Origin of the sequence: Acinetobacter ursingii DSM 16037 = CIP 107286 (assembly GCF_000368825.1) — a bacterium.
In the GTDB taxonomy this organism is placed as follows: domain Bacteria; phylum Pseudomonadota; class Gammaproteobacteria; order Pseudomonadales; family Moraxellaceae; genus Acinetobacter; species Acinetobacter ursingii.
Map to the genome: position 1 here is coordinate 102,520 of NZ_KB849711.1, position 57,671 is coordinate 160,190.

Here is a 57,671-nt window from a genome sequence, read left to right on the forward strand (position 1 = left end):
TTGGAAAAAAAGAAGAATTTAAGAAAGTGCTAGCAATTTTAAGAAAGAAAAAGCCTGATAGGACAAGGATCCTATGAAATTTGTCGTGTACAGAGGTAATTTTTATGAAATCTAAAATCATGAGAAAAAGATAGAAAAGCACTTAGTCAGTTTCGGAGTATTATTTAAAACGTGGAGATGTTTTTCCTATGTTGATTAGTCAATTTATTTACGAATGAGATATAAAGTTTTATCTAATTTTTCTTTTTATCCAATTTAAAATTAGGTGCGTACACGGCCTCAACTTTCAATAAAGTATAAAAGGTGTTTGTGTAGGCAATACCCTTACTTTTGATAAGCCAAAAGAAAGCAAAAGCCTTTGTTACCCATACATAACATCCCTATTATGATGGATAACGTGTGGCATCCCTGCCACACTCGTGTATCCAAACGTTGCTTAAATTAAACTATGTAATAGTGGCGACATAAAGGTGCTCTTATCGCTATATATTAAAAACTTAGTGGAACACTGTTTCTAAAGCTTTTAAACCCACTTTGGGATCAAGTAGACCGTTGTAAATTTCAGGGATTTCACGTTCCACCCCAAAAAATTCATAAATGGCAAGCATCGCCCCACGAACTGAATATTCCACAGTAAAGACCACGTCATCTTCAATTTCCACAAACTGTCCAAGGAAAGCAAAGTTTTGTGAGCCTTGTGGAATTACCTGTGGACGATCCCCTGGTTTACGGCAGGCGAATAGGGCAGAGGCGTATGGCATCATGGCGGTAGTAACATCAGTCGTTGCCAAAACATGATCTAAAATGTCGTCAAAACCGAGCTGTTTAATCAGTTCTGTTAGGATTTCTTGCCCCGTGGCTTCGGACATTGGTTTTTTGATGTAATCGCCTATATGGTCAATTTGGAAACCGTAGCCCCATAAGGTATATAAACCTTCAGGTAAGTCGGCAAAGTGTGGCTGTGCAGGAACCACGATGGATAAATGCCAACCCGACTCATACCAAGTCATGAGTGCGCCTGTGCCTGGTTCATTGCCTGTATAGTCAATAATACGTTTAAGTAGCACGTCATCTTTCATGGTCAGAGTGAAAGACTCCCACTTATGTTCATCGACATTGCCATAAAAAGTCATTGGACGGCCAAAGTCTGGGGCTTTTTGTGCCAGCGTTTCCCAAAGCGTCCAGCCATGATCTTCTCGATGACGAATAAGGGCAGGCACGTCATGATTACCGCCATAACGTGAGTCTGCTGTAATAGAGCCTAAAGTGAAAATAGCTAAATCATTGGCTTTCAGATTAATTTGCTCTGAGCCTTCAGGCAATTGTACATATAGGCGTGAAGCGTAGCGTTCTTGAGTTTCAGCATTGGTAATGAAGTCTGCATCTGTGACATAGTGTCCAAAACGCACATCGACGCCTTGTGCGACTAACCAACGCTGTAGGGGCAGAATCATCGAGTCATATTGGTTGTACTTGGTACGTTTCACACCCGCTAAGGTATGAATGCGTGGCAATTCTTGAATAAAACGCAAGAAATAGCGTCTTAACTCTGCTGCACTGTGCCATTTTTGAAAAGCGAAAGTCGTGCGCCACATGCGCCAGAAATTGGTTTCAAAAAAGGTTTCATCAAAAAACTCATCAATGCGGCGACTGCCAATTTTTTCTTCTTTTGAAGCTAATAGGCGCAGCATCTGTGCACGATGTAGCGTATTCAGACCAAGCTTTGCTGCATCCGCAATGACATGTTCGGCATCAATCAACCGTGCATTGGCGTGGGTTTTCACTTTTTCATTAAACTCACGACATTCTTCACGCACCGACATGTCTGGATTTTCCAAAGATGGAATACTGGAAAATAAGTCCCATAGGCACAAATAAGTTTCATCGGTCAGCATTCGCCCACCACGTGTTACCCAAGCTTGCGCGGCATGCGGTGTATGTCCACCATCCATCGAACCACCTGAAATATCGAGTTCTTCTAAAATATGGATATTTTTGGCAGGGACTTTGGCATCACGGATTGCAAATGCAGCAGCAGCCATACCTGCGATACCACCACCAATAATCCAAAGATGGGACTGTTGCGCGTCTAATGGGGTGCGCTTCTTATTTTGCATGGTTCACCTTTAATTATGATGTTAAAAATTATGAAGTAAAAAAATTGGTTTAGAAAAACCTTAAAAATAGTATGTCTTTTTATATATGAAAAATGTATGAAATGGGAAGCAATCCCCTCATTATATTTTGTAATCAAAAATAGACGTATGATGGCTATTTTTAATACACATTTGTCTTTTTATTAAAATTGAATATGATCTAAATAATTGATGTTAATGTTTATTGTTGAGTAATTGCTCTATTGTTGTTTTCACTATGCCGTATGCTAAATTTCTTTAAAAATAGGCTTTTTATTTATCATTAAAAAATATCTTTGTACACGACAAAAAAAGATAACTCATTGAAATAATGGCATAATACTTGTTTTCTGACGACGAATATGATGACACATTTCAATGAGTTACATCTCATCTTAAACAAATATCTAAAGTGGAACAAGTCACATGCAAAATGTTTTACACTGATTATGCTTGCATTAATTGTAAAACAGACATGTAATCTTTCTTCTGCATCTAAAGCCTTACCCATCAAGTGATTACCACAATCATTTTATCGACGTATACAACGCTTCTTTGCAGATCAGTATTTCGATTATCGTCAAATTTCTCAGTTAATTTTCAATATATTTTCATTCGATAAAGTCCAATTAACTTTGGATAGAACTAATTGGAAATGGGGAAAACGAGATATTAATATCTTGATGTTAGCCATCGTCTATCGTGGAATAGCGATACCTATTGTTTGGACATTGCTCAATAAACGTGGAAATTCAGATACAAAAGAGCGTATTGCTTTGATTCAACGCTTTATCTCCATTTTTGGTAAAGATCGTATTGTGAATGTGTTTGCAGACAGAGAATTTATCGGTGAGAAATGGTTTACATGGTTAATTGAAAATGACATTAACTTCTGTATACGTGTTAAAAAAACTTTATTGTGACCAATCACTTAGCCAAGAATCATAAAATTAGTGATTTATTTCGTCATCTTCAAGTTGGTCAAACTGAATGTCGTAAACGACGTATTTGGGTTGGTCGAGTGAAACTGTATATTAGTGCGCTACGATTAGAAGATGGAGAGCTTTTACTTGTTGTTTCTCCTATGTTTAATGCTTCTGCTATTCGTGATTATGCATTACGCTGGGAAATCGAAACGTTATTTAGTTGTCTCAAAGGACGTGGATTCAATCTTGAAAATACTCGTTTAACAGACCCACCCTAGACGAGTCAAGAAATTGATAGCAGTGCTAGCTATCGGTTTCTGTTGGTGCTATTTAACAGGTGAATGGCAACATGATCGGAAAAAAGCGATAAAAATAAAGAAGCATGGACGACTTTCAGTAAGTTTATTTCGCTACGGTTTGGACTATGTTCAAATGGCTATTCTACGTTTGATTGGTTTTGGAAAAAAAGAAGAATTTAAGAAAGTGCTAGCAATTTTAAGAAAGAAAAAGCCTGATAGGACAAGGATCCTATGAAATTTGTCGTGTACAGAGATCTGTGTTATAGCGTTTTAAAACATCAGACTGCCTATCAAAGAGATTATTTATTAGCCGAATAATCTCAAAACCTGATTGACTACCAAGACGGTATCTCAGGTCGCTGACTTCACATATATTAAAACTCATTCAGATTGGGTCTAAACCACATTTATTATTGATGTTTTTTCATGTGCAATTGTTGGCTGGAAAGTATCAACACGTAAGAATACAGATATGGTGCTTGATGCGCTGAGTTATGTATCGTCTTTTGAGCTTGAAGCAATGTACGATTATAAGATTAACCCGTTAGGTCAGGTGGCCTAACTTAAATAAAAAAGTCTCCGACAAACCCGGTACGGTTCAGTTTTTGCATAGACCCAAGTGTTAAATCATCATTACGATTCTTGCGGACCACACCATGGGCACGTGAAAAAGTAGAAAGCTTATATTTATACGTCTTACGCCAAAAGGCAAAACAGAAACCGTAGCCCCAAGCAACACCCCTCTCATCATAAAATTATACCAGTCAGTAAAACACCTTTAGATTAAGCATGTGTATGTTGGTTATTATTGTTGATTATCACAATAAATTAGTGACCAAAAATCAAAGTATCCTACCCTACCTTAAATTACACCACACAAAACAAAAACTCTATATAACTGTTATATATAGGATTTATTAAAATACCGATTATGTTATTTAGTGTATTTTATGTTGGTGACTCTTGCCAAGGTTGGGGTCGCGAGTTCGAGTCTCGTTTCCCGCTCCAGATTTTGAAAAGCCTCTATTGAAAGATAGGGGCTTTTTATTTTTGATTTATATAATTTTTTTCTTCTTAATAAAGCCGTGATCGTCTTTGTATTCTCGATATCACGAAGTCATATTAAAAAACTTTGTAACCAAGATGTGACCAAATTGTGCCCACGTTATAAAAATGAGCTCAATTGATCTTAAATGATTTGAAACTGTGTACAAAAAACACTCTAAAAAATGAAGTACCTAAGGTCAATTTTTCTCTCTTTAGATGACAATGATCCACTATTTTTCTTTCTCAATCGTAATTTGTGACCAAGGCATTTTTTTGTGACCATTTGTGACCAAAACACTATTCAACAACATGATTTTCATTCATATTTTTAAAAACTAATAAATCTCCCACCTCTCCGTTAAGAGCAATACAAATCTTATCAATAGTTTCAAATGACTGATCAGCTCTGTCCCATTCATCATGAACATATGACTCTAATTGGTGGTCATTTAATTTGTAAATCGTGTGCTAATGAGAACGTAATCCATGTGCAAGAACAGCATTCAGCTGAAATACAGAAGCATCTTTTACAGCAAAGACTTTCAAATTCAGGGTTAGGGTTAAGGAAAAGATACATCCACTGTGGTTTTAAAAACTTTAGCATCACGAAAGTAGCCCAAGAAGATGCAGTGAATCACTACCAATGCTTCGCTCAAAAACTCATTTCTGGTGAATCCTGTAATCTTGCTTTATTAGGCTCTTCAGGTAATGGCAAAATGCATCTTAGTGCTTCGATTATCCGAAATATATTACACAGCAGTTTTTGCTCAGTGAGGTATTTTATTAGTGCAGAGATTGCACAAAAGATGATGGATTCATGGTCTGATCATAGCTCTAGCGAAGATGAAATTATTCGACAGTTAACGAGTTTTGATTTATTGGTCATTGATGAATATGAAATACACGATCGCCATGAGAAACGTCTGGAAATGGTGCATAAAGTTTTATACAGTCGTTATGATCAGATGAAGTCAACCTTACTCATTTCTAACTTTTCTCTTGCTCAATTTGAGAGATTTAGGAACCAGACTTTGGTCTAGACTGCATGAAAATGGTTTGATGATTGTGCCGTGCTATTAGGATGACTATCGGAAACGTTAAAAAGATCACTCATAAATAGAAAGTGTCCGCTATCATAACTGTTAAGCGGACTTTCTATTTTGGGCTTACAATGCTAACTTTTTATAAGCCGTATTATGTTAATTTTAGATATTCTTCACTTAACACTTAGCCACTATTAGCTAAGTGTAGTAGTTTCTGAACATAATCAACTGCGCTTTGATCAACATCCTCAGAAGTTGGATTACTTTCTGTACCGTAAAATGCATAGATTGGTTGGTAATCAGCCTCGACATATAAAGCGGTTAACTCAAAAGGATAAAGTGCTTGATTTAACGGTAACTGATATCGTCCTGTACCCGAGTAATCTTTTGATTTAATACCAGCAGAAACAGCAAGCATAATTTTTTTATTTTTCAGCTTATCACCTGTTGAACCATAAGCCCAACCATATGTAAAAACTTCATCTAACCACTGTTTAAACAATGGTGGACAGTTAAACCAATAAATAGGAAATTGGAATATCAAATTTTCATGCTCTTCAATAAGGGACTGTTCCTTAGCAACATCAATTACTCCATTTGAATAAGCCTTATAAATTTCATGAACTGTAAATTCATCAGGGTGTTTTCTTAGCTCTTCAGCCCACCGTTGATTTACAACAGATTCATTGATTTGAGGATGTGCGACTATTACTAACGTCTTCTTCATCGTTGAAGTACTCTATTTAGTTTTAAAATTGATGAAACAATTATATATTTGCGCTTTACTAAATATAAGTACGGTACTTAATGTTATATACTATACAAAATGATAGTACAGGAATTTAAAATGAGTGAATGTGTTCCATCAAATACACCCCTAACAAATACAGGGTTTGGATATACTCTTTCTCTGATTAATGGAAAGTATAAAATGATCATTATGTACTGGCTTTATGAATATAAAGCAGTAATGCGATTTAACGAGCTACAACGCTCTATAGGTAACATTTCATTCAGAACTCTTAGCAATACGCTTAAAGAAATGGAGAGAGATCACCTTATTATTCGTAAGGAATATCCTCAAATACCTCCAAAAGTAGAATATAGCCTTTCCGAACGAGGATTATCTTTAATCCCTTTATTGGATATGATGTGTAAATGGGGAGAACGCAATAAAAATCTTTAAAATTAACTTATTTAACATAATGGTGCTTATACGAAGTCGCTATATTAATTTTATTTAAAACAATTGCTTGTATTAATTTTAAAAGCCCAGTCTCTCCAGATCGGGCTTTTTTCTGGATTTTTCACGCTCCACGCCTATTCTTTGATCAAAGTTCCACAACGTTGCTTAGCTTGAGTAAATATTCAATTTTGTATTTGTTTAAGTTGTCGAGCAAAAGCTAAAAGCTCAATCTTTTTATCTTCATCTAGACTATAGAATATTTAATTCAATTCTGCTAAGTCATCTGTGGGTGCATAAAAAAAGATAATGGGAATTCCAATATCTTTGCTATCTGCGAAGCCAGCAGAACGTAAGGAGTATACTTACCTCTTTCGTATTGATTCATTCGGGCACTAGTCGATGATTCATCGCTACCCACTAAAATACCAAGCTTTTTCTGAGATAGCCTTTTAACTTTACGTGCAAAACCTAATCGTGTTGCAAATATATTTGAAATATTCAATTCCATCAGGGTGTGTTGACATTTCGCGATCAAATACTGATCTATAAAGATAGCCATAAAAATATGCAAGCCAGAGCAACTGAACTTTCATAATTTCTTTTGAGCTTATCATACCGAGTGGCTATTTCTCTAAATTGCTTTAATCTACAAAACGTGTTTTCAACTAAATGCCTGATCTTATATAAATACCACTCCATATGATCGTTATTTGACTGACTATTCGATTTTTTAGGTATATTCGCTTTAGTGCCTGTCTGTCTAATCTGTTCTCTTAATGGTTCTGAGTCATAGCCCTTATCTGCACATACCATGTCTGTTTCGGTTAACTCTAATTTCGATATTAACTCTGGCGCAATTTTAACATCATGCGTGGTTCCATCAGTAATCATAGAATCAATAGGGTGACCATGCGCATCAACAATTAAGTGTATTTTTGAGGATTTTCCTCCCACACTTTTAGAAATGGCTTGATTAGGGATACCGCTGAATGTTGATGAGTACGAACATGAGAGCCATCAATAAAAATCCACTCCATCTCTGAATGAGATGCCAATAACTTCAATAATATAAGAAACTTCCCACTGTTTGACCAACGATTAAAGCGTTTAAAATTGAATTAGATTGGCCAAAAGCAGAAGGAATATCTCGCCAAGGACAGCCTGTTCTCATTCTATATAGAATAGTTTCAATAAACTTACATAAATTTGAGTTGTGATGAATAGATAAATTACGCAAAATAGCTTTCAACTTTTGCCAGTGTTGATCTGTCAGCATGGTAAGAGGCATAACGAATAGTAAAATTGGGTTTGGCGATTTAATTTTACTATTTCGCTATTTTTTTATACTAAACATGTCAACACACCCTAATTAACAATGAAAAAATATGCAGCCTACTCAACTCTGTGAATCAGATGAATATCACTTAAAACAGCGCAATAAAATAGAAAAAAACTATTAATAAAATCAAAACTATCAATTTTACAGATTATAAATCTAAATTCATAATTAACACATATTCCGAAGTTAATCTTAAAGCAGAGATAGAGCAACTTCCTCAAGGATGTTTCTCCCAACTAACATCCTTTTCAGCCCAACCACTCTCTTATCGGTTGGGTTTTTTTTATCTTCAGTTTTATTATCCAAATATCTTTTTATAGTAATGTTCATTTATCAAAGATCAAGCAAAAAAAAGCCCAACCTTGGGGAAAGCTGGGCATATAAAAAGTAAAACTTTTAAAACAATTCGTTTGAGAAACTAAAATTCGACCAAACCAGTCAAGATTTCTTGATGCAATTATCTAAAAAAATTTGATTGATGTAAAGCGTATTTATATAAATTACTATGTTTTTTTCCTGATTTTTACCATTCTTTACAGAGCGGCATCACACTTCTTCATATTAATGGTTAATGTTTTAACAATTTTATCTTTTTAAACCAAACAAACATCATTCGATTTAATTTTTTAGTGTGATTAATTTCACATTAATACACATAAAAATAATAAATTTGGCATGATATTCACTTTAAAGAAAAATATTTAAAAGTTTTTATCAATTAAAAATAAATTAATAATTTAATTTTACAATCAAAAAACACGCTTCTTTTTACGCTTACTTACATTTTTTGGGTAGCAATCAAGCTTCTAGCTAATTGTAAAAATAGTAATTTTTTTCAGGTTGACAAGATTTATTTCAAATGATCACTTTTTATTCAGATACTTAGCTGACCCAAGAGCCTTGACTCTGCCTGTTTTTAATATCATTGACTTCATAAATTGTTACAATACAATGACCGCAGCTTAATTTTCTTGTTAACGCTGGAAACTACTATGAAAAAACTCGGTTTAGCCACTGCTTTACTTTTAGCCATGACCGGTGCTCACGCATATCAAGTTGAAGTTCAAGGTCAATCAGAATTTGTAGATACGACTGCGAATGATAAAAACTTTACAGGTGACCTTAACGGTACATTCTATTTAAAGGATGTTGATGCATCTAAAGGCCCTTTAGCTGAAGCCGCATTTTTGAACCAAGCTTCTAGCGTTTCGCTTGGTTATAGCTATCAGCAATATGATGTGAAAGATGGTATTAATTACCACATTGGCACTTATGGTGCAAAAGGTGAAGCTTATCTTCCAACACCTTATGTTCCTGTTTATGCAAGTGCATCTTATAACCATACCGATGCTGATGGTAAAAATGAGATCTCTCGTGATGACCACGGTGACCGTTACTCACTTGAAGTTGGTGCAATGTTGCTTCCTAACTTCTTAATGGCTGTCGGTTATACCAGCGTGGCTGATCAATTCTCTTTAGATACTTTTGGTATCATGAACAATGGTATTTACTCGGCAGTCAATCAAACTGCTGCGATTCAAGACGATCAAGATGCTGTGACTGCACGTGCGAAGTATGTGGGTCCAATCGACGGTACGAATATGGCAGTCGGTTTTGAAGTTGCTGGTGCGTTTGGTCAGGAAAATCAATATGGTTTAAAATCTGATCTTTACTTAACACCAAAACTCAGTGTTGGCGCAACATTTATTGGTAATGATGGCGAAGCAAACATTAAAGGTGATGATTTAGGTCGCTTTAGACAAGCTTGGGGAGCGAATGTAAATTACTTCATTACTCCAGCTGTTGCGGTGGGTGCATCTTACCTGAAAGCAGATGTTCAAGGTTCAGATCTTGATACGCAAACGATCGGTTTGAACGCTAAAGTTCGTTTCTAATAGATTCTAACTTTACAAAAAAAGAGGACTCAAATTGAGTCCTCTTTTTTTGCGTTAGGTGGTTCGCACAACATTTAAGAAATATAAATGGCGTTCATATTGATCAATAATGTCCTGAATCAAATCTTCTTGTGTCCAGTCCATCACATCATAATTCTGACCACCCTCTCGTAGAAACACCTCTGCCTGAAAATATTCTTCATTTTCGGTAGCTTGATCTTTCACCATGAAGCTTGGTGGCACTGTTTCACGTGAAACCACATTATAAATAAAGTTAATTTCATCATGGTGATCCACTTTCAACACCAAACCATTTTCAGTGTTTTCTATTTTTGCTGTCAAATGTCGACGACGGAATTCTTTTTGAATACTTTCAAAGGCCCTATTCACTGTCGTCTGAATATATTCATCCACTTCCTGCTTGGAATGCGGATAATGCATAATCAAGCCTAAACGCTGTTGCCAACTACGCGGATTTTGAATCGCGCGCGGCGTAGTACGCGCCTCTTGGATTGACTGCATTTTGGTACTGTCAATCCTCAGTGCTTTAATTAAACCCCAACAAATCAATAACATGATCACCGTGAAAGGCAAAGCACTCATGATGGTTGCCGATTGCAAGGCGGTTAAACCACCTGCCAGCAATAAAATAATGGCCAAGGCTGCCATGACCACAATCCAGAACAGACGTTGCCATACAGGTGAATCATCGGATTTTGCAGTCAGATAATCGACCACCAGTGCACCAGAGTCTGCGGATGTCACAAAAAATAAAATCACCAGAATCGTGGCCAGTAAACTCATTACACCAGATAGAGGCAATGTGCCCAAAAACTCGAATAATGCAACCGATGAATCGCCTTGTATCGCGCTAAGTAAACCTATATTTCCATCATGTAAGACACTATAAAGCCCCGCATTGCCCATAAATCCCATCCAGATCAGGGTGAATCCAGTCGGAATAAATAAGACGCCAATGATAAACTCACGAATGGTGCGACCTTTGGACACTCGAGCAATAAACATTCCCACAAATGGTGACCATGAAATCCACCATGCCCAATACATAATCGTCCAGCCACCAATCCAGCCTGTAGGTTGATAGGCATAAAGATTAAAAGTCATATCAAACAGGTTAGAAACATATTGTCCTGCATTTTGGATAGTCGTTTGCAGCAGATAAATGGTTGAGCTAGCAAAAAATACGAACAGCAATAAAATGACAGCCAATGCCAAATTAAGTTCAGCAAGACGTTTAATCCCTTTATCGAGTCCTAATCCGACAGACAGACTCGCCATGGCACTGACCACAACAATCAGGATAATTTGTGAAGTCGCGGAGGTTTGCAAACCAAATAAATAGTTCAGACCCGAACCAATTTGAGTGACACCAAATCCGAGCGTGGTCGCCACCCCAAAAATAGTTCCAATCGTTGCAAAGGTATCGACCGCATCGCCTGCTGGCCCATAAATTTTCTTACCAATCAAGGGATAGAGTGAGGAACGAATTTTTAGAGGAAGATTATGTCGATAGGCAAAGTAGGCCAGTGACAAGGCTACTATGGCGTAGATCCCCCATGCATGTAAGCCCCAGTGGAAAAAGGTAACACGCATCGCTTGCTGTGCAGCAAGAATGGTTTCAGGCTCTCCTGTCGGGGGCGTGACATAATGCATAATCGGTTCTGCCACACCAAAAAACATAAGCCCAATCCCCATCCCCGCAGTAAATAACATGGCGAACCATGAACTATTACTGTATTCGGGTTGACTATGATCAGGACCGAGTTTGATTTTACCACTTGGAGAACATGCAATAATAATCAGCAAAATCAAAAAGAAAGCAACTGACAAGACATAAAACCAGCTAAACGACTCAGTAATCCAGTCTTTCAACTGCTGAGTCAATAATTCAAAGGAATTGGGTGCAATAATGACAATTGCGAGAAAGATCGCGATAATTGCGAGTGTACTGAAAAACACATTTGGATTGATATTACTCATCCAAGATGACGTTTTGGAAGGCATAGATCCCCCAGATTATTTTTTAATAAAAACGTGATCTCTCGATCACAGAAGACAACACAAAAAAGTGGCAAGAATATATAAGAGGATATTGATCTTAAAAAGTAAGAGCCGCTATCTCTCACCCTTTGTATTTTATGGAGATTTTTCATTAGAAACGTTGTAGAGCTGTAACAAAACTTTATTGATCGTTATAAATTCAATCTTTTGGACTGTGTCGCGTGTACTGCAATGCAACTAAACGGGTAACAATCACTGCCAAATACATAACCCCTCCAAACATCTGGATAATCGCAATGACTCGGGCTGCTGCACCTGAAGGCACAATATCGGAAAGACCTGTAGCGGATTGCAGACTAAAGCTTAAAAAAAGGATGTCTAACCAGCTTTTTAAGCCAATATGTTCAGGCTTAATAAAACTGTTAGGATCGATCAACTGACAAATATTGTAGAGAAAAGCAAAGCCCCATGCCAATAAAGTAAACACTGCTCCAGCCGCAAACATTTCATCTTTGGTCAAATAACGATCGGCAAACATATAACGTAATAAACCATAAGCCGCATAAAAATAAGCCAGACTCTCAAAAATATGAGCTGTAATTTGTATGGCTGGTTCGCGATAACCTAGCAGAATTAGAATTGAAAAAAGTAATGCACCACTCACAAAGAATAAGCCCAGCGCAGTAAAAGCAGGTGATTGGCGTATGACTTTGGCAATAAGCAATAATGCCAATGCACCCAATACCCAGCTGATGGCACGATAAGAAATATGACTATCATGGCTAATAGATGAAAGAATTAAAATAAAAAACTGAACGATCAATAACCATGCTGAAGGTAATAAGCGAAAGCCTTTCCAAAAATCTCTGAATGCCTGCATGTCATATCCTATATTTTTTGTTCTTTTATCAAAAAATTTGTTTTAAGGTTTTTCTATCTTCTCTTGCCCTATCACCAAGAGTAAAGATCATCTATGTAAAAATGTTTCACAGAAAATGATCAAAACACTGTAACTTGTTACAGTCGACTATCGCATAATATTTTTAAATAATTCAATAAGGTTATAACAAATGAAACGCGCTTCAGTTTTTCTCAGTTTGAGTCTGGTTTTAGTATTGACCGCTTGTGGTAAAACCAATCCAATGCTGGAACAGCATCCTGACTATATTGGGAACTGGCAAAGTAATACCGACAGCTTAAAAATTGAAAAAAATGGTCAAGTAACCTATAAACACAATGAACATCAGGATCAGAAAACCTCAGATCGTGAAGTCAGCCTGACAGAGCACTCCGATATCAAAGCCAGTATTACCCAATTTGATGAGCATAGTTTTGAAATTGGACAAGGTGATCTGGGTAAAAGTTTTAGTGTTGAGCATGCGCCCTATCAAGAAAATGGCCAATGGAAAATGCAAGTGAATGGTCAGATCTATACTAAAAAATAAGTCACAACAAAAATAATGTCGCTCAATTGATCATTGATAAATTTGATCGCATAAAAGCAAAAGTCCTCGTTCTAACGATGACTTTTGCTTGAAGAATTTTAAAGTTTAATGATCTGAAGCACCAGAGATGCCGACACCTGTCATTGAGCGAACATATTGTGCATCAAATGCTTTACGTTCTGCTTTGGCACGTGCTGAATGATCTGTGATTGAGAAGAACCAGCAACAGAAGAATGACAGTGGCATTGCAAAGATTGCAGGGCCATTAAATGGATTGATTGGTGTATCAGAAATCTTCAAGGTATCTACCCACACAGCTTTAGAGAGAATAATCAGAACAACCGCAGTTAATAAACCGACGACTCCACCAATAACCGCACCACGTGTTGTTAAACCTTTCCAGAACATCGACAAAACCAGAATTGGGAAGTTGGCACAACATGCAACCGAGAAAGCCAATCCCACCATGAATGCGACGTTTTGCTTTTCAAACAAAATCCCTAAAATCATCGCAAAGATCGCAAGACCCATGGTTGCAATTTTAGACATGCGTAATTCAGACTCAGGTGTTGTTTGACCTTTTCTAAAGACGTTGGCATACAAGTCATGTGAAATTGCAGATGCACCTGAAAGAGTTAAACCTGCTACAACCGCGAGAATCGTTGCGAAAGCCACTGCTGAAATAAAGCCCATGAACAAGTCGCCGCCTAATGCATCACTTAAATGCACTGCTGCCATGTTGTTACCACCAACGAGCTCTAATTTACCTGTTACCGCAGCTTTTGCCACATCAAGGAACTGTGGATTGTTTGAGACAAACAGGATTGCACCAAAACCAATAATAAAGGTCAGCAAATAGAAATAACCAATAAAACCTGTTGCCACAACCACTGATTTACGTGCTTCTTTCGCATCTTTTACGGTAAAGAAACGCATCAAAATATGTGGCAGACCTGCTGTACCAAACATTAAAGCCAAGCCTAGTGAAAGCGCATCAATCGGATTGGATGCCAAGCTACCTGGCCCCATGATTTTGCTCGCCTCTTCAAAGCTGATATGACGCACATTTGAATAGACATCAATCGCTTGGGTAAACATATTACTGAAGCTAAAACCAACCGCTTTCATGACCATGAAGGCCATAAAAGTTGCACCTGAAAGTAATAATACTGCTTTGATGATCTGTACCCATGTTGTCGCTAACATACCACCGAAAATTACGTAGGCCATCATCAGTAAGCCCACAATAACCACAGCAATATTATAGTTCAAACCGAATAATAGTTTGATTAACTGTCCCGCACCGACCATTTGTGCAATCAGATAGAATGCAACCACGACCAATGAACTAAATGCAGCCAAAGTACGTACTGGCTTTTCTTCCAGACGGAACGACACTACATCTGACAGGTTATATTTACCTAAATTACGTAAGCGTTCTGCAATCAGGAATAAAACGATTGGCCAACCCACCATGAAACCCAGTGAATAAAGTAAGCCGTCAAAACCAGAGCTAAACACCATCGCGGAAATACCAAGAAACGATGCTGCCGACATATAGTCACCCGCAATCGCCAGACCATTTTGGAATCCTGAAATTCCGCCGCCCGCAGTATAGAAATCTTTGGTATTTGTGGTTTGCTTGGCTGCCCATTTGGTAATGAACAGGGTTGCACCCACAAAGATCACAAACATGATAATGGCATGCCAGTTCGTTGCTTGCTGCTGTGCTTGACCTAGATCAGGACTTGCCATGGCAGCTGTGGACAACATCGCACTTGCTGCTATTGCGGCCTGTGTCTTGAATGAATTCCATTTCATCATTAGTGTAATCCTTTCTCGTGAGTAATCGCCTCAACTTCTTTTAATGCATCTTCATTCAGTTGATCGAGGGTATTATTGGCAATGTAGGAATACACTGCACACAATACAAAGGACAATACGATAATGCCTAAACCTAAAGGAATTCCCCAAGTTGTCACACCACCACTAAATGAACTCATTAAAAATTCTTTGTTGTAACCGACCAGTAGCATGAAGCCGACATAAACAAACAGCATGATTGCTGTCAATGTCCAACTGAGTCTCGCTTTCTTGCTTACCATTTCTTTAAATTTTGGATTTTGTAGAATTCGCTCTACCTGAACGTCATCCATAAACTACTCCTTTTACAGCGACCGTCGATGGGCGCTTTTTAATCCTTTTTCTTTACGCTACTAAATTAACAAGCTTGTATGAGGTTCGTAACTTAGACTTTGGTCGCTAAATTTTGTACAACATGACAAGCTTTGTGACGGCTTAAGGTATGATAGTCCAAGCGTTGAACAGTTTAGGTGCTATGAACAGCTGGCTTATTATTGGGGTATTGGCCCTTTATATTTTAGTCTTATTCCTGTGTGCTTTTTTTGGTGAAAAGCATGCCAGTCGTTTGAGTACACGCGGACGAATGTTGCTGTTCAGCTTAACCTTAGGCGTTTACTGTTCCTCATGGACATTTTATGGTGCGACAGGTGCTGCTGTTCGTGAAGGCATCATTTTCCTGCCGATTTATTTAGGGCCACTGCTATTTATTTGGTTCGGCTACGATATTTGGCGCCGTCTGGGACGAGTCCGCCGCCACCATGCAATTTCTTCGATTGCCGATTTTATTGCTGCACGTTATGGCAAAAGCGGGACATTGGCTTCGCTTGTCACAATCCTTGCCGTGATTGCCATCATTCCCTATCTGGCCTTGCAACTACGTGCTATTGCCCTCAGTGCTTCGGTGGTACTTGATCAGGGGCCGCATTTAAATACCACCACCAACAGTGTTCTGTTAATGACTGGCGTTCTGGCCATACTGGCTATGATGTTTGGGACGCGCCAGATTGCCAATACCGAACAACATGGTGGTTTAATGCTGGCGGTAGCATTTGAATCATTCGTTAAACTTTCTGCGCTGATCTGTGTCGCATTGTTTTTTATTTTTGAAACGCCGAATAACCTGCGGCAAATCAGTCATGACGTGGCCAAAACTTTTCATGAAGTGCAATTATTTGGTGTTCCAGAAACTTTCTGGATTCAGACTTTACTTGCAGGTCTGGCGATTATTTGCTTGCCACGCCAGTTTCATGTCGCGGTGGTCGAGCTGCGTGATGAAAAACATATTCGTGGCGCTCGGCGTTGGTTTGCGGTGTATCTGATTTTAACCACGCTTGCCATTATTCCCATCGCCAGTTGGGCGCTACATGCGGCACCTCAGTTTTTAACAATTCCAGATGTCGCGGTGCTGTCCTTGCCGCTCAGTTATAATCAGGAATGGCTCACCCTGCTGGCTTTTTTGGGTGGTTTTTCTGCTTCTACAGGGATGTTGCTCGTGTCTTCGGTAGCACTGTCGATTATGCTAAGTAATGACTTGATCATGCCTGCATTGTGGCGCTTTAACCTGATTTCGCGCCACGATACCCGTTTGCCTCAAATGCTAAAATTTACCCGTCGCATCTGTATTTTAGCGGTGATGTTACTGGGTTTTTTATTTTTTCATTTCTTTAATGATATCGATCAACTTTCTGTTTTTGGCCTATTGGCCTTTAGTGCCGTTGCACAGTTTGCTCCAGCCTTGATTGGAGGATTGTACTGGCGTGGTGGTAGCCGTCAGGGGGTTTATGCAGGCTTAATTGTTGGCTTCTTGATGTGGATGTACACGCTGCTACTGCCTACCATTTTAATAAGTTTACCTGATCAATATCAGGATTTTTCCTATCACTTTCTTCACTCAGGTCCTTTCGATATTAGCTGGTTACGCCCAGAAGCACTCTTGGGTTTTGAATCTTTTGCACCCTTGACGCATGGGGTGATTTGGGCGCTGGGTCTAAATATTATTTTATATGTCTGGATTTCCCGTATTTATCGTCCAAGTGTGGCAGAACAAATTCAGGCAGAAAGTTTCTTTTATTATGAAACCAAGCCTTTACCTGCACAACATACCTCGACAGATATGAGTTATTTGCATCATGATGCCGCGCGACTGCGGGTAGGTGATCTGATTACACTCGCCAAGCGTATTACGGGTGATCGTCCAACCCAACACGCATTTGCACAATTTAGTAGTCAAAACAACGTCCTCTTAAATGAACACAGTTTTGCCAATGGTATGTGGTGGCGTTTTACTGAACAATATCTGGCGGGAACCATTGGCGCTGCCTCTGCACGAACTTTGCTCACCACGGCCATGGTCAATAATGGTCTGGCTTTGGGACAAGTCGCCAATATTCTGGATCAGGCATCACAATGGCAACGCTTTAACCAAAACTTGTTGATGACTATGATTGATCACATGACACAAGGCGTGAGTGTCGTTGATGAAAACATGTGTCTGGTCGCATGGAATAACCAATACTTAAAGCTGTTTGATTATCCTAAAGATTTGGTCTATGTCGGCTGCCCGATTGCAGATCTGATTCGTTATAACGCCGAAAGGGGTGAATGTGGGCCGGGTTCCGTCGAAGAACATGTCCGCAAGCGTATTCACTGGATGCAAGTGGGAAGCGCTCATGAATTTGAACGTATTCGTAAAGATGGTCGTGTCATTCAGATGCGCGGCAACCCGATTGAAGGGGGTGGTTTTGTCACCACTTTTGCTGATATTACCGCGTTCCGTGAAAATGAGGCGGTGCTAGAAGCACGAGTGATGGATCGAACTCAACAGCTCGCGGATGCTTTAACTGAACAGCAATTGGCACGTGAACAGGCAGACAAAGCCAATATGTCGAAAAGCCGATTTATTGCCGCTGCCAGTCATGATTTGCTCCAACCGATGCATGCGGCTCGCCTGTTTAGTACCGTACTTGAACAAAGTGTGCATAGTGAACAAGAACGTCAAACCCTGCAACAACTTGACCGCGCTCTTTATGGGGCTGAAAGTATGCTATCAGCCCTGCTAGATATTGCCCGACTAGAAGGCGGTTCATTACAGCCGAAACGACAGGCTTATCCTTTGCATGATTTACTGAGTGATTTATCGCTGCAATTTAAATCAATTGCTGCGCAGCGCAATATTCAGCTCAAAGTCCATGATGCCCAATTCTGGATTGATACCGATCCACAGTGGATTCGACGCATTATTCAAAATTTTGTGAGTAATGCCTTGCGCTATACCGCCTCTGGGCGTGTGGTGGTGGGTGTATTGCGTTCAGCTAGAAAACCTCAACATATCCGCATCGGGGTATGGGACACAGGTCCGGGTATTGCGGAAGAACAACGGATTAAACTGTTTCAGGAATTTGAGCGTTGTGGTCATACCTCGCCATGGGGTGAACAAGGTTTAGGTCTGGGTCTAGCGATTGTACAACGGATGACCAGCCTGCTGGATTATCCTGTAGAGGTTTACTCTGAGCTTGGAAAAGGTTCCACTTTCATGATTGAAGTGCCTACCGTTCCAGCACCACAAAAGACGGTTGCCGCCTTGCAACAGAATACGGCTATTCTGGCAACAGGTTATCGGGTGCTGTGCTTGGATAATGATGAAACCATTTTGGATGGTATGGCCGCTTTATTGTCGAAATGGGGCTATGATGTATTTAAGGCAACTGAACCAGAACAAGCCTTGACTATTATTCAGACTGAAAATATTCAGGTCTGGTTGATTGATCAACATTTAAATCGAGATCAACTTGGAATGGACTTTATTTTGGCACATCGCCCTGCCTCTGTGCCTGTGGCACTGATTACCGCCGATTCTGATCCTGAATTACCTCAGCGATTAAAAGAAATGAATATTGTACTGCTGAAAAAACCACTAAAACCCGCTGGATTACGTGCATGGTTATCAGGTCTAAAAATTAGTTCAGACGCATAAACGTTGAGTCGAGCTTTTGCATTTCAGAATATTACCGTGACCTTTCAAGATGAAAATTGGCGTTTTATTTTGACAAATAGGCAAAAGTGCTCAGAAAATGAGCCTTTTGCTATTCCCCAATTGACCAAAGTTTCCAATTCACAATCCACTATGGCAAAGTCTCACCAATTTGTAATAAAACATGCGCATAGTTAGTTACAATTACATAATATATTGTTTTTTATAAATATTTAACAATTAAAATCCTATATTAAACTTTAGTCTAATACCCCTTGCTTTCTGAATACCGCATAACAAGAAAAGTAAAAAGTCGATTCCATGATGCGCGTGAGCTTCACTATTTTGGCTCATCCAAAAACAGCATGGAAATTCGCAGAATTATTTTCAAGGACAAAAATCATGAATATTTCAGAGGCAGTTCCTCACGGTCAACATCAATCACTTCAGTTCTATCGTGAATACAGCGCCAATGCCTTACTCCCAGACATCGACTGGCAAGCGTTATTTCCTCATAGCAAACTTAATCCAACCCATGTGCAAGCCCTAGAAAGTATATATCGCAGTGCAGTGCCTCTGGCATTGAATGTCTTCAATGAACTTCACTTTGATGTATTTGCTCCTGCTGCCTATCATCCACAAGGTTTGGGTTTATTTGACAAACTTGCACAGCAAGAAAGTACACTGCTTGCAAGCCTTGAAGCGGAAACTGCGACTCTGGATCATGCGACACGCCACCAAATCTGGAGCATGTTACTCCGTGGTGGTGCAGTTTTAGTCTTTAAGGCGTGGTTAGGTCGTGTTAAAAATAACAATGATAAACTTGATACCACTCAATTTGATGAGCTTTCTGATTTACTGTTCATTAAAACTCCTCCACAGCAACTCGCACAACATTTAGCTGTCGAAGCCAATGCTGATTTGGATCATATCTTTTTAATGTGTGGCGATGATATTTTCCTTGATCGTTTTAACAGTCTGGAAACAGCGGCTTTATTTGTTGATTTGGGCGTTTATGATGCGGCTTTTTTGAGTTTGCGTGATGATCGTGTTGCAGATTATCTCAAACAAAAAGGTTATGTGACTCAAGAACAAATTGATGATTTGCAATGTGCGCTCAATCCGCTGTATTGCGACAACGTGACCTTAAAACAAGATTGTCTCGCATAAAATCATGCAGTGATCTAAACCAGTTAGACTAAACGGGTTTAGATCATGTTGAATACATCTGCACCTGTTGTGTCATGGTCATCCTCGTACAGACACCTCTTAACGTAATGCACCAATATAATGATGCGGTACCTCTTCCTGCTGAAGTTCGGCTTGTAATTCTGGACTTGTACTTCTCAATCCAGAAAGGTTGCCTTCGATCTTTGAACTAGCTTTTAGACTTTGAGTGGTAACACCATTTAAAATCTTGTCTAATTTCTCTGCCAAATTTTTAAGCTCACGATCATCCACCGATGCAGCCAAGTGCATGATTTCTTGGGCGTAGTCGTTATTTTTTGCCATATAGACGGCATCCACCACTCGTCCAGTTTCACGGCGCAACCTGACATAAAGCTGAGTCGCCAAGCTAAATAATTCATTATTGACCAATGGATCATCTGTATAGATTGTTTTCATGTTTTCACTCCTGATTGATTTAAACCCCAACGTCCTGCGGGCATTCGCAGGACATCGTTATGGCTCGCACTCCGATTAAGGAATGTGTTCTCCATGTTGAGCCAGATCCAATCCAAGTTGTTCTTGTTCTTCATTCACTCGAAGCCCGATCATCTTATCGAGAACAAATAAAATAATGAATGAAATCAGTGCACTGTAAATAAAGGTGACGATTGCACCAAGTGCCTGTACGCCGACATGTGCTTCTGCGCCTGATAAAGTTTTTTGCGCAAATACACCCGTGAGAATGGCCCCTACAATGCCTCCTACACCATGAATCCCAAAAACATCCAAAGAATCATCGGCTTTGAGTAATCGTTTTAGACCTGTGGCTCCCCAGTAACAGCACACACCTGCCAAGACACCGATCATCAGCGCACCGCTAACGCCGACAAAACCAGAAGCTGGTGTAATCGCCACCAGTCCTGCGACTGCGCCAGAACATGCCCCTAATAAAGTGACTTTTTGACGCGCTAAATATTCAACCAAGCACCATGTCAAAGCCCCTGCTGCGGTCGCAATTTGAGTCACTAACATCGCCATACCTGCACGGCCATCGGCTGCGCCTGCCGAACCTGCGTTAAACCCAAACCAGCCGACCCAAAGCAATGAAGCGCCAATAAAGGTGTACATCAAATTATTTGGAATAAAAGGTTCGCGACCATAACCACGACGCTTGCCTAACATATAAGCACAGACTAGCCCTGCGGCACCTGCATTAATATGCACCACCGTGCCACCTGCGAAATCCAGTGCACCTAGTTGAGCCAACCATCCACTTGGTTCCCAGACCCAATGGGCAACCGGCACATAGACCAATAAAATCCAGAACACCATAAACAAGATCATGCCTGAAAAACGCATGCGTTCAGCAAACGCCCCTGTAATCAACGCAGGTGTAATGATGGCAAAGGTCAACTGGAACATGATCCAAACGCTTTCTGGAATGCTGGGCGCAATATGACTCACCGAAAGCTTTTGTTGTACTAAATTGAAGTCAACTCCATTCAACATGACCCGATCCAGTCCACCAATAAATGGCGAATGAGGCGTAAACGCCAGACTATAACCAATGACCACCCATAAAATAGTAGAAATGCTTACAATCGTTAGACTTTGCAAAGAGGTTGCCAATACATTCTTTTTACGCACCATTCCTGCATAAAACAAAGCAATGCCTGGAATGGTCATCAATAAAACCAGTGCAGTTGAGGTGAGCATCCACGCTGTATTTCCTGCGCTAATTGTACTCATATCGGTCATATATGGTGCAGTTTCTGCCCAGCTCTGCTGGGTCATAAAAACCATGCTTAATAGTGCAATCGCTGCATATTTCAATTGATTATTCTTCACACGTATCCCCTAAAGCCATTTGTATCTGCCTTTTTTGTAATTACTATTTAAATGCTGACTAGACTGGATTTAGCAAAAAACGCGCCAATGATTTCTGTTTATTTCTTTTTTTAATTGAATTAGTTAATTTAATAACGATAAATGTGATGCATTTATCACTTTGATAAAATCATGAATTGGATTACCACTGAATTGCGTCATCATGCATGCTTTTTTCAAGCCATAAAAAAGGATCTCCTGAGAGATCCTAATCATGAAAATACATACTTATTCACGTGCTTTATTTTCTTTTTTCTTCAATATTTAAAGCATTAATGGCCAGAACTGCCTGAGTACGATTTTGCACGCCTAACTTTCTGAAAATTGCGGTGACATGGGCTTTAATGGTCGCTTCTGAAACATCCAGTTCATAGGCAATTTGTTTGTTCAATAACCCTTCAGCCACCATCATCAAGACACGGAACTGCTGTGGTGTGAGTGACTGAATACGCTCTGCCAATTCAGTTTCATCGGCAGCGCGCGGGTCAAAACTCACATTATTGGGTAAGTTTGGCGGCAACCAGATTTCACCTTCCAAGACCTGACGAATCGCTTCACCAATATGGCTCGGATGAGCTGACTTTGGAATATACCCCATTGCCCCATGTGCGATGGCACGTTGAATAATCGAGGCTTCTTCGTGTGCAGAAACCACAATAATCGGAATAGAAGGATACTGCGCCCGCACATGAACCAGCGCTGAAAAGCCAGACGCACCTGGCAGGTTTAAGTCCAGCAACACCAAATCAGGTTCAGAACCACTTTCCAGACGCTCATAAAACTCATTGACGGCAGCAGTCTCATGAATCTGCGCCTGAGGAAAACTATATCGCACAGCTTGAATGAGAGCATGACGAAACAGCGGATGATCATCAACGATTAATATATTCATAAGCGAAATGAGAAATCTTTGGCACGGTCAGATTAATTCTAACCATACTCTGGCTATTAAGGATATGTCATATTATCCCAATTTTTGTCCAAATGTCGGATCAGTCGTTCATTTTGATCAATTTTTTCCATTTTTACGGTCAAGAAAAAGTTCATCAATTTTTGATATAATCCCAGTTTGAAATAATATAAATATATGATTTTATATTATATTTATAATATTCAAATAGTTATGCCTATAAAAATCAAGATTATCGTCATGCGAGCGATATATCTAAAAAAAAGATAAGTTTTGGTCATTTCCTTATTTTACCTAGACCGCTCAATAGGAATTAATAAAGACAGTTTTATTAATGTGATTGAGTTTATTCATGTCTAGTTCTCATGCTTCGTTAAATCCTTTAAATATTGTTGCGGTTTCTGGTGGTTTAAATACCCCTTCTAAAACAGAAGCACTGGTTCAGGAAATTTTAAATGAACTGGGTGAAGCCACCCCGATCAATGTCCATTTTATTAAATTTAGTGAAATTGGACATTTATTAGGGGGTGCGATTTATCGCAATCAATTACCACAACGGGTACAGGATGATTTAGCCAAAGTTGAAGCTGCGGACGCACTCATTGTGGGTACTCCCGTTTATCGTGCTTCATTTACGGGTTTATTTAAGCATTTTTTTGATTTTGTTGAACAAACTGCGTTGGTGGATGTTCCTGTGCTTTTGGCAGCATCAGGCGGTAGTGATCGCCATGCATTGGTACTAGAACATCAGTTACGTCCCTTGTTTAGCTTCTTTCAGGCTCAAACTTTACCCATTGGTGTCTATGCGACAGATCGCGACTTTACCCCTGAGTACACCATTAAAAGTGAATTATTGCGCGATCGCATTACGTTAGCAGTCGCCCGTGCTTTACCTATTTTGGAATGGGCACCTGCCAAAGGTCAACGCGCTGAAGTGATCAAATCCAAAACTGAGCAAGCCAATCAAAATCTGGGCATTAACAAACAAATTGAACAGGATGAAGTGCTTCCTTCAGCAGCAGTTCCAAGTCTGGATGCGGCTGAATCACGCCTACATCATAAAATTAATAAGAATTTAAAAACCAATGTCGCTTAAGACGACGAAACACTTTTAGAGGGTTTGACCATGTCAGAATTTTCTTCCCAGCCGATTCAATTTGCTTATTGGGTTCCCAATGTCAGTGGTGGACTTGTGGTCAGTAATATTGAACAGCGTACAGACTGGAGCTACGACTATAATGTGCGTTTGGCTCAGGCAGCCGAGGCCAATGGCTTCGATTACGCCCTGACTCAGATCCGCTTTACCGCAGGTTATGGGGCAGAAAATCAACATGAGTCGGTCAGTTTTAGTCATGCCCTCTTGGCCAAAACTGAAAAGCTTAAAGTGATTGCTGCGATCTTACCCGGCCCATGGAAACCCGTTTTGGCGGCCAAACAACTGGCAACCATTGATTATCTGACTAATGGACGTATTGCCATTAATGTGGTGAGTGGTTGGTTTAAGGGTGAGTTTGATGCGATTGGAGAAGAATGGCCTGAACATGACCAACGTTATGTGCGTTCTGAAGAATTTATCCGTAGCATCAAGGGTATCTGGACAACGGATAACTTTAGTTTTGATGGTAAATATTACCAATTTAAAGATTATACCCTCAAACCAAAGCCGATTCAGAAATCGAGCATCGAAGTCTTTCAGGGTGGTAGTTCACGTGCTGCCCGCGATATGGCGTCACGGGTTTCAGACTGGTACTTCACCAACGGCAATACGGTTGAGGAAATTCAGAAACAAGTGGATGATATTCGTGCCAAGGCCAAAACAAATAATCATCAGGTTAAAATTGGGGTTAATGCCTTTATCATCGCCCGCGATACGGAAGCAGAAGCACAAGCCGTATTACAGGAAATTATTGATCAAGCCAACATTGAAGCAGTCAATGCCTTTGACGACGCAACCCGTCAGGCAGGCGCAGCCAGTCCTGAAGGTGAAGGCAACTGGGCAAAATCCACTTTTGAAGATCTGGTGCAATATAACGATGGCTTCAAAACCAATCTGATTGGCACACCTGCGCAAATCGCCGAGCGGATCGTGGCACTCAAAAATGTTGGTGTTGATTTGATTCTTTCAGGCTTCCTGCATTTTATTGAAGAAGTAGAATATTTTGGTGAAAAGGTTCTGCCTTTGGTTCGTGAATTAGAGTTACAACAACGGGTACAAACGACTGCGAAGTCGGCTTGAGTCAAATAAGCTTGAATAAAAATAATAAGAAATACTCTGTATAAAACAATAATTACACCCCAGAACTCGGTCTGGGGTGATTTTATTCTTCATTTGATCAATCCGCCCACTTTCAATAGGCTGAATTGGGTTATTTATTTTAAATTAGAATTTTGCTTTAAGCGTTAACGTGACGTTTCTTGGTTCTCCCCAATAAACACCATTGTAAAATCCAATTTCCTGATAATACTTTTCATCAAATAAATTATTAAATTGCAGGTTGGCACTTAAATTTTTGCTAAAGTCATAGCCAATGTTAGCACTGGCTAGAAAATAGGCATCCTGACGAACAAAGCCATCGGTATTACTAGGTGCGCCACCCCACTTGCGCTTGACTTCGCTTTGCCAATTGATACCGAAACCTACATTTAGTTTCTCTGCGCCATTCCACCATGTCTCAGGTAATTTCAGATTGGTATACACTTTGACCAAATTTTGCGGTACGTTAGTTAAAGCACTTACTTGTGGAGAGCTCACGCTATTGACATAAGTATAGCCTGCACTCACATTCCAGCCTTGGGTAATTTGGCCAATAGCTTCTAGTTCAAAGCCTTCGACCTTATATCCTTCGCCAGATGCCATCATTGGATCAGCGCCATCATCTGTTTTAATTCCTTGATTAACAGCCTCTAGATCTCGAACTGCTATATTCTCTTTTTCAGAGCGAAAAATGGCAGCGGTTGCTAATAATTGTTCATTCAACAAACTGGTTTTCATCCCAATTTCATAGGCTTTTCCTGTTTCTGGATCAAGAAATCTACTATTTCGATCTTTATTGGTCGTTGGGCTAAAAATATCGGTATAACTCGCATAGGCTGTTACTAAAGGCGTAATGTCATATGTGACGCCGACATAAGGAGTAAAAGAATCCGCTTTTACATCACTTTTGGTACCATTGGTGGCTTTATATTCACTATATCGTCCCCCCACAATCAGTTTAAGTGGATCGGTAATGCTTAAACGCACCGTACTGTAAACCCCGTAATTTTGTTGTTTCGCATCTTTAGTTGAGGGAGTTACGGTATAATTTGGTTGAGTGGTGGCATTACCATTCCAGCTTTGCCAGTTATTAATCAAACATGATCCTGCGATATTATTGGCAATAGTTTCATTCTTTCCTGTACAGGTTACTTGATCGCCGATATTGCCATATAAAGCACCTGTTGGAGCATCACTGGAACGCTGATAACCATTCACCCCCAAAATGAATTCATGCTCACGATTAAATAGTTTAAATGGACCTGTCGTATATAATTCTAAATTGGTTTTTTTAGATTCCTGCGTCGGATAAACCGTAGACCAAAGGCCTATACCTGTACCATCTGACTTCGGAAAACCACTGCCACCATAAGACATCAACCAGAAATTTTTTGAATATGAATACGAAGCTGCGGCTTTAATCAACCAATCATTTGCAAATTTATAACTTAAATCGACAAATGCAGTACGATCATTCTGACTAATTGTGTTCCAACGATTCGCCAAACTGAAATTGCGTGGCAAATTAGCTAAACTGCCATCAGCATTCCAGTAGGGTACTGCTCCCCACGTCGAACCTTTGGGTTGATTGTCCTGATATTGAAAGCCAACACTTCCCGTTAAATGATCTGAAAAATCGGCCTCCACCATTGCCATTGCCGCTGTAGATTCGAGCGAGTAATAATCCATATATGAGTCGCCTTGCTCATGCATCGCCATAACACGACTACGAATACGACCATCTTGAGTTAATGGCACCGAAACATCCGCTTCATTACGAATCGTATCCCATCGACTGAATGAGGTAGATGCATAACCTGATAATTCTTTGGTAGGACGCTTACGGATCATGTTAATAGTCGCAGAAGGATTCCCCGTAGAACCACTTAAACCTGTTGCGCCTTTTACGACTTCAATACGATCAAAAAAGAAACTGTCAGTACGAGGACTATTATCGCCAATCGGCATTCCATCAATCTGGCGATTGGTAATCGGATAACCGCGGCTATAGTATGAAGAACGCTCACTATCAAGTTTCGTTACTGTGATGCCAGGCGTTGCCATTAATACATCATCAATAATATTTAAGTTTCTTTGCTCAATCTGCTCACGCGTAATCACGCTGACAGACTGAGGGGTTTCCTGAATACTCAAGTTTAATTTAGCGGATCCTTTAGACGCTTTTGCCTTATAGCTACCTGTACCTTCAGTTTTATCTCCCTGCTCATCAGCATGTAATACAATTGAGGGTAATACCGCCGTTTCTTGATCTGAAGCGTCCTCATTGGCAATGACTAAAGGTGAAATCCCAAGGAGAATAAACGAAACAACAGCATGTGATAAAGGAGTCTGGGAAAAGGTTGGCATTATAGTTCCATTAAATATTAATATTAACGATAATAATTATCATTTAATATAAACAGAAAAACAACACATCCTTCATCTTTCCACTAATTATGAGTAAGCTATATCCAAATTAAGAATAAAAACTCGGCTCAGGGACTTTTCCAGTTAACACCCACTCGCCCACTTCCTGATATTTGTAGTCGATCGGATCATGTAAGGTTTGAGTGCGTACATTGCGCCAGAACCGATCCAGATTGAGTTGTGCAGTTGTGGCACGTGCGCCCATCACCTGAAAAATATTCTGGGTAATGAAAAGACTGCTTTGCGTCGCAGCAATTTTAGCTGTGGCAATTGCAACAGATACTTCGCCACGTTGCTGTGCCGTTAATTGTTCTCCCTGTTGCCATGCGTGTTGTAACAGTTTAACTGCTTTTTCTGTCAATAAACGAACACTTTCAAGCTGAACATAAAATTCGGCAAAATGCTTTTGAATATAAGGGTCTTGGATTGCAGTTTCAGCACTTGATTTAAACCATGCTTTTTGTGACTGAACGGCTTGTCTGGCCGTTTCAAATGCCCCTTCTGCCACACCCAAAAATAAATGCACAAATATCAATTGAGCAATCAATGGTCTTAAACTTGCATAAGGCGTACTTAAAGGGCCAGGATTTAACAATAATTCATCTTTAAAAATTCTCACTTGTTCAAAATGCGTTGTACCACTATCGGTTTGGCTTTGTCCCATGTTGTTCCAATCACCAAGAAAATGAATTCCCTCTCGTTGACTTGGAATAACTCCGATGAATAACTTATCGTTTAAATAACCTGAACAGAGCAAAAAGTCAGAGTCCATTGAACCAGAACAAAAACTTTTATCTCCATGAAACAAATATTCATCTTCACTCAGTTGCTCGATTTGTACACGCTGATCTAGCGGATTAAGTGCATTTCCCCAAAATAATTGTTGCTGCGCCGTTTGTTCAAACCATTTGGCATATTGTTCAGGTTGGGAAAATAATTGTACGGTCGCAATCAGTAAATGATGAAATCCATAAACATGTGCCAATGAACTATCAGCCTGTGCAATGATTCGAATCGTGTTAAAAATGGTTGTCCAGTCTGCTCCGACTCCTCCATATTGTTGAGGAATCGATAAGCTCAATAATCCACTGGCACGGAGTTGATCGCGCTCAGTTTTTGGATTACCACCTTGTTTATCACGCGCCGCTGCTGTCTTTGCAAATTCAGATGCCAGTGTTTGGGCAATTTCAATCGGATCGTTGTGCAGTGAAAAATCAACGGCATTCATGTTTTTCATCCTTGCTTTATTTTTTAAATCAGTTCGATAGCCTAACAAACTTAAGCCAGTTGCTTTATCACAATCTAGAAGATACTCAGCATCAAAATAAAAATACCGTCTTGGCGACGGTATTTTTAGCAATCAAGATCAACGATCTGGATAAACGGTAGCAATCAAATGCTCCACCACCGCGGGTTCTGCCAGTGTTGAAGTATCACCCAGACTGCCCAGTTCGTTCGCCGCAATTTTACGTAAAATACGTCGCATGATTTTTCCTGAACGGGTTTTCGGCAAAGCAGGCGCCCAATGCAGTACATCAGGCATGGCGATCGGTCCAAGTTGTTTACGTACCCATTGGACTAATTCTCCCCGTAATTCTTCAGACTCAGCGACTCCTGCCTGTAAAGTCACAAAGGTACAAATGCCTTGTCCTTTAATTTCATGCGGCATTCCCACAACGGCAGCTTCAGCAACATGCTCATGAGCGACTAAGGCACTTTCAATTTCAGCGGTTCCCAAGCGGTGCCCTGAGACATTGAGTACATCATCGACACGCCCAGTAATCCAGTAGTATCCATCTTTATCACGCCGCGCACCATCGCCCGTAAAATAACTGCCTTTAAATGTGGAAAAATAGGCTTCAATAAAACGATTCGGATCGCCCCAAATCGTTCGCATTTGACCCGGCCATGAGTCCTTAATGATCAAATTTCCTTCAGCTTCGCCCTCAAGCTCGTTGCCTTCTCCATCCACTAGTGCAGGCTGCACCCCAAAATAAGGTCGAGTTGCAGAACCCGGTTTTAAAGCTGTAGCCCCTGGAAGCGGAGAAATTAAAATTCCCCCCGTTTCGGTTTGCCACCATGTATCGACCACAGGGCAACGAGCTTCACCCACTACATTGTAATACCATGACCAAGCTTCAGGGTTAATCGGCTCACCAACCGTTCCTAAAAGTCGCAAACTGCTACGGTCACTTTCGCGGACATAGGCATCGCCTTCACGCATCATGGAACGAATAGCCGTTGGTGCAGTATATAAAATCGTGACATTATGTTTATCGACAATATGCCCGATGCGCGCCCATGTTGGATATTGCGGAACGCCTTCAAACATTAAGGTCGTCGTTCCGTTAGACAAAGGTCCATAAAGCAGATAACTATGTCCTGTAATCCAGCCTACATCCGCAGTACACCAGTAAATATCGTCCTGTTTTAAATCAAAAACCTCTCTAAAGGTCGAATTCACATAGACCAGATAGCCGCCTGTGGTATGCAACACGCCTTTGGGTTTTCCTGTTGAGCCAGAAGTATAAAGAATAAATAAAGGATCTTCGGCATTCATCGGTTCAGGCGGGCAAATCTCATCAACTTCTGTGATCACTTCGTGATACCAAAGATCACGCTCTTGTTGAAAGTGGATTGGATTACCTGTGCGATGCACCACAATCACATGCTCTACGCTCTGGGTTCCATCCAGTTTTAGTGCTTCATCGACACTTTCTTTTAAAGGGAGTTGTTTCCCACCACGCATACCCGCATCGGCAGTAATGACCAGTTTGGCTTGACTGTCTTCAATTCGACTCGCCAATGAATCTGGAGAAAATCCACCAAAGACCACACAATGCACCGCACCAATACGCGCGCAGGCCAGCATGGCAATCGCGGCCTCGGACACCATTGGCATATACAACACCACACGGTCGCCTTTGGAAATACCATATTTTTTTAAAACATTGGCAAAACGACAAACTTCTTCGTATAACTCTTTAAACGAAATAATTTTATGCCGTGAAGGGTGATCACCTTCCCAAATAATCGCAGGTTTATGTGGATGTTCTTTGAGATGTCGATCCAGACAGTTTGCACTGACGTTTAACTCACCATCAGCGAACCATTCGATCTTAAAATTGTCGATGTCATAACTGGTATTTTTGACCTGGGTAAAGGGTTTGATCCAATCCAGTCGTTTCGCTTCGGCTGCCCAGAACTCTTCAGGTTGCTCGATTGATTGCTGATAACGCTCAAAATAATCTGCTTCAAGCGTCCGCGCTGTTTTTTTAAATTCTTCGGGTACTGGATAGATGTCATTCATGCTGTTCCCTTCCTTGATGTTTGATATCTCATCACGAGATTTTGTCAGTCATTTACTTATTGATTTTTATTCCGCCTTAAGCAGTATGAACACAGCATAAAAGCGCAAACAATAATGCTTTGGTCTTAGTTCAACATAGCCTAATTTTTTAGTTCAGACATTATCTTTTCGAATAAAATTATTGATTTTTTGTGTACTTAGCTATACTTTTTTTAATGAAGATTTCAAACTGTAGCTTCACTAAAGCTTAAGAACTGTAACATTTCATCCGAATATAACCATTCAAAAAAATGAGGACCATATGACACAGCCATCTTCAAATTCCCCTTTCTTTTCAAAAAGTAGTCTAGATATTAAGGATCATCCACTGACTCCCAATGGACGTTTTAATCGTTTGAGTTATCTGGGTTGGTATGGTTTTTTAAATATTGTGACCGTAGTTGCCTATTTAGCATTGGGCGTTTTTGTAGGCGCGTTTAGTCTAAGCACCTTTTCCATTAATGATCGAGTCATGGATTTGTTTAGTGGCGCAATGGGCATCGGCATCTTGGTGTTATGGGCAATTGTTGCCTATTTTCATATCGTTTTTTTAGTTCGTCGTTTACATGATGCCAATCGTAGTGGTTGGCTGTGTTTGTTGATTTTAATTCCGCTCGTACAATTTCTATTTATGCTTTATGTGCTTTTTGTTCCGGGAAGCAAAGGCTTGAATGATTATGGTGCACCGCGTCCGTCAGCCGTATGGGAAAAAATTCTGGCGTGGCTCATGATTATTGTCATGATTTTAAGTCTATTTTCTGTTGCCAGCCTGATTTCATTCATGTCTAGTACAGGCGAACTGCAAACCCCAACAGAGATCGTACAAAAAGGTACAAGCTATTTCTAATCTCTATTGCAACCTAGTTGAGGGTTATAGGTGATCGTACTACACTATCGCCTTGTTTTTTAAAGCTGGTATTTTGGAAATCAATGTGGCAGAAGATAATAAACTGAGCGATGTCGCAACCGATACCGCTCAACTGATTCAGCAGGCGGGTGAGAAAACCACAAAATCGGTCATTCAACATACTGAAAAATACCACGATGCCTATACCGCGATTGATAAAATCGTGGATAGCTTCTGGGAACGTGTGCCTTACTTATGCATTGCTTTGGCCGTTTTTTTGATTTTTTGGCTTTTAACCAAAGTCTTTAAATTTTTTATCGCCAAAACCCTCAGCAATCGCAGTTATACCCGCCAGAATCTGGTCTTGGTACTGAATCGTGTCGGTAGTGTTTTGATCATGTTTGTGGGTTTCCTCATTGCACTGGTGATTGCCATTCCAGGTTTTACCCCAAGTCAACTGGTCAGTGCGCTAGGGATTGGTTCGGTGGCGATTGGTTTCGCCTTTAAGGATATTTTCCAGAACTTATTATCGGGCGTTCTGATTTTATTGGGTGAACCATTTCGTATTGGCGACGATATTATTGTCAACGGTATGGAAGGAACCGTCGAAGATATTCAAATCCGTGCGACTTTTTTACGTTCGCCTGATGGCCGCCGTTTAGTGATTCCAAATGCAACGGTTTATACCAGCGCTATTACGGTGAATACTGCTTATCAACGTCGACGTTGCCAATTTGTGGTGGGTATTGGCTATGAAGATGATGAACAAAAAGCAAAATCGATTATTCTGGATATTCTGAATAATAACCGTAATGTCCTCAGTCAGCCTGCATTTAGTGTCAATGTCACCGCATTGGCCGATTTTTCAGTCAATCTTACAGTGCAATGGTGGGTAGACACGACAGAAACCGGGATTTCAGCTTCTATTAGTGAGATTCAGGCTGAAGTCAAACAGGCATTTAGTGCAAATGCCATCAACATTCCTTACCCGATTCAGGAACTTAAAGTCCATCAAAGTGCACCAGAATTACTCAATACAGCAACAACCGCAGAATCAAGCAAACAATCTTCCCAATAAATAGGAAATAGCGGTTTCTGTTCTTAGAATACGGTTGCCTAAGTGGTACGCTTGGCAGCCGTTTTTGGTCAGTAAATCTACCTCATAAGGGATAAATCCCCCTTCTGGCCCAATGACGATGCTACAGGGATGATCAATTGCATAGGGCATGGCGGTTTCTGCATACGGATGTGCCAAATAAGCAGGTCGATCTTTATCAATCATTTGCGGCAAAATATCTTCAACAAATGGCTTAAAACGTGGATATAACTCAATTTCAGGAACAACCACATCTCCTGCCTGCTCCAAGCCTAGAGTCACATAATGATCCAGTTGTTTTAAAAAAGGCGTTTGCCAATAACTTTTATCCACACGATAACTGTGGATAAGTATCAACTTGTCCACACCCAATGTCACGCTGTCCATCACAATACGACGTAACACTTTGGGTCGAGGCAAGGCGACAATTAAAGTCACAGGTAACTTAGCAGGAGTTGGTTCTTGCTGAATAGGCGCAACCCAAATTTTATCAGCATCTATCTGTTTAATTTCAACCAGATAACGTGCCTGATGACGAACTCCAACTTTGAGTCGATCACCGACTTTCAATTTTAACTGCTGAATAATATGCTGATATTGTCTGGGCTGGTGAATGACCCACAATGTCTCTTGAACATCCTCGGGTTCCAATAACACAATATTCATGCATCCTTCACCTGCTGATCCAGATAGTGGTCGATCACCGCGATATGATGTCGTAATGACCCCTGATTCCGCGCTAACACTCGTTGTGCCTGAGCTGCCATATGTTTTGCAGCCTCTTGATCATATAAATAATGTCGAAACGCTGCCACTGCCGCCTGTGCATCGGGTGCAATGTCAATCGCCTGTTCCGCAACACATTCATCTACGATATTTTGAAAATTAAAATAATGCGGGCCAATCACGGTCGGCACATAAAGCGCCATCGGTTCCAAAATGTTATGTCCGCCCCCCGGTTGATTGAGCGAACCACCGACAAAACAGACCTGACTTAAGGCATACCATAACCATAATTCACCCATACTATCTGCCAGATAAACTTGAGTATCGGGTTGAACGTTCTGACCCAAACTACGTCGTTGAGTGTTTAGATTGAGTTTCTGGCATAACTGAAAGACTTCATCAAAACGCTCAGGATGACGAGGTACCACGATACATAACAAGGCAGGATTATTTTGTAAATCCTCTCGCAGTGCCTCAAGTAATAATTGTTCTTCTGGCGCATGGGTACTCGCCAAAGTCACAATCTGACGTTCAGCTAATTGCCATTGTTGTTGTATTTGTTCGGCTTGCTCAAGAAAATGGATGGGTGCTGAAATATCGAATTTAATATTACCCACTATTAGTGCTTTTTGTGCGGCTAAACCCAATTCAATATAGCGCTGTCGGGTGGATTGATCCTGTGCCAATAAAATATCTATTTTACTCAGCATCGCTCGGGTTAAACCCGCTACTCGGGCATAGCCTTTAGCCGATTTTTCAGAAAGCCGAGCATTGAGTACCATCACTGCAATCTGATGTTGTCTGGCTTGATCGATTAAATTTGGCCATAATTCTGTTTCGACTAAGGCCAAAAAACGTGGCTGGTATTTTGCAAAAAACTGTTGCAGCAGATCAATTTGATCCACAGGCAAATATACCGCCTGAAATAGATCCAGATACGGTTCTTTTAAAAATAAAGATTTGGCGCGCGTCTGACCTGTTTTGGTGGTATTGGTCACCAGAACGGGATAACCCAATTTTAAATAATGTTCAATCAATGGCTGCGCGGCATTGGTTTCACCCACTGAAACTGCATGAAACCATAAGGCATGACGATTTTTAACAGGCTGAAATGGCCCAAAACGCTCCAGACATTCCTGTTGATAGAGTGCATCTGTTTCAGCGCGCTGTTTGATCTTCCAGCGATAAAAAGGCTTGATACACGCCAATAAAAAGTTATACCAAAATGGAGTCGCCAAACAGATACCTTGGAATTTGTAACTTGATCGAACTATATCATTGCAAAATAATAGAAGAAATAGTGTAATTGTCAGAAAATTAATAAACTATAGTGAGATTTCCCATATTGTTACTTATCTTATTATTAGGTTGTTTTTTAAGTATTCCTTTATTTTTTCTTTGGTATCGCCTTTTCAAAAAATACATTATCAACACCAAAAGAAGAAAACTCCTGACTTTTTTTGCAACGTTACTCACGATACCATTTATCTATATTGGATCAATCTTTATCTGGCTTTTTACTATCAGCTATTATCCTGATTATAGTTTCAATAAAAAAAAATGGTCTACAAATCAAGAAACTCGTTATGAGCTTTCTAAAGATATAATTGGCAGTAGAATGTTAATAGGAAAAACAAAATTAGAGGTTTTAAAAATCTTAGGCGATGAAAATAACAAAATTGAAGAAAATCATTGGATTTATTATTTAGGTACTAGACCTGAACTGTTCAACATTGACCCTGATATGCTTAAAATCGAATTCATAGATGGGAAAGTTATAAAAGTGAGTCAACACCCAACTTAAAACTAATTCGCCAAGTATAATCTAATAGATATCAAATTATACTCAGCATCAAAATCAAGAAATTAAATCGCTGGATAATCGGTATATCCCAATGCACCTTTGGCATAAATGGTTTCTGGATTTAACTCATTGAATGGCAGATTCTTTTCCAAACGTGTCAACAAGTCAGGATTAGCAATATAGGCTTTACCAAAAGAAACCGCATCTGCTTCGCCTGATGCCAAAAGCTGTTTGGCTGATTCAGGCGTTAGATTTTCATTGGCAATCCACGCCCCTGTAAATTGCTGACGCAATTGTGGACTGATACTGTCTTCGGCTTGATATTCTCTTGAGAAAACAAAGGCAATCTGGCGCTGACTCAGTTGTTGCATGACATAACCAAAGGTTTCTAGTGGATTGGCATCCCCCATGTCATGCGAATCTGCTCGCGGTGCAATATGCACACCAACACGTCCTGCACCCCAAACCTCAATAAATGCATCGACCACTTGTAACAATAAGCGCGCGCGATTTTCAAGGCTACCGCCATATTCATCATCACGATGGTTTGTGGTACTTTGCAAGAATTGATCAATCAAATAACCATTTGCCGCATGCAACTCCACTCCATCAAAACCAGCAACTTTGGCTAACTCCGCGGCATGTTTATATTGCGCGACAATCTCCTGAATCTCTTCAATCGATAATGCACGCGGTGTCACATATGGACGTTTTGGTCGTAATAAACTGACGTGTCCAGCTGGTTGAATGGCACTTGGTGCAACAGGTGTATCGCCATCCAAAAGATCTGGATGAGAAATACGTCCCACATGCCAAAGCTGTACCACCATTTTTGAGCCTTGTGCATGCACTGCCTCTATAATTGGCTGCCATGCCTGCGCCTGCTCTTCTGACCACAGTCCTGGTGTTTCTGCATAACCCACCGCTTTAGGGGCAATCACTGTCGCCTCAGTCAAGATCAGACCTGCATTGGCGCGCTGGGCATAGTATTCCTGCATCAATTGATTCGGAACGCGAGTTTCACCACTTCGTGCTCGGGTTAAAGGAGCCATGACCAGACGATTTTTAATTTCAAAATCGCCAATTTTCAAGGGAGAGTTCAATTCAGCCATAATCGCCTCGGCTCACACTGTTTGCTTGAGTTACAGTGCTTGTTTTAAATGATCGAGATATTGCTGAATCAATGCTTCATTACGTGAAAAATAAGACCATTGACCATATTTTTCGACCTTAATCAATCCTGCCTGTTGCAATACAGACAAATGATTGGACATGGTAGATTGGGAGACATTGCCCAAACGTTCAATGTGACCCGCACAGACACCACGTTCAAAATTGCCACACTCTTCTACCGACAAATAATGGGCTGGCTGCTTTAACCATTGCAAAATTTGCCGGCGAGTCGGATTGGCTAAGGCTTTAAAAATCGCATCTACATCCATAAACCTTGCTCATGGGTTAAATGACAAAGCATTGTTCAACACCTGATCTCATTATATCGAATAATTTAGATATTAATATCTATTTTTATAGATATATTGTCATCGCATGTAAATTTGCTTTGCCAATTGACTTGTAACTTAGAGACCTTGTTTTAAACTGGCTTCAATAAATTTGTCCAGATCACCATCCAGTACAGCGCCAGTATTGGAGTTCTCAACCCCAGTTCTTAAGTCTTTAATACGTGAATCATCCAGCACATAAGAGCGGATTTGACTGCCCCAACCGATGTCAGATTTGGAGTCTTCCAGTGCCTGAGCAGCTTCATTACGCTTACTCATTTCCAGCTCATACAATTTGGCACGTAACTGTTTCCATGCATGATCACGGTTCGCATGTTGTGAGCGCTGATTTTGACATGCCACCACAATCCCTGTTGGCGCATGGGTTAAACGCACCGCAGAATCGGTTTTGTTAATGTGCTGACCACCCGCACCTGAAGCGCGGTAAGTATCGGTGCGCACATCGGATGGATTGATTTCAATTTCGATATTGTCATCAATTTCAGGTGATACAAACACCGCGCTAAATGAAGTATGACGACGATTACCACTATCAAATGGTGATTTACGTACTAAGCGATGTACACCCGATTCGGTGCGTAACCAACCATAGGCATACTCACCCTCTACACGGATAGTCGCAGATTTAATGCCTGCCACATCACCATCTGACTCTTCCATCAATTCAGCTTTAAAGCCATGACGTTCGATCCAGCGCATATACATTCGTAATAGCATCGATGCCCAGTCTTGCGCTTCTGTGCCGCCAGACCCCGCCTGAATCTCGACATAACATGGATTTGGATCCATGGGGTTGCTAAACATCCGACGGAATTCTAGCTTGGCCAGCTCTTCTTCAGCGGTGGCAAGTTCAGCTTCCACATCCACCAGTAAGCTTTCATCATCGGCTTCAACCGCCAAATCCAGCATGGCTTTGGCATCTTCAAGTTGTTCAGCCAAACCATCCAGTACATTAATTATATTTTCAAGCTCGCCTTTTTCTTTGGCCATCGCTTGAGCGCGACTCTGGTCATTCCAGATCGCAGGATCTTCTAATTCACGCAGGACTTCTTCTAAACGTTCTTTTTTCAGATCGTAGTCAAAGATACCCCCGTAGTGTTTGACTACGATCAGTTAAATCTTTTAATTGGTTTAGATAAGGATTAATTTCCACGCGATTATGCTCACATCAAAAATAAATAGCGCATTATTTTAGCATAAAGTGTTTTTTAAGACATGATATGAAACATGATCACTGCAATGAAGACCTCAGACCGCACACTGAAAAAACTTAAAATAAGCTGAATAGCTTTCTGTATTCGGCTTCATTATTGCTATTTATTAAAGCATTTTACCCTCCATCATGATGTGCATCTGAAAATCTTGACTCACAAAAATGCCTCTTTATTGAGCAAAATATTACAATACTCACAAAACTACGTATCTTTTAATAAAACAAAACATTCAATTATTTTGTTTAATTACAATAACTTATATTTAAAAATTTACATTGCAATTACATTATTACACTACAGTTACTAAGCCAAGATTGACGCACCATAATTTTCCAATACACTCTAAGTTGTAACAAAAGATTTACTTTTTTAAAAACTTTGGAGGGGAGATTTCCATGAAAAAATTAGCAATTGCATCTGCTTTATTATCCACATTGGCCTTTGTAGGCACTGGTACTGCACATGCCTATCAGGCTGAAGTCGGCGGTTCTTATACCTATAATGACTGGGATGACTATGATGCAACTCATCAGTTTGGTTTAGATGGAACTTACTATTTTAACCCTGTACAAACCCGTAATTCACCACTTGCAGAAGCCGCGTTTCTTGACCGTGCTAGTAACGTGAGTGCCAACGTTAAATATGCAGATAACGATGGCGTAAAAGACACTAATTACGGTATTGGCGCTGAATACTATGTTCCAAATAGTGACTTCTATGTGAGTGGTCGTATTGGTCGTGAAGAGTTTGAAGTCGATAACAGCCCAATTGATAGTAAAACAACTCTTTACGGTGCTGAAATCGGTTACCTACCAACACCAGGTTTATTACTTGCTTTGGGTGTAACAGGTTATGACCAGAAAGACGGCGATGATGGTGCTGACCCTACTATTCGTGCCAAATATGTCACTCAAGTCGGTCAACATGATGTAAACCTTGAAGCATACGGTGCATTTGGTGATCTAGATGAATATCGTGTTCGTGGTGATTACTATATCGATAAAACATTTAGCGTAGGTGCAGATTACTACAATAACGACTTAACAGATCGTGATGAGTGGGGTATTAACGCGAAGAAATTCCTCAATCAACAAGTCAGCGTTGAAGGTCGTATCGGATTTGGTGACAACTACAACACTTATGGTGTTCGTGCTGCTTACCGTTTCTAATTCAAAACAATCCTTAAAAAAAATCGCTCAAATTGAGCGATTTTTTTATTTTAAAATTTAATGAATATAACTTATTTATTTCAGTCAGCATTGTCCCCCATCTTTTATTTAATTTTTATTTTAGTAAACGTTTACACCTCCAAAATGTAAATAAAACTTTACATTTTTATAAATTACGAATACTCTTAATGTAAAGTAAACTTTACATAGGTATCCAATGAATAAATCTCGTGCTGTTCTGGAATTAGTTTTAGCCATTACATTTTATGTGGTGATCTTAATTATTTCATTAAAAGCACTTACTCATATTGAAAATCAATCGTTAAAAGTCTTGGTTTCTTTACTTCCCGTGCTTCCCGTTATACTGGTGATCTGGGTTATTATTCGTCAATTTATTCGTTTTGATGAATTACAGCGTAAAATTCAATTACAAGCACTCGCCATTAGTTTCCTCGGCACCGCATTCCTTACTTTTAGCTACGGCTTTTTGGAAAATATTGGATTTCCCAAACTGACCATGTTTATTGTCTGGCCTATGATGGGAACCTTTTGGTCAATGAGTACAATTATAGGTTCTTGGTATTACAATCGATGAGAAATAAGCTTCCTACACTACGCAAAAATCAAGGATTATCGCAAAATGATTTGGCTGTTTTGCTGGGTGTGTCTCGCCAAACGATTAATGCCATTGAAAAAGGCCGTTATGACCCGAGTCTGTCTCTGGCATTCAAATTATCAAGACAGTTTAAATTAACAATTGAGGAAATATTTCCTCAAGATGAAAACAGCTCAGATCACGCTATTGAATAAATAAGAACGCTTTCATTTCACATAAAAAGGGCAAAATAAAAGCAAGTTCGTTATTTAGCCTACTTTTATGTTGTTTTCTAAATTCAATTATTGTTCTAAATAAATAATCCGTAGCTGTAAGCTGACCGAACCATTAAACTGATTACGTTCAAGTTCATAGACCAGCCGTATACGTTCTTTCATGGGATCGAATTTAAATTTATCCTTTGCATTAAAGGCAATGGCATCGACTGTTGCACCATCCTCTAGCGCCAATTTAAGTTTCAAATGACTGTCTTTGAGCCAGCGATAGTCCAGTACCTGAAAGTCACCTTCAAACTGAGGTAAGGGAAATTTATGTCCCCACGGTCCGAGCTGTTCGATCTGACTCAGTGTTTCCAGATCAAAAGCGTGATGCGGCAAATGACCATCTGTCCATAATGTGGCCTGAAATAATTCCTGATCCATATCCGCGAGCAAATCGGTGAAATGTTGTTTAAATGCCTCAAAATGATCTTTATGCAAAGTTAAACCCGCTGCCGCAGCATGACCACCAAAATGACTAATTAACTCTGGATGGCGCTCCGCCACACGTTCAATTGCATCACGGATATGAATACCATCAATAGAACGTGCCGACCCCTTAATATGCTGCCCATCTTCATCTGGCGCAAAGACAATACTCGGGCGGTGAAATTGTTCTTTTAAACGACCCGCCACAATCCCGATCACCCCTTGATGCCAACTTTGTTCGAATAAGACTAAGGCAGAAGGAATGCTCTCTGTCTCCAGTTGGAGTTGCTCCAGAGAATCGATTGCCTGTTGCTTCATACTGGTTTCAACTTGGCGGCGTTCAACATTGAGCTGATTCAGTTGTACTGCAATCTGATAAGCCTTGGCATAATCATCTGCCAATAAACATTCAATGCCGATATTCATGCTGTCCATGCGTCCAGCGGCATTGATGCGTGGGCCAAGCACAAAACCCAAATCCTGCGCTTTTAAACTGGCTGCATCGCGTTTCGCGATTTCTAGCAAAGCCAATATACCTAGACGACATTGCTGTTGCTGAATCCGCTTTAGACCTGCATCGACTAGAATTCGGTTGTTATAATCCAGACTCGCCACATCTGCATAGGTTCCCAATGCGACCAAATCCAGATATTGGCTTATTTTAGAACTGCTTTTATTCAGCTTGCTGCGGTAAGTCGCCAAATTTGCCAGTAAATAAAAAGCCACACCGACACCCGCCAATGCCTTACTTGGAAATTCACAGCCTAGTTGGTTGGGGTTGACCACGGCTTCAGCCTGTGGCGTAGCTTTGGTGGTTAGATGGTGGTCGGTGATAATCACCTGCATGCCTAATTCATGACAACGCTCAACACCTGCATGACTGGAAATCCCATTGTCTACCGTAATCAATAAATCGGGCTGAAAAGTGTGATCTGCCAACTCTGCGATGGCAGGCGTTAAGCCATAGCCATATTTAAAGCGGTCAGGCACGAGATATTCAACTTTTGCGCCCATATCACGCAGTACCAAGATCATTAATGCCGTACTGGTGGCACCATCTGCATCATAATCCCCGACAATCACGATCTTTTGTTGCTGATCAATCGCCTGATCAATCAATTGAATCGCTTTGTCCAGATCTTTCAACTGCGGCGCAAGCAAATGTTTGAGTTTTAAATCAAGCTCATCACTTGAATTGACCCCACGACGTGCCAGAATTTCAGCAATAAAAGTCGGCACACCCTGAAACTGTTCAGGATGTGTCAATAAAGGGCGTTGTTTAATTTGAAATCGGATCATTTAAGGCATTAAACGCTGTAACTTCCATGTACCATCCACTTTCGCATAACTGAGTCGGTCATGTAAACGGTTGGGTCGACCTTGCCAAAATTCATAATAATCAGGCTGTAGGCGATAACCGCCCCAAAACTCAGGTTTAGGCAATTCAGCTTTGTCACCCACCTGATCATGGAGCTGATTAAAACGCTGCACCAACACCTCACGACTTTCAATGACACCACTTTGTGGTGTACTAATGTGTGCTGCAATCTGGCTATCACGTGGACGTTTATGATAGTAATCAATCGCTTCAAGTTCAGGGATTTTATTAACTCGACCACCAATCCGAATCTGTCGCTCCAGATCATGCCAATAAAACATCAGCTCGACATAAGGATTTTCAGCTAAATCCTGTCCTTTTTGGCTGTCATAGTTGGTATAAAAATCATAACCAGTTTCTGTTGCACCACGCAGCAACAGCGTCCGTACATGTGGGCGACCTTGAACATTACAGGTTGCCACCGACATGGCATACGGCTCATGAACTTTTGCTTCTAGTGCGTAATTAAACCACTGTAAAAATTGCTCATGAGGATTTGGACTGACTTGATTTTCATACAGCTCACCTTTTTCATAGCTGAGACGTAATTCACTCAGGTCTTTAATCAGGTCACTCATATGATTTCCCCTTTCATGCAGCAGTGGCGTGAAAACGCACAGCTTCAGCCAAATGATTGGCAAGCGCTGTCACTTCTTCTTGTTGATCACCTTCAACCATAACCCGAATGACAGGTTCTGTGCCTGATTTACGAATCAATAAGCGACCACGACCTTTCAGTTGTGCTTCGGCTTTTTCAAACTCTGCCACCAAAGCAGGTACCGCATACGGATCGATCATTTGATCAAGACGAACATTGACCAAGACTTGTGGAAATAGTTTAAAGTCAGCGACCAATTCATGCAGTGCTTTTTCCTGTTCAACCATCACGGTCAGCACTTGCAATGCCGCAATAATTGCATCGCCCGTGGTACTTTTATCTAAAGTTAAAATATGACCAGATGGTTCCCCACCAATCACCCAATTATTTTCCTCAAGCGCTTGCAGCACATAGCGGTCACCCACTTTGGCACGAACGAATGGTACTTGTGCTGCTTCCAGCGCCAATTCCAGCGCCATATTGCTCATGACTGTTCCCACAATACCCGCAGGCTTGTTGTTGGCCTGAGTCGCCAAAATATACAAAATATGATCGCCATCGACCTGATGACCAAATTGATCCACCATGATCACGCGATCCGCATCGCCATCAAAAGCAATGCCTAGATCGGCTTGATGCTCTAGCACTGCTTTTTGTAACTGTTCTGGATGGGTCGAACCACAATGTTCATTGATATTTAAACCATTTGGTTCATTGTATAAGGACACGACTTTGGCGCCCAATTCACGAAACACCGCTGGCCCGACACTATAAGCCGCACCATTGGCACAATCCACCACAATTTTTAAATTACGCAGGTCAAAATGATAGGGAAACGTCGATTTACAAAATTCAATATAACGTCCATTGGCATCTTTAACCCGAACGCTCTTACCTAGATTGGCGGTATTTTCGATCTGGATGTCATATTCTAATTCTTGATTGATTTGTTCCTGTAAATGATCAGGTAATTTTTTGCCTTCACTGGAAAAAAACTTAATACCATTATCATAATAAGGATTATGCGATGCGGAAATCACAATCCCCGCGTGTGCGTGTAAAGCACGCGTTAAGTGAGCAATCGCAGGCGTTGGTAATGGCCCTAATAAATGCACATACACCCCAGCCGCATTCAGACCTGCCTGTAAAGCTGCTTCCAGAATATATCCTGACAGTCGTGTATCTTTGCCTAATACCACCAATGGTTTGGCTTTAGGATTGGTTCGTACCAGAACCTTACCTGCGGCAAATCCTAGTTTGAGTGCAAACTCAGGGGTAATCGGCATTTCTCCAAATTTTCCACGAATGCCATCTGTTCCAAAATAACTCATGTTCTACTCACTTATTATGGACTGCTCGATCACAGCCTTTGTTTCATCTGTTTACTTTACACCAAAACAAAAATGCCGTCAGTGAACTGACGGCATTTTCATGTGTAGCGATGGTGAAAATTAACCCACCCGATAATTCGGGGCTTCTTTGGTAATGGTCACGTCATGCACATGTGACTCTTGCATCCCCGCAGAGGTAATTTTCACAAACTTGGTATTCTGACGCATCTCTTCAATATTGGCAGAACCTGTGTAGCCCATCGATGAACGTAAACCACCCATCATTTGATGCACGATTGCACTCATTGGGCCTTTATAAGGAACACGACCTTCGATGCCTTCTGGTACCAATTTTTCAACACCCGCTTTGGCATCCTGAAAATAACGGTCAGATGAACCTGTCGCGCCAGACATTGCACCTAATGAACCCATACCACGATACGCTTTATAGTAACGCCCTTGGAAAAATTCAACTTCGCCCGGTGCTTCTTCGGTACCCGCCATGAGTGAACCGACCATAATTGTACTTGCACCCGCAGCAATCGCTTTCGCCAAGTCACCTGAATAGCGAATACCGCCATCAGCAATTAATGGAATTTGTTCTTTCAATGCTGAAGCGACATTATCAATCGCTGAAATCTGTGGAACACCGATACCCGCAACGATACGTGTGGTACAGATCGAACCTGGTCCAATCCCGACTTTTACTGCATCCGCACCTGCATCGAGCAACGCCAAAGCCGCATCACCTGTTGCGATATTGCCACCAATGACCTGAACCTGCGGATAGTTTTGTTTCACCCAACGCACACGCTCAATCACGCCCGCAGAATGGCCATGCGCAGTATCCACCACGATCACATCGGCCCCTGCTTCAACTAGCGCTTCTACACGTGCTGGAGTTTCAGCACCTGTACCTACCGCAGCACCCACGCGTAAACGACCTAATTCATCTTTACATGCATTTGGATACAGTTCAGCTTTACGGAAGTCAGTCACCGTAATTAAGCCTTTCAAGGCATGGCTGTCATCCACCACCAATACTTTTTCAATACGATGCTTTTGTAGTAGCGCCTGAATATTTTCTTTAGATTCGCCCTCTTTCACCGTCACTAAACGGTCTTGGGGGGTCATGATATTGCTAACCGGCTGATTTAAGTTCGTTTCAAAACGTGTGTCACGCCCTGTCACAATCCCAACCACTTTGCCATCTTTGACCACAGGTACGCCACTAATATTATTGGCCTGGGTAATGGCAATCAGTTCACCTACTGTCGTTTCAGGGGTCACCGTAATCGGGTCTTTCACCATGCCTGCTTCAAATTTTTTGACACGACGCACTTCTGCTGCTTGCGCGGCAATATCCATATTTTTATGCAAAATACCAATACCACCGTTTTGAGCCATAGCAATCGCCATACGTGACTCAGTCACGGTATCCATTGCAGCCGAAACAAGAGGAATATTAAGTTGAATACCGCGGGTCAAACGTGTCTTTAAGGAGACATCTTTTGGAAGAACTGTAGAGTAGGCAGGGAGTAATAAGACATCATCGAAGGTTAACGCTTCTTGAACGATGGTCAGCATAACAATCTCACTGGTAGTTTCCGTGCGCTATTATAAACAAATTTGCCATTAAATTTCATTTTTTATTATGGGAAATTTTATGACATCGTTGTTTTGAGTTTAAATTGAATAAACTCGCGCTAAATGAGTCCCGCCTGTTTCATTTCATTTTTAAAATAAGAATAATAAATAGGAGCAACGATCAAACCAGCCAGACCAAAGACCGCCTGAAAAAATAACATTGCAATCAAGAGTTCCCATGCATTGGCATTGATGCGTTGGCCTATAATTTTGGCATTTAAAAAGTATTCAAGCTTATGGATCGATACCAAATAGATAAAGGCCATCGTGGCAGCGGTAAACGAAATACTAATGGCAGAGAGTATGACCAATGTATTTGAAATCAAATTTCCGACAACAGGAATCAGTCCAAAAATAAAGGTTAAAATCACCAGTGTTTTGGCAAAAGGTAAATGCATACCGAGTAAGGGTAAAACCGCTAAAATAAATATACCTGCCAAAACAGTATTCACAATTGAAATTTTAATTTGAGCAAACACTACATTTTTAAAAGCAGTATAGAGTACGTTTAAACGTTGTAGACATTGGTGCTTAAAGCTGGGTACGTTTTCACTGTCTTCAATGGGACTTAAAGAAACCAAAGCCCCTAAAATCATCCCGATAATCATGGTTACAAAGGCATGTAAAGCGTCTGTGCCTGCATGTTGTAAGGTCTCCACATGATTTTTCAGCCACTCAAAGGCGTACTGCTTCATATCATCCAGACTTTCAGGAATATAACCTGAAAAATATTGACCAAACTCCTGTTGAAAGCGTTCAAGTAGAGTGTCCAGATTTCGGCTCATGGTGACCAGTCCACCGTCTTTCAGATCATGCACCACATACGCAATAGAACCAAAAACCAGAAACACCAAAATACTGATCACCACGATATTAAAAATGGCAACTGCAATAATTCGCCCATATTTGCCACTGGAAAACTTTTCAGCATACGGACTTAGTTTGGTGAGAAGCGCATAAACCAAGAAACCAGATAAAAAAGCCACCAATAGATGTAATGGAATCAGAATGAGTAATGCAACAGTCATAATGATATAGCTGGCGATCTGGCTTTGTCGCTCATTCAATAGTGTCATTCTGTTTTCCTTTATTATTGTAAAAAGTAAAATAACAATAAGATCGCTTAACCTTACTGCTATTTTAAAACAGAGTCACTATCAAAATCTGTTATGAATTGATCATTTAACAGGATATGCAAAATTGGTCTGATCCATAAGATCAATCCCACAGGGTAAGTCTTCTATCCAGTCCAAAAATGCATGAACCTGTGCCTTTCCAACAAATGCTGTTCCGTGTTGAGGCACGATCATTTCGACATCCATCTGACGAACCATATTGACCCATAGGCGAATGACGCGATTAGAACACATATAACGCTGATGAAAACCTTTCATGTTTGGAATATGTTCAGCAAAATTTTCTATCGATTTTGCAGCATCCTCCACCATCGAAGCGCCCATATCACCTGAAAATAGAATTTTCGAGATAGGATCATAAAACTGGAAGTTACCCACAGAATGTAAAAAATGTCCTGGCACCACCACAATATGACTATTCCCCAAAGGCAACACTTGCCCCTCATCAGGCAATTCAATCAGCCGATCTAGCCAGTGCCCTTTCATCCGTTCACTCATAAACGTTGAACTTAAATGCGGTAAAAATCGTGCCCAAAGTTTTGAAGCCACCACTTTGGCATTCGTATAGACCAGCCAACGAGGCATAGAGGTAATAATATCTGGATCCTGATGCGAAGCCATGACATAGTCCAGATTTTCCAGACGGGTATATTTATTCAGTTCCATGGTTAATGGCATATAGGTCAAATCGCCACCAGGATCCAAGACAGCGGCGCGTTGTTGATCAATAATCAAAAATTGATTTGCCTGTACCCCTTCACCTTTGACTAAGCTACTAAAGCGAATACACCGATGCCCATCACGATCAAATAACACTTGTGAAGTTGTATGTTCAAATGTCATACCCCAATTCCCCAATTAAGATAAATTTTAGTTTAATTCCATAATAAAACAATGGGATTCTAATTGCGATAAAATTATGACTTGTTTAGGACTGGGAATTAGGCATAAAAAAGCACCTGCGAACAGATGCTTGATCATTTATATTTGTTTTAAAAGAAATAATGCTGAACCAAGGTTGAAATACCGACGATCAGAAAAATCGCGGCACCAATTTTATGAATCAGCGAGATTGGCAAACGATCTGCCATTTTGTTGCCTATAAATACCGCTGGCGCATTGGCAATCATCATACCCACGGTCGTACCCAGCATCACCCAAAATACGCTATCGAAACGGGCGGCTAAAGCGACTGTCGCAATTTGTGTTTTATCTCCAATTTCAGCCAGAAAAAATAAGATAAAGGTGGCGCCAAACACACCAAAACGTTGCCATTTATTAATACTATCGGTTTCATCATCCAGTTTATCCGGAATTAACATCCAGAGTGCCATTCCAATAAAACCAATCGCCAACACCCATACCATCACCGTTGGGTTTAAGACTGTAGTGAGCCATTGACCCAACACCGCAGATAAACCGTGGTTGATGGTCGTTGCCAACAAGATTGCAATCAGAATAGGAACAGGTTTGCGGAACCGGGCAGCGAGTAAAAGCGCGAGAAGCTGGGTTTTGTCGCCCATTTCAGCAAGGGCAACAACAGAAGTCGAAATCAGGAATTCTTGCATATCTGTTCTCTGGCTAGCATATATACCTATGACCTATCGCCCCTGCTAGCCAAAAAGTGCAGAACGATAAATCAAAGGTCTTGCCAACTAAAGAACGCGCAAACGTTCAAGCTATGATGACCATGTTCGGTGGAACAATTATGTTGATCATCACCCAATTACTTTGCGTAACTGGAGGCTACTCCCCAATGAAGTAGCCTTATCATATCAAATTAAGAAAATAATTCATATTATTTTGAATAGATTTTTAATGCCGCACAAATCCTTTTGAATACAAAATCAAATTTTTTGACTTGATTCGATCTATTTCTCCTCATCTCGCGATATAAATGGAGCAGGATTTGGACTAGGATGCTCTGGATGACGATCTTTTAAATTTTCCTCTAATTGCTCTGCATCAATTTTTTCCACAGCTTCACGTATCGCTTGATTGCCCTGACTGTCATCCTGACCAGTATCTGTTTGTTCACTTGATTGATTAGAATCTTGGTTTGATTTCATTTTTTTCTCCTGCTTAAACTCTTCATCTAGTTCAGCACTATCGGTTAAACCTTCGAGTTGCTGTGATGAAAATTCATCATTTTCCAAAATATTGACATCCAAATCGTTGGCTTTAATCTTGTTGCTTTGCAAACGATCAGAATCTACTTCTAAATTTTTTTGATCATTCTGGTTTGTCATTACTTGACTCCTAGACTGTTTTAAAGGTGTTTTTTTAATTGCATCTCATTGCGTCACTTCTCATCATTTATGTTAGTGCATCCCTGTGTAATGTTTAGATCAATCCTGTATTAAACATACTAAAAAAATGTTTATTTACTGATCTCATGTAAACAAAAATCGAAAACCATATCGATCGTTCAAATGACCTAAACATAAAAAAACCTCGCCAAAGCGAGGTTTTTTTCAATCTTCAATACAGATTTTAAATCAACAGTGTGCGAATATCTTTGAGCAACTTGGTCAGCTTATGGGTAAAGCGCGCTGCATCTGCGCCATTGATCACACGGTGATCATAAGACAACGATAATGGTAACATTAAGCGCGGATCGAAGTCTTTGCCATTCCATACAGGCTGCATGGTTGCAGGTGAAATACCCAAAATCGCGACTTGTGGCCAGTTCACCAATGGCGTAAATGCCGTTCCACCAATTGAACCTAAACTGGTAATGGTGAAGTTAGCACCTTGTAAGTCTTTCGGAGATAATTTCTTATCGCGTGCTTTTTGACTGAGTTCACCTAATTCAACAGCTATTTGCTTAATCGATTTCTGATCTGGATTACGCAGCACAGGTACCGTTAAACCATCAGGTGTCGCGACTGCAATCCCCATATGAATTTCATTGCGGAGCAAAACTGATTTTTGATCATCAGCCAAGTGTCCAGCAAAGTAAGGCTCTTCTTTCAGCAAATGTGCAACTGCTTTCGCAATAAAGGCTAAAATCGTCAGACTCACGCCTTGCTTTTTAAAGCCATCTTTTAACTCACCACGCCATGCTTCAAGCTCGGTAATATCTGCCAAGTCAAACTGAGTCACTTGCGGAATAAAATTATTGAGTGACAATTGCGGCACAGATACTTGTTGTAAACGCGTCATGGTTTTGATTTCACCGCCGCCAAAAGCAGTAAAATCTGGCAATGCTGGTAATCCAGAAGCAACAGGTGCCGCAGAAGTCGTTGCCGTTGACGCAGGAGCCGTCATACATTGTTTCACATGGGCATAGATGTCTTCTTTCATCAAACGCCCATGCTCACCAGATGCTTTGACCTGTGCCAAAATTACACCCAGCTCACGTGCAAGCTTACGCACCGCAGGTCCTGCATAGACTTTAGCATTTTCAGCTTCTTGTGCCTGACTCAGCTTGCTTGCCGAATCAACCGCAGCAACCTTTGGTTGTTCGGCAGGTTTTGTAACACTTTGGGTTTTGACTGAACTCGTTTGTGCAGCAGCTTGCGCTTTGGCTTTAGGCGCTGATTTTGCTTCACCTTCAATCGTTGCCAGCGCAATGCCCTGTTTAACCTCTTGTCCAACACTGACATGAATCGCTTTGACCACACCCGCGATACTGCTGGGTACTTCAACTGAAGCTTTGTCAGATTCAACTACACACAAACTTTGTTGTGCGTCTACATGATCACCCACTTGTACTAAAATTTCAGATACCGTGGCTTTATCAACACCCAAATCAGGTACGCTAATTTCCTGCTCACCTGAGCTAACCGTTTCCTGTGTATCCGTTTCATCTTCAACATTTGTTGAAGTGGTCTCAGCAGGTTGCGCTACGGTATTTTCATTTGCCGTAGCTGTTTGTTCAGTTGTCTCTTCACTTGCAGCTTGTGTTTTCACTTTAAGTAAAAGCACACCTTCTTTAACACTGTCACCCTCTTTCACTGCAACACTTTCAACGGTTCCAGAAACAGGGCTTGGCACTTCAACCGATGCTTTGTCGGACTCAAGCAAAATCAGACTGTCATTTTCTGAAATTTCATCGCCCACTTTGACTAAGAGTTCCGCAACTGTAGCCTTTTCTACACCAATATCTGGCACTTGCACCTCAACCACAGTGGTTGCACCAGATGAAGTGGATGCCGTTGGTTGGGTTGCTGCTTGTTCTGGGGTTTCAGATGTCGTCGATTTAGGAGCCGCCTCTGCTTGAACAGGTGCCTGTTCTTTAGATGCAACTTCATTACTTTGACTGGTGCCGCTTTCTAATTCAATGAGAGCAGTGCCTTCTGTTACCTCGTCACCCTGATTGACCAAAATACTTTTGACCACACCAGAAGCTGTGCTTGGAACTTCAACAGATGCCTTATCTGATTCAAGTAAAATCAGACTATCATTTTCAGAAATCTGGTCGCCAACCTTGACTAAAATCTCGGCAACCGTCGCTTTTTCTACGCCAATATCAGGTGTTTTCACTTGCATGTCTTAGTTCCCCTCACCTGATTGTTCTTGGTAAGCTGCAACAGGCTGAACTTCAGGATGTGCCTGAGGTGCCCATGCGACAGGACGATCCGTTTCCAATTCAAAGCTTGAAATGGCATCTTTCACCAAACGGTTTTCAACTTCACCTTCATCTGCCAGTTTTTTCAATGTGGCAACCACAATGTGTGCTGCATCAACGCCAAAGTAACTACGCAAATTACCCCGCGTATCTGAACGACCATAACCATCTGTACCCAAAGTCACATAAGGACGGTTATCTGGCAGATAAGCGCGAATTTGTTCGCTATAGGCACGCATATGATCGGTTGCAGATACCACAATACCATCTGTGCCACGTAACTGCTGAGACACCCATGATTCTTTGGTGACTTCAGTCAGTGGATGCAAGCGGTTGTATTCATCACACGCCATACCATCACGAGCTAACTCATTGAAACTCGTAACGCTCCAGATATTGGAATGAATCTGATACTCTTCACGCAAGATCTTGGCTGCTTTAATCACTTCACGCAGAATCACACCCGAACCAAGGAGCTGCACGGTGGCCTTGTCATCTTTTTCAAACAAGTACATCCCACGCTTGATACCTTCTTCAGCACCTACTGGCATTTCTGGATGTTCGTAGTTTTCATTCATGACTGTGAGGTAATAAAACACACGTTCCTGATTAACATACATACGCTGTAAACCATCATGCACCACCACAGCCAACTCATAACCAAAGCAAGGATCATAAGCTACGCAGTTTGGAATGGTACTGGCCAGAATGTGAGAATGACCATCCTGATGCTGTAAACCTTCGCCGTTCAAAGTTGTACGACCTGCTGTTGCACCGAGCAAGAAACCTTGTGCCTGTGCATCGCCTGCTGCCCATGCAATATCGCCAATACGCTGGAAACCAAACATCGAGTAGTACATATACATCGGAATCATTGGCAAATTATTGGTCGAATAACTGGTGCCCAAAGCAGCCCATGCACTCATGGCACCCGCTTCATTGATCCCTTCTTGCAACATGTGACCATCTTTAGCTTCACGATAGTTCATGAGCTGTTCATTGTCTTCTGGCGTATATTTCTGACCATGCGCAGCATAAATACCCAATTGACGGAACATGCCTTCCAGACCAAAGGTACGTGCTTCATCAGGTACAATTGGAACGACACGGTCTTTAATGGCTTTTTCTTTCAGCAACGCCGCAATCAAACGCACCATCACCATGGTGGTTGATTGTTCTTTACCATTACTGCCGCTGAGTACGCTATCGAAAATTGAAATATCTGGAATGGCTAACGCTTCACTCTCTTTACGACGTGCTGGCAGATAGCCCCCTAATGCTTCACGACGCGCCTTCATATATTTAAGCTCTGGCGAGTTTTCTGCTGGACGATATAGCGGTAATTCTTCAAGTTGCTCGTTGGTAAATGGCAGATTGAAGCGATCACGTACATACTTGAGTGAATCAACGTGCATCTTTTTAATCTGATGGGTTTTATTCACCGCTTCGATCTCATCCGACAAGCCATAACCTTTTACGGTTTTTGCCAAGATCACGGTTGGTTGACCTGTACTCTTCATGGCTTCAGCATAGGCTGCATAGACTTTATATGGGTCATGACCACCACGATTCAGATTATCAATGTCTTCATCGCTTAAGTTTTTCACCAACTCTTCAGCTTCAGGATATTTACCAAAGAAGTGTGCTCGTGTATACGCTCCGCCTTTGACCTGATAACGCTGATAATCACCATCAACCGCTTCTTCCATCACGGCTTTTAATGCGCCTGATTTGTCATTGGCTAATAACGGATCCCAATGACGACCCCAGACCACTTTAATCACACGCCAGCCCGCGCCACGGAATAAGGACTCAAGCTCCTGAATGATTTTACCATTACCACGCACAGGACCATCCAGACGCTGTAAGTTACAGTTCACCACCCAGATCAAGTTATCCAGTTTTTCACGACCTGCCAGTGAAATGGCACCTGTACTTTCAGGTTCATCCATTTCACCATCACCGAGATACGCCCAGACTTTACGATTTTCTTCTTTAATTAAACCACGGTTCATCAGGTATTTTTGAATATGGGCCTGATAAATCGACATGATCGGTCCCAAGCCCATCGATACGGTTGGGAACTGCCAATAGTCAGGCATCAAATAGGGATGCGGATAGCTAGATAAACCATTACCATTCACTTCACGGCGGAAGTTACTCAATTGTTCTTCAGTCAAACGACCTTCAAGAAAAGAACGGGCATAAATACCAGGTGCACAGTGACCTTGGTAATAAATCATGTCGCCGCCAAAACTATCACTATTGGCACGGAAAAAATGGTTAAAGCCTACATCATACAAGGTGGCTGAAGATGCAAAACTGGCCAAGTGACCACCCAGATCATCACCGGTTTTATTGGCGCGTAATACCATTGCCAATGCATTCCAGCGAATAAGCGCACGAATACGACGCTCCATATCCTGATCGCCTGGCATGGCAGGTTGTTCTTCTACTGAAATGGTATTTAAGTAAGGAGTATTTAGGCGCTGAATAGGCACATGCTTCGCAATTGCGCGTTGATAGAGCTTTTCGAGTAAAAAAGCAGCACGTTCTGTACCCATATGCTGCAAAACGGAATCGAAAGCATCTTGCCATTCTTGGGTTTCTTGTGCGTCGGAATCACCATAAAACGCCATAACTCACCTTTTCCTTAGTCTACGGTTAGTCCATATTTTTATCATATTTGGGGTGGCGCAAGTTAGCCATGCCAGTGAATACAGATTGACAGCATTATTTAGATAATAAATAGTTGTTGACTTTTCATTACTCAAAATAACAAAAAATCGCCAATATAGGCGATTTTTTATACACAATATTTTAAATCTAATGCTAACTTAAATAATAGAAATATTGCACGGAGTAAGCATGACCAATAAAGCCATTATGGAAGCAAGGCGAGGTAACTAGATGGATTTTTACGTTCTCCATCACGTACCACTTCAAAATGTAGATGAGGACCTGTACAACGTCCAGTACAACCGACATTGGCAATATGCTCACCTGCTTGAACTTGATCACCTGCACGCACCATGATGCGTGATGCATGAGCGTAACGAGTCAAATAACCGTTCCCATGATTGACTTCAACGTATTGACCATAACCTGTGCCCCAACCCGCTTTGGTCACGATACCGGGACCTGTTGCATAAATAGGGGTACCACTTGGCGCAGCTAAATCAATACCAGAGTGTCCACGTGTTGTGCCCATCAACGTACGCATACCGTATTCAGATGAAATACGAGTCATCTCAGGTAATGGGTGTTTGATCAACCATGAAGAATAGGGATTGTTACTTGAAGCTGAGAATCTAGCTGAGTTACCAGTTTTCCCATATTTCTTTTCAAGAGATTCGTTATTTAATTCAACTGTTTTCTCGCGTAGCGTCACCGATACTTTGGCTGATGCGGGTAGGTCAAGATCATCAGGATGAGTGTAAGAGCCTTGCGAAAGTGTACGAGACAATGCTTCTAAGCGGTCTGGTGCATCCTGGCTATTCAGTGTTTGATAATCTGCGAAAGCAACTGATGCAGCAGAAGCTGCCAGTGAAAAAGCAAGTAGTATACGTCTCGAATGCATAAAAACCTCTTGAACTGTTCTTAAAAAGTTTCTTGCGTGATCTCGTCCTTGATATCTATTGAAATGAACGTTTAAGATGACCGTAATCTGATGAGGAAAACTCAATCCCGATGACTGATCCTAAAAACGTGTTTCAACAAACAAGAAAACACATAAAAACAGGAAACCTAACGTTTCTTACAACGCAAGTCGCACAATGGCAAAGACTTACGAAACTTATTCAGCCCCTACTGCCGCAACCAGAAAAATGGCAGGTGGTCTGTTATCAGTATGGTGTTTTGACGATTACAGGCGAAAATCAGGCCATGATCAGTCAGCTCGGATATCTTCAAACACAATACATTTCTAAGCTCACTCAAATCGAAGGACTACAGGATTTACAGAAACTTCAGCTTCGTTTAAGAAATACATCTCAAAATCAGCATCAAAGTCATGTAACTGAAGTCACCTCTTTATCACCAGACACCCAAGAAATGTTACGAAGTGCTGCTGGATTAGTGAACGACCCTAAGCTTAGCCAAGCTTTGTTACGTTTGGCAAGCAATAAAAAGTAACAACCATTTCAAAATATAAAACTGTCATTGATTAATATTGTGACACACTTAACATAATTCAAAGTTACAATATAACACACCCCACTAAGACAATGACTTAGCTCACACTTACATAAGGAATCGGGCAGTCTATTTCGTTATCAAATGTTACAATTTCGTAATTATCTGGATCACTTTGAACATTGCGTAATAATTGATTGTTGAGTGCATGACCTGATTTATAACCATCAAATTTGGCAATAATTTGATGTCCCATTAAATATAAATCACCGACTGCATCCAAAATTTTATGACGGACAAATTCATCTGAAAAACGCAAACCCTCTTCGTTCACGACACCCGTATCATCCACCCCAATCGCGTTATCCAGACTTGCACCTAACGCTAAATTATTGGCTTTTAGATAATCCAGATCTTTCATAAATCCGAAAGTGCGCGCCTCACTGACTTCATAGACAAAGGTTTCAGTGGAAAAGTCGATGGTGGCAGATTGATATTCTTTGGCAAAGGCAGGATGATCAAAATCAATGGTAAAATTCAGTTGGAAGCCTTCGTGCGGACTAAATTTGGCACGTTTATCATCAATTAATGCTTCAACAGGCTTTAAAATTTTAATAAATTTTTTCGGTGCATTTTGCTCGACGAGTTCGCCTTGCATCAGCAGATAAATAAATGGGCCTGCGCTACCATCCATAATCGGAACTTCAGAAGCTGATACTTCAATGATTAGATTATCGATCCCCAAACCTGCGATTGCACTCATTACATGTTCAATGGTGCCCACCTTGATGTCATCCTGAACCAGATTAGAGCACATAAAAGCTTCCTGAATCAGCAAAGCATTGGCCTGAATATCCACAGGTGGATTTAAATCAATCCGACGAAACACGATTCCCCCATCAATAACATGCGGCAGAAAATTGATCATCACTTTTTGACCACTATGGAGACCAATTCCACTGGCTTTCACCACACGTTTGAGGGTACGTTGTTTCAACATGCTACTCTAACTTCAATTTAAAACCGCTATACGTTAGCACATTTAGCTATTGATAAAAAACAAAAAAGGCAGTGTAAATACACTGCCTCCTTTTAAATGTTTGATTTTATTACTTGCGCTGTTGATTTTTTAGATAGTCCTGAATGCTCATCGGAGATGAGCGTGGCGCTGCACCCGCGGTAGTTGCTGCTGGCGCTTCAGTATTTTGACGTTTATTGATCGCAGGAACATCATCTTCATCTGTTGGATGCGAACTTGGTACTTGGACATGCCCAGCACCTGAACGTTTTCTTGGCTGTTGTTCTGCATCAGATGCATTACGGGTTAAACCTGTTGCAATCACAGTGACACGAAGTTCATCTCGTGCATCAGGATCAAATACTGTACCGTAGAAAATTTCACCTTCGTCCAGATCCACAATTTGATTGACGACATCGGTAATAATTTCAGTTTCACGTAAGGTAATATCATCACCACCTGTGATATTAATCAACACGCCTTTGGCATTAATAATATTGACATTATCCAGCAATGGACTACGAATTGCCTGTTCTGCTGCCTGACGGGCACGATCTTCACCACGACCCAAACCAGCACCCATCATGGCATAACCACGAGTACTCATCGCAGTTTTCAAATCCGCAAAGTCGAGGTTGATGTGACCACGATTCACAACTAAGTCGAAGATACTACGAACCGCATTTAATAACACATCATCTGCTTTTTTGTAGGCATCTTTCATTGAGATGTCGCCATACACACTCAGTAAACGCTGGTTTGGAATAATGATGAGTGAGTCAACATGAGACTCTAATGCATCAATGCCTTTTTCAGCAGAACGTTGACGACGACGACCTTCAAAATTAAAAGGTGTAGTCACGACACCTACGGTTAGGATGCCCATCTCTTTAGCCACTTCAGCAACCACTGGCGCAGCACCTGTACCTGTACCACCGCCCATTCCCGCAGTCACAAACACCATGTCGGTGCCTTCAAGATGTTGGCGAATCACTTCACGGCTTTCTT

At 40.9% G+C, this 57,671-nt stretch carries 45 protein-coding genes, 5 pseudogenes and 1 riboswitch (1 of these 51 running past the window's edge); of the genes and pseudogenes, 18 read left to right on the forward strand and 32 right to left on the reverse strand.

What is annotated here, in order from left to right; all coding sequences use genetic code 11:
• Nucleotides 1-497: 497 nt before the first annotated feature.
• Nucleotides 498-2,117, reverse strand: coding sequence for an oleate hydratase (locus F944_RS01480; protein ID WP_004985753.1), 1,620 nt, complete (start codon nucleotides 2,115-2,117; stop codon nucleotides 498-500).
• A 383-nt stretch (nucleotides 2,118-2,500) separates the two neighbouring features.
• On the opposite strand from F944_RS01480, the pseudogene F944_RS16915 reads away from it, so the two are divergent.
• The 3 pseudogenes from F944_RS16915 to F944_RS16920 form a co-directional block, all read left to right on the forward strand.
• Nucleotides 2,501-3,595, forward strand: a pseudogene (locus F944_RS16915) (IS4-like element ISAba33 family transposase).
• Nucleotides 3,596-3,715: 120 nt separating this feature from the next.
• Nucleotides 3,716-3,850: pseudogene (locus F944_RS16560) on the forward strand (IS3 family transposase); the annotation flags it as partial.
• Between the two features lie 113 nt (nucleotides 3,851-3,963).
• Nucleotides 3,964-4,086 (forward strand): annotated as a pseudogene (locus F944_RS16920) (VF530 family DNA-binding protein); the annotation flags it as partial.
• A 618-nt stretch (nucleotides 4,087-4,704) separates the two neighbouring features.
• On the opposite strand, the gene F944_RS17220 reads toward F944_RS16920, so the two are convergent.
• On the reverse strand, nucleotides 4,705-4,869 hold the full coding sequence (locus F944_RS17220) for a helix-turn-helix domain-containing protein (protein WP_126624527.1): 165 nt from the start codon (nucleotides 4,867-4,869) through the stop codon (nucleotides 4,705-4,707).
• On the opposite strand from F944_RS17220, the pseudogene F944_RS01500 reads away from it, so the two are divergent.
• Nucleotides 4,800-5,487 (forward strand): annotated as a pseudogene (locus F944_RS01500) (ATP-binding protein). The gene F944_RS17220 and the pseudogene F944_RS01500 sit on opposite strands and share 70 nt — an antisense overlap.
• A 147-nt stretch (nucleotides 5,488-5,634) precedes the next feature.
• Here the strand turns inward: F944_RS01500 and F944_RS01505 are convergent.
• The gene (locus F944_RS01505) at nucleotides 5,635-6,177 is read right to left on the reverse strand and encodes an NAD(P)H-dependent oxidoreductase (protein WP_004985760.1); all 543 of its coding nucleotides are present in this window, start codon (nucleotides 6,175-6,177) and stop codon (nucleotides 5,635-5,637) included.
• Nucleotides 6,178-6,297: 120 nt separating this feature from the next.
• Here F944_RS01505 and F944_RS01510 point away from each other — a divergent pair, with 120 nt between their 5' ends.
• Nucleotides 6,298-6,636, forward strand: a complete 339-nt coding sequence (locus F944_RS01510) for a winged helix-turn-helix transcriptional regulator (RefSeq protein WP_004985763.1) — start codon at nucleotides 6,298-6,300, stop codon at nucleotides 6,634-6,636.
• Nucleotides 6,637-7,179: 543 nt separating this feature from the next.
• Here F944_RS01510 and F944_RS01520 read toward each other — a convergent pair.
• A pseudogene (locus F944_RS01520) lies at nucleotides 7,180-7,924 on the reverse strand (IS5 family transposase).
• Nucleotides 7,925-8,967: 1,043 nt separating this feature from the next.
• On the opposite strand from F944_RS01520, the gene omp33-36 reads away from it, so the two are divergent.
• Nucleotides 8,968-9,870, forward strand: a complete 903-nt coding sequence (gene omp33-36, locus F944_RS01525; RefSeq protein WP_004985773.1) for a porin Omp33-36 — start codon at nucleotides 8,968-8,970, stop codon at nucleotides 9,868-9,870.
• Nucleotides 9,871-9,924: 54 nt separating this feature from the next.
• On the opposite strand, the gene F944_RS01530 is transcribed toward omp33-36, so the two are convergent.
• Nucleotides 9,925-11,895 (reverse strand): BCCT family transporter, encoded by a 1,971-nt coding sequence (locus F944_RS01530; RefSeq protein ID WP_004985775.1) that lies wholly within the window; start codon nucleotides 11,893-11,895, stop codon nucleotides 9,925-9,927.
• A 196-nt stretch (nucleotides 11,896-12,091) separates the two neighbouring features.
• Entirely contained in the window at nucleotides 12,092-12,772 is a 681-nt protein-coding gene (locus F944_RS01535) for an ion channel (protein WP_004985776.1), read from the reverse strand.
• Between the two features lie 190 nt (nucleotides 12,773-12,962).
• On the opposite strand from F944_RS01535, the gene F944_RS01540 reads away from it, so the two are divergent.
• On the forward strand, nucleotides 12,963-13,337 hold the full coding sequence (locus F944_RS01540) for a hypothetical protein (RefSeq protein ID WP_004985778.1): 375 nt from the start codon (nucleotides 12,963-12,965) through the stop codon (nucleotides 13,335-13,337).
• 105 nt (nucleotides 13,338-13,442) lie between these two features.
• Here F944_RS01540 and F944_RS01545 read toward each other — a convergent pair whose 3' ends face one another.
• Nucleotides 13,443-15,158, reverse strand: a complete 1,716-nt coding sequence (locus F944_RS01545) for a cation acetate symporter (protein ID WP_010588677.1) — start codon at nucleotides 15,156-15,158, stop codon at nucleotides 13,443-13,445.
• A gap of 2 nt (nucleotides 15,159-15,160) precedes the next feature.
• Nucleotides 15,161-15,493 (reverse strand): DUF485 domain-containing protein, encoded by a 333-nt coding sequence (locus F944_RS01550; RefSeq protein WP_004985785.1) that lies wholly within the window; start codon nucleotides 15,491-15,493, stop codon nucleotides 15,161-15,163.
• Nucleotides 15,494-15,675: 182 nt separating this feature from the next.
• On the opposite strand from F944_RS01550, the gene F944_RS01555 reads away from it, so the two are divergent.
• Nucleotides 15,676-19,173, forward strand: a complete 3,498-nt coding sequence (locus F944_RS01555; RefSeq protein ID WP_010588676.1) for a hybrid sensor histidine kinase/response regulator — start codon at nucleotides 15,676-15,678, stop codon at nucleotides 19,171-19,173.
• A 399-nt stretch (nucleotides 19,174-19,572) separates the two neighbouring features.
• A complete protein-coding gene (locus tag F944_RS01560) occupies nucleotides 19,573-20,340 on the forward strand; it encodes a hypothetical protein (protein ID WP_004985787.1) in 768 nt (255 codons plus the stop codon).
• Nucleotides 20,341-20,439: 99 nt separating this feature from the next.
• Here F944_RS01560 and F944_RS01565 read toward each other — a convergent pair whose 3' ends face one another.
• The 3 genes from F944_RS01565 to F944_RS01575 all read right to left on the reverse strand — a co-directional run bounded on the left by F944_RS01565 (nucleotide 20,440) and on the right by F944_RS01575 (nucleotide 23,119).
• On the reverse strand, nucleotides 20,440-20,796 hold the full coding sequence (locus tag F944_RS01565; protein WP_004985788.1) for a hypothetical protein: 357 nt from the start codon (nucleotides 20,794-20,796) through the stop codon (nucleotides 20,440-20,442).
• Nucleotides 20,797-20,871: 75 nt separating this feature from the next.
• Complete coding sequence (locus tag F944_RS01570; RefSeq protein WP_004985800.1) at nucleotides 20,872-22,188, reverse strand: ammonium transporter; 1,317 nt, start codon at nucleotides 22,186-22,188, stop codon at nucleotides 20,872-20,874.
• 280 nt (nucleotides 22,189-22,468) lie between these two features.
• Nucleotides 22,469-23,119, reverse strand: coding sequence for a response regulator (locus F944_RS01575; RefSeq protein ID WP_004985802.1), 651 nt, complete (start codon nucleotides 23,117-23,119; stop codon nucleotides 22,469-22,471).
• 370 nt (nucleotides 23,120-23,489) lie between these two features.
• Here F944_RS01575 and msuE point away from each other — a divergent pair, with 370 nt between their 5' ends.
• Together msuE and sfnG are read left to right on the forward strand one after the other, a co-directional pair.
• A complete protein-coding gene (msuE, locus tag F944_RS01580) occupies nucleotides 23,490-24,233 on the forward strand; it encodes an FMN reductase (RefSeq protein WP_004985804.1) in 744 nt (247 codons plus the stop codon).
• Between the two features lie 30 nt (nucleotides 24,234-24,263).
• The gene (gene sfnG / locus F944_RS01585) at nucleotides 24,264-25,373 is read left to right on the forward strand and encodes a dimethylsulfone monooxygenase SfnG (RefSeq protein ID WP_004985806.1); all 1,110 of its coding nucleotides are present in this window, start codon (nucleotides 24,264-24,266) and stop codon (nucleotides 25,371-25,373) included.
• Between the two features lie 144 nt (nucleotides 25,374-25,517).
• Here the strand turns inward: sfnG and F944_RS01590 are convergent, their stop codons facing one another.
• From F944_RS01590 to acs, 3 genes are all read right to left on the reverse strand, one after another.
• Entirely contained in the window at nucleotides 25,518-27,758 is a 2,241-nt protein-coding gene (locus F944_RS01590; RefSeq protein ID WP_004985809.1) for a TonB-dependent siderophore receptor, read from the reverse strand.
• Nucleotides 27,759-27,867: 109 nt separating this feature from the next.
• Complete coding sequence (locus tag F944_RS01595) at nucleotides 27,868-29,046, reverse strand: acyl-CoA dehydrogenase family protein (protein WP_004985811.1); 1,179 nt, start codon at nucleotides 29,044-29,046, stop codon at nucleotides 27,868-27,870.
• Nucleotides 29,047-29,184: 138 nt separating this feature from the next.
• On the reverse strand, nucleotides 29,185-31,128 hold the full coding sequence (acs, locus tag F944_RS01600; protein ID WP_004985812.1) for an acetate--CoA ligase: 1,944 nt from the start codon (nucleotides 31,126-31,128) through the stop codon (nucleotides 29,185-29,187).
• Nucleotides 31,129-31,429: 301 nt separating this feature from the next.
• On the opposite strand from acs, the gene F944_RS01605 reads away from it, so the two are divergent.
• Together F944_RS01605 and F944_RS01610 are read left to right on the forward strand one after the other, a co-directional pair.
• Nucleotides 31,430-32,014, forward strand: coding sequence for a DUF805 domain-containing protein (locus tag F944_RS01605; RefSeq protein ID WP_004985813.1), 585 nt, complete (start codon nucleotides 31,430-31,432; stop codon nucleotides 32,012-32,014).
• 85 nt (nucleotides 32,015-32,099) lie between these two features.
• Entirely contained in the window at nucleotides 32,100-33,092 is a 993-nt protein-coding gene (locus F944_RS01610; RefSeq protein WP_004985815.1) for a mechanosensitive ion channel family protein, read from the forward strand.
• On the opposite strand, the gene F944_RS01615 is transcribed toward F944_RS01610, so the two are convergent.
• Nucleotides 33,069-33,776: a 16S rRNA (uracil(1498)-N(3))-methyltransferase gene (locus F944_RS01615; RefSeq protein ID WP_004985817.1), complete on the reverse strand. Its 708-nt coding sequence runs from the start codon at nucleotides 33,774-33,776 to the stop codon at nucleotides 33,069-33,071. The genes F944_RS01610 and F944_RS01615 overlap by 24 nt on opposite strands.
• Nucleotides 33,773-35,074, reverse strand: a complete 1,302-nt coding sequence (locus F944_RS01620) for a 3-deoxy-D-manno-octulosonic acid transferase (protein WP_004985819.1) — start codon at nucleotides 35,072-35,074, stop codon at nucleotides 33,773-33,775. The genes F944_RS01615 and F944_RS01620 overlap by 4 nt, the downstream gene beginning before the upstream one ends.
• A gap of 107 nt (nucleotides 35,075-35,181) precedes the next feature.
• Between F944_RS01620 and F944_RS01625 the strand changes: the two genes are divergently transcribed.
• Complete coding sequence (locus F944_RS01625) at nucleotides 35,182-35,640, forward strand: hypothetical protein (protein WP_004985821.1); 459 nt, start codon at nucleotides 35,182-35,184, stop codon at nucleotides 35,638-35,640.
• Nucleotides 35,641-35,702: 62 nt separating this feature from the next.
• Here F944_RS01625 and F944_RS01630 read toward each other — a convergent pair whose 3' ends face one another.
• From F944_RS01630 to prfB, 3 genes are all read right to left on the reverse strand, one after another.
• Nucleotides 35,703-36,752, reverse strand: coding sequence for an alkene reductase (locus F944_RS01630; protein ID WP_004985824.1), 1,050 nt, complete (start codon nucleotides 36,750-36,752; stop codon nucleotides 35,703-35,705).
• A 30-nt stretch (nucleotides 36,753-36,782) separates the two neighbouring features.
• Complete coding sequence (locus tag F944_RS01635) at nucleotides 36,783-37,082, reverse strand: ArsR/SmtB family transcription factor (RefSeq protein WP_004985826.1); 300 nt, start codon at nucleotides 37,080-37,082, stop codon at nucleotides 36,783-36,785.
• Nucleotides 37,083-37,220: 138 nt separating this feature from the next.
• Nucleotides 37,221-38,316, reverse strand: a protein-coding gene (gene prfB, locus F944_RS01640) for a peptide chain release factor 2 (RefSeq protein WP_104795336.1) whose coding sequence is annotated in 2 segments (ribosomal slippage) — nucleotides 37,221-38,243 and nucleotides 38,245-38,316 — 1,095 coding nt in all. Because the reading frame shifts where the segments join, the coding sequence is not laid out codon by codon here.
• Between the two features lie 456 nt (nucleotides 38,317-38,772).
• Between prfB and F944_RS01645 the strand changes: the two genes are divergently transcribed.
• The 3 genes from F944_RS01645 (at nucleotide 38,773) to F944_RS01655 (ending at nucleotide 40,356) form a co-directional block, all read left to right on the forward strand.
• Nucleotides 38,773-39,546: a putative porin gene (locus F944_RS01645; RefSeq protein WP_004985831.1), complete on the forward strand. Its 774-nt coding sequence runs from the start codon at nucleotides 38,773-38,775 to the stop codon at nucleotides 39,544-39,546.
• A 217-nt stretch (nucleotides 39,547-39,763) separates the two neighbouring features.
• Nucleotides 39,764-40,141, forward strand: a complete 378-nt coding sequence (locus F944_RS01650) for a hypothetical protein (RefSeq protein ID WP_004985833.1) — start codon at nucleotides 39,764-39,766, stop codon at nucleotides 40,139-40,141.
• Nucleotides 40,138-40,356 carry a helix-turn-helix transcriptional regulator gene (locus F944_RS01655; RefSeq protein ID WP_004985834.1) on the forward strand — a complete coding sequence of 73 codons (219 nt, stop codon included), beginning with the start codon at nucleotides 40,138-40,140 and terminating at the stop codon, nucleotides 40,354-40,356. The genes F944_RS01650 and F944_RS01655 overlap by 4 nt, the downstream gene beginning before the upstream one ends.
• An 87-nt stretch (nucleotides 40,357-40,443) precedes the next feature.
• Here F944_RS01655 and recJ read toward each other — a convergent pair whose 3' ends face one another.
• From recJ to F944_RS01710, 11 genes are all read right to left on the reverse strand, one after another.
• A complete protein-coding gene (recJ, locus tag F944_RS01660) occupies nucleotides 40,444-42,147 on the reverse strand; it encodes a single-stranded-DNA-specific exonuclease RecJ (RefSeq protein WP_004985839.1) in 1,704 nt (567 codons plus the stop codon).
• Nucleotides 42,148-42,804 (reverse strand): pyridoxamine 5'-phosphate oxidase, encoded by a 657-nt coding sequence (gene pdxH / locus F944_RS01665; protein WP_004985842.1) that lies wholly within the window; start codon nucleotides 42,802-42,804, stop codon nucleotides 42,148-42,150. It abuts the gene before it with no gap.
• Nucleotides 42,805-42,817: 13 nt separating this feature from the next.
• Entirely contained in the window at nucleotides 42,818-44,155 is a 1,338-nt protein-coding gene (glmM, locus tag F944_RS01670; RefSeq protein ID WP_004985845.1) for a phosphoglucosamine mutase, read from the reverse strand.
• 120 nt (nucleotides 44,156-44,275) lie between these two features.
• On the reverse strand, nucleotides 44,276-45,742 hold the full coding sequence (gene guaB, locus F944_RS01675; RefSeq protein ID WP_004985847.1) for an IMP dehydrogenase: 1,467 nt from the start codon (nucleotides 45,740-45,742) through the stop codon (nucleotides 44,276-44,278).
• 119 nt (nucleotides 45,743-45,861) lie between these two features.
• Nucleotides 45,862-46,878, reverse strand: coding sequence for an AI-2E family transporter (locus F944_RS01680; protein WP_004985850.1), 1,017 nt, complete (start codon nucleotides 46,876-46,878; stop codon nucleotides 45,862-45,864).
• Between the two features lie 102 nt (nucleotides 46,879-46,980).
• The gene (locus F944_RS01685; RefSeq protein ID WP_004985851.1) at nucleotides 46,981-47,781 is read right to left on the reverse strand and encodes an oxygen-binding di-iron domain-containing protein; all 801 of its coding nucleotides are present in this window, start codon (nucleotides 47,779-47,781) and stop codon (nucleotides 46,981-46,983) included.
• A gap of 149 nt (nucleotides 47,782-47,930) precedes the next feature.
• On the reverse strand, nucleotides 47,931-48,506 hold the full coding sequence (locus F944_RS01690; protein ID WP_004985854.1) for a TMEM165/GDT1 family protein: 576 nt from the start codon (nucleotides 48,504-48,506) through the stop codon (nucleotides 47,931-47,933).
• A 76-nt stretch (nucleotides 48,507-48,582) separates the two neighbouring features.
• A riboswitch (yybP-ykoY riboswitch) is annotated at nucleotides 48,583-48,707 on the reverse strand.
• A 102-nt stretch (nucleotides 48,708-48,809) separates the two neighbouring features.
• Complete coding sequence (locus F944_RS01695) at nucleotides 48,810-49,187, reverse strand: hypothetical protein (protein ID WP_004985857.1); 378 nt, start codon at nucleotides 49,185-49,187, stop codon at nucleotides 48,810-48,812.
• A gap of 244 nt (nucleotides 49,188-49,431) precedes the next feature.
• A complete protein-coding gene (locus tag F944_RS01700) occupies nucleotides 49,432-51,432 on the reverse strand; it encodes a 2-oxo acid dehydrogenase subunit E2 (protein ID WP_004985861.1) in 2,001 nt (666 codons plus the stop codon).
• A gap of 3 nt (nucleotides 51,433-51,435) precedes the next feature.
• Entirely contained in the window at nucleotides 51,436-54,150 is a 2,715-nt protein-coding gene (gene aceE / locus F944_RS01705) for a pyruvate dehydrogenase (acetyl-transferring), homodimeric type (RefSeq protein ID WP_004985864.1), read from the reverse strand.
• Between the two features lie 245 nt (nucleotides 54,151-54,395).
• Entirely contained in the window at nucleotides 54,396-55,091 is a 696-nt protein-coding gene (locus tag F944_RS01710) for a M23 family metallopeptidase (protein WP_004985866.1), read from the reverse strand.
• A gap of 110 nt (nucleotides 55,092-55,201) precedes the next feature.
• On the opposite strand from F944_RS01710, the gene F944_RS01715 reads away from it, so the two are divergent.
• Nucleotides 55,202-55,645: a DciA family protein gene (locus F944_RS01715; protein ID WP_004985868.1), complete on the forward strand. Its 444-nt coding sequence runs from the start codon at nucleotides 55,202-55,204 to the stop codon at nucleotides 55,643-55,645.
• A 97-nt stretch (nucleotides 55,646-55,742) separates the two neighbouring features.
• Here F944_RS01715 and lpxC read toward each other — a convergent pair whose 3' ends face one another.
• Both lpxC and ftsZ read right to left on the reverse strand, forming a co-directional pair.
• A complete protein-coding gene (lpxC, locus tag F944_RS01720) occupies nucleotides 55,743-56,645 on the reverse strand; it encodes a UDP-3-O-acyl-N-acetylglucosamine deacetylase (protein WP_004985869.1) in 903 nt (300 codons plus the stop codon).
• 109 nt (nucleotides 56,646-56,754) lie between these two features.
• A protein-coding gene (gene ftsZ, locus F944_RS01725) for a cell division protein FtsZ (protein WP_004985870.1) crosses the window boundary here: on the reverse strand, nucleotides 56,755-57,671 show its 3' portion. The gene runs 265 nt beyond the window's last position; 917 of the gene's 1,182 nt are visible here — the last part of the coding sequence; its start codon lies beyond the right edge, outside the window; it ends in the stop codon at nucleotides 56,755-56,757.

Bases quoted from the DNA above. Each gene is read 5' to 3' on its own strand.
- omp33-36 (WP_004985773.1), top strand. From the start codon at position 8,968: ATGAAAAAACTCGGTTTAGCCACTGCTTTACTTTTAGCCATGACCGGT.
- acs (WP_004985812.1), bottom strand. From the start codon at position 31,128: ATGAATGACATCTATCCAGTACCCGAAGAATTTAAAAAAACAGCGCGG.
- guaB (WP_004985847.1), bottom strand. From the start codon at position 45,742: ATGCTGACCATCGTTCAAGAAGCGTTAACCTTCGATGATGTCTTATTA.
- F944_RS01590 (WP_004985809.1), bottom strand. From the start codon at position 27,758: ATGCCAACCTTTTCCCAGACTCCTTTATCACATGCTGTTGTTTCGTTT.
- F944_RS01530 (WP_004985775.1), bottom strand. From the start codon at position 11,895: ATGCCTTCCAAAACGTCATCTTGGATGAGTAATATCAATCCAAATGTG.
- lpxC (WP_004985869.1), bottom strand. From the start codon at position 56,645: ATGTTGAAACAACGTACCCTCAAACGTGTGGTGAAAGCCAGTGGAATT.
- F944_RS01615 (WP_004985817.1), bottom strand. From the start codon at position 33,776: ATGAATATTGTGTTATTGGAACCCGAGGATGTTCAAGAGACATTGTGG.
- F944_RS01630 (WP_004985824.1), bottom strand. From the start codon at position 36,752: ATGGCTGAATTGAACTCTCCCTTGAAAATTGGCGATTTTGAAATTAAA.
- F944_RS01540 (WP_004985778.1), top strand. From the start codon at position 12,963: ATGAAACGCGCTTCAGTTTTTCTCAGTTTGAGTCTGGTTTTAGTATTG.
- F944_RS01550 (WP_004985785.1), bottom strand. From the start codon at position 15,493: ATGGATGACGTTCAGGTAGAGCGAATTCTACAAAATCCAAAATTTAAA.
- F944_RS01565 (WP_004985788.1), bottom strand. From the start codon at position 20,796: ATGAAAACAATCTATACAGATGATCCATTGGTCAATAATGAATTATTT.
- F944_RS01575 (WP_004985802.1), bottom strand. From the start codon at position 23,119: ATGAATATATTAATCGTTGATGATCATCCGCTGTTTCGTCATGCTCTC.
- F944_RS01595 (WP_004985811.1), bottom strand. From the start codon at position 29,046: ATGAATGCCGTTGATTTTTCACTGCACAACGATCCGATTGAAATTGCC.
- F944_RS01545 (WP_010588677.1), bottom strand. From the start codon at position 15,158: ATGAAATGGAATTCATTCAAGACACAGGCCGCAATAGCAGCAAGTGCG.
- F944_RS01555 (WP_010588676.1), top strand. From the start codon at position 15,676: ATGAACAGCTGGCTTATTATTGGGGTATTGGCCCTTTATATTTTAGTC.
- F944_RS01645 (WP_004985831.1), top strand. From the start codon at position 38,773: ATGAAAAAATTAGCAATTGCATCTGCTTTATTATCCACATTGGCCTTT.
- F944_RS01680 (WP_004985850.1), bottom strand. From the start codon at position 46,878: ATGACACTATTGAATGAGCGACAAAGCCAGATCGCCAGCTATATCATT.
- aceE (WP_004985864.1), bottom strand. From the start codon at position 54,150: ATGGCGTTTTATGGTGATTCCGACGCACAAGAAACCCAAGAATGGCAA.
- msuE (WP_004985804.1), top strand. From the start codon at position 23,490: ATGTCTAGTTCTCATGCTTCGTTAAATCCTTTAAATATTGTTGCGGTT.
- glmM (WP_004985845.1), bottom strand. From the start codon at position 44,155: ATGAGTTATTTTGGAACAGATGGCATTCGTGGAAAATTTGGAGAAATG.
- F944_RS01690 (WP_004985854.1), bottom strand. From the start codon at position 48,506: ATGCAAGAATTCCTGATTTCGACTTCTGTTGTTGCCCTTGCTGAAATG.
- sfnG (WP_004985806.1), top strand. From the start codon at position 24,264: ATGTCAGAATTTTCTTCCCAGCCGATTCAATTTGCTTATTGGGTTCCC.
- F944_RS01505 (WP_004985760.1), bottom strand. From the start codon at position 6,177: ATGAAGAAGACGTTAGTAATAGTCGCACATCCTCAAATCAATGAATCT.
- F944_RS01650 (WP_004985833.1), top strand. From the start codon at position 39,764: ATGAATAAATCTCGTGCTGTTCTGGAATTAGTTTTAGCCATTACATTT.
- F944_RS01480 (WP_004985753.1), bottom strand. From the start codon at position 2,117: ATGCAAAATAAGAAGCGCACCCCATTAGACGCGCAACAGTCCCATCTT.
- F944_RS01560 (WP_004985787.1), top strand. From the start codon at position 19,573: ATGAATATTTCAGAGGCAGTTCCTCACGGTCAACATCAATCACTTCAG.
- recJ (WP_004985839.1), bottom strand. From the start codon at position 42,147: ATGATCCGATTTCAAATTAAACAACGCCCTTTATTGACACATCCTGAA.
- F944_RS01710 (WP_004985866.1), bottom strand. From the start codon at position 55,091: ATGCATTCGAGACGTATACTACTTGCTTTTTCACTGGCAGCTTCTGCT.
- F944_RS01605 (WP_004985813.1), top strand. From the start codon at position 31,430: ATGACACAGCCATCTTCAAATTCCCCTTTCTTTTCAAAAAGTAGTCTA.
- F944_RS01700 (WP_004985861.1), bottom strand. From the start codon at position 51,432: ATGCAAGTGAAAACACCTGATATTGGCGTAGAAAAAGCGACGGTTGCC.
- F944_RS01695 (WP_004985857.1), bottom strand. From the start codon at position 49,187: ATGACAAACCAGAATGATCAAAAAAATTTAGAAGTAGATTCTGATCGT.
- F944_RS01510 (WP_004985763.1), top strand. From the start codon at position 6,298: ATGAGTGAATGTGTTCCATCAAATACACCCCTAACAAATACAGGGTTT.
- pdxH (WP_004985842.1), bottom strand. From the start codon at position 42,804: ATGAGTGACCTGATTAAAGACCTGAGTGAATTACGTCTCAGCTATGAA.
- F944_RS01685 (WP_004985851.1), bottom strand. From the start codon at position 47,781: ATGACATTTGAACATACAACTTCACAAGTGTTATTTGATCGTGATGGG.
- F944_RS01535 (WP_004985776.1), bottom strand. From the start codon at position 12,772: ATGCAGGCATTCAGAGATTTTTGGAAAGGCTTTCGCTTATTACCTTCA.
- F944_RS01715 (WP_004985868.1), top strand. From the start codon at position 55,202: ATGACTGATCCTAAAAACGTGTTTCAACAAACAAGAAAACACATAAAA.
- F944_RS01655 (WP_004985834.1), top strand. From the start codon at position 40,138: ATGAGAAATAAGCTTCCTACACTACGCAAAAATCAAGGATTATCGCAA.
- F944_RS01635 (WP_004985826.1), bottom strand. From the start codon at position 37,082: ATGGATGTAGATGCGATTTTTAAAGCCTTAGCCAATCCGACTCGCCGG.